Genomic DNA, 53540 nt, shown 5'->3' on the forward strand with positions numbered 1-53540 from the left:
GCCCTTCGGACGGCCGGGCGGTGCACACCACCCAGCCGCCCGGTCCTGCCACCGCGCCCTCGCTACGCGACCTTGCCTGCCGGATGACCGGCGCCGCCCATGCTCCGCGTCGGGTCCTTCTCGGCCCCGCGACCTCTGCCCTGCGGTGCGGGATCGTTCCCCCGTCGTCCTCCCCCGGTCCCCGTGCCGGGTGCACGTGGGCGGGACCGGGGTTGACGGGGGTGTCCCCGGTGGGTTTCGGTCACCCCTGGGCGGGGCGCTTCGGGTGACCTGTCCCGGGGTGCCGCTTTTCGGGCCTCCGAGGGGTGCCCCACGTCCGGGTGGGGAGCCCCGAGCGGGTCCACCCCGCGAATGGTCAACTGGTCTCGCGTTCGAACAACCCGGTAGCGTGACCGAGGTTTCGTAGTCCTGGCCAATGAGGAGCCTGTCGTGAACACGCACAACGGCCGCGGACAGGGAGATGACCCCTACCCCGCGCACTCCGCCCCGCGCGAGGGAGTTGTGCTGCCCTCCCACGGGGAGCCGTGGTATCCGGGCCAGGACTCGGAACCCGAACCCTCAAGAGCGCAGCCCTCGCAGGGGCAGCCCTGGGGCCAACCCTGGGGGCCCCAGTCCCCGCAGGACCACACCCCGCCCGCCGGGCACCAGCAGTCGGCCGGACAGCTCCCGCCCGAGGCCGGAGGCTACGGTTCCTACGGCCAGCGGACCGAGCCCGGACCGCCCACCGGCCAGTACTCCAACGGCGCGCCGCCGTCCATACCCCCGACGGCGCCCCCGCCACCGGCACACGCCCCGGGGCTTCCTGGCCAGCCTCCCGCCCAGCCGTCCCACACCGGCTCCGCGCCCCTGCCCCCGGCGGCCGGGCCCGTCGGGGAACTGCCCCAGGGGTCCGCGCCCCAGCAGGGGCACTCGACCTCCGGTTACGGCTACCCCGGATACGCCTCGCCCCCCGGTGGGCAGTACGCCGGCGGCAACCCGGACGCCGAGGCCACCGCGATGATGCCGCCCATCGACCCGGGCGCACCGCCTCCGGGCGGAGGGCAGCCCGCCATGGGCTCGCCCGACTCCGAGCAGACCCAGTTCCTGCCGCCCCAGTCCGGGGACCCTGAGTCGACCACCCAGTTGCGGGCGGTACGCCCCGGCGGTGCCCACTCCACGGGCGGGGCGGGTGCCGCGTCCATGGGGCAGGGCCCCGGCCAGCAGCCGGCCGACTCGGGTACCCGCCAGCCGCTGTCCGACTTCGACAACCTGTTCCGTAGCGAGGCGCCCCCGGCCGGCGGCGACCACACCCAGCAGTTGCCGTTGTTCGACCAGGCGGCCAACAGCCAGGGCGGGCCGGGCGCGGGTGGCCCCTCCCAGCCTTCGTACGGGTACGACGACTACGAGCCCGACGACCGTGGACGCCGTTCGCCGGCGCTGCTGCTCGGGGTGGGCGTGGCCGTGCTGGCCGCCCTCGGCCTGGCCGTGGGCGCCGCGATCAGCTTCAGCGGCGACGGCGAGGGGACGCCGGACGCTTCGGCCAGCCCCAGCGCGCAGAAGGAGTCCAAGGCTCCCGACCCGGTCAAGCCGCAGGCCAAGAAGCTGGACGCCCTGTTGGGCGACAGCAACAACAGCCGCTCCACGGTGATCAACTCGGTCAACGCCATCCGCCAGTGCAAGAACCTCCACCAGGCCGCTGTGGACCTACGGGCCGCGGCCAAGCAGCGCAACAGCCTGATCACCCGGCTCAACGCCCTGGAGAAGGACAAGATCCCCAACAACGCCAAGCTGACCGCGCACCTCAAGAGCGCCTGGCGGCACTCCGCCGCGGCCGACAACCACTACGCGGCCTGGGCGGGGGAGATGGCCGACAAGAAGCACGGTTGCAAGAAGGGCAAGTCCCGTGCCACCCAGCACGCCCTCGTCGGCAACCGCGCCAGCGGCAGCGCCACCATCGAGAAGAAGAGGGCCGCCGCCCTGTGGAACCCGACGGCCAAGAAGTACGGCCACAAGGAACGCCAGTACACCGAGCTGTGACCGCCGGGTCCTGAAGGACCGTCCGCTCGGCCGGTGTCCCGTTGGCCCCGGCCCGGGCCCGACGGCTCGCACTGTCAGGGGAGTTGTCGCTCCCTCGTGTTCCGGTACGGGGTCGTCCGGGCGTTGGCGTTCTCCCTGACGTGCAGGGACCTTCCGTACGCGGGTGGGTGGTCGCCCAGGTTCGTGGCTGCCCAGGACCTCGGTACTGCCTGACCGGGTGTGGACTGCCGGCTCAGTCCCGTCCCCTCTGTTCGGGCACCCGTCCCGAGCGGAGGCCCCAACTGCCATCCGCGCCCGGGTGTTTGAGTTGCCGTCACCTCCGGGCGATGCCCTGGGGGCCGGCGCCTTGCCGGGCCGGGGAGAAGGCCGTACGGCTCCGTGTGTGGGTGCTGGCCGGTCGCTGGTGGGCGCTGGTGTGGCCCTTGGCCTGGCCGGCCGTCTGCCGCTCCCTGGGGTTCGGGAGACTGAAGGGTCTTCGTTCACCTTGCCTGGACGCCTGTGGGTACCGCGTCCGGGGCGGTGGCCCCAACTGCCGCCCGGGCCCCGCTACTTGGGTTGCCGTCACCTCCGGGGTGGCGTCTCGGGGGGAGCCCCGTGTTCCGTGCCCGGGGTGGGTGGCGCCCTGGGGTTCGGCTCCTGTGCTGTCTGGCCGGTGGTGGGGTGTGGTGGCGTGCCCCTGGCCTGGCCGGCTGCTTGGGGCCGCCCGGGGGTTCGGCCTGCTGGAGCGCGCCCTGCTTCCCCACTGCCGTCCTTGTGAAGTTGTTTGGGTAGCCGTCGTTCGTGGGGGTCCGTGCCTTGCCTGGACGCCTGTGGGTACCGCGTCCGGGGCGGTGGCCCCAACTGCCGTCCGGGCTTCGGTGTTTGAGTTGCCGTCACCTTCGGGGTGGCGTCTCGGGGGGAGCCCCGTGTTCCGTGCCTGGGGTGGGTGGTGCCCTGGGGTTCGGCTCCTGTGCTCCCTGGCCGGCCGCTTACGGTGCCCCGGCTCGGGCCGCTGGCGCGAACTGCCTATGCGCCCTCTTGTGGTTGCGTCCGGTGGGCAGCTTCCGGCACGGCTGGTCCTTGCGACCGAGCGTCGTCGTGCCGTCGACGCCATCGGGAACCTTGCGCCATCGACGCTCCACCTGCGTCTGGACGTGGCCGCCGGCTGGAGCGCGCCCCCCTCGCCTCTGGCGGGGTGACCGTCAGGTGCCCGGTGGTACCCCGCCCCGGGCGGGGGTCCCCAACTGCCGTTCGCGTGCCGCTACTTGGGGTGCGGTGGTGGCGGCACGGGCGCCGTCACCGGACCGACCGGGCAGCGCACCGACAGTCGCCCGACGACAGGGGGGACCGCGGCGCCCCCTCCCGCTTCCGCCCGCTCTCGGGGGTGTGACCCCGCACCACGGTGCCCTGGTTGCCCGCCCATGGAGGGTGCCCCGTACCGCCCCCGGCCCCGGGTGGGGCGGATGCCGGCCCTCGGCGGTACCCCGGCCGACGTGTCCGCACCGTACGGGCCGGGTCGGGGTCGTACGGGGGTCGCCCTTACCGAGGGCGCGCGGGCTCCTCCTCGGTGCCCCCAGTGGTGGGTGAGTCACGGAACCCCGGGGGAGGGGGCGGGAGGTGGCCGTAGCCGCTTCGGACCCCGGGGAATGGCTGGAAAACACTGGTGCCCCTTGCCAGGTGGGGCGGCCCCCGTGCTCCGGGAGGCGGGGGTGACCACGGGCCGGCGCACCGTGGCGGCCGGGCCGGCCGGTTCGGGGGCCGCCCGCCGCACGGACCCTGCCTCTGCCCGCTGTTCACGGTGGTGGCCGTGGGGCCGGACGGAGGGGAACGTAGGCTCGGGGGTATGGAGCAAGGTTCCCCGACGTCTTCCCGGCGAGGTCGCCCGTCCGCCACCATGGGCGCCATGCCTGTCAAAGACATGCCGTGGTGGCGGTGGCGTAGCAACGTGCGCTCGGCGCTGCACATGCTCTCCGACCCCACCTTCCAACAGGAGTGCTGGGGCGTCGGTCGTCCCGGCTACGGGGACGTGACCGACGCCGTGTACCGGCTGGTGGAGGACACCTGGCTGGACAACTGGTCGGCGGAGAAGTACGTGGGCACCATCTTCCGCGACTCGCAGGAGGCCGCCCTGGTGGACACCGCGGTACTGCGGGTACTGCGGATCATGCACCAGGTCGGGGCGGACGCCCCGGTGGCCGCGTATCTGGAGCACCACGGGTGGCCGGAGGCGGTACGGGCGGCACGCGAGGCGCACATACGCCTGGCCACCAACGACGGCGAGAACCCGGACCTGGTGCCGGACTCCCTGGAGGTCCTGGAGGCCAAGCTGCGGGCGGTGTGAACCGTCCGACGGGCGGCCCCGGTCGACCCCGTACCCCCGGCTCCGCCGCCCGGCGGCACCTCTCGCCGTGACCGGGTGGGGCGTCCACCGGAACCGGCCGCACCAGGGTGTCGTCGGCGCTCGCGGGCCGTCGGCCCCCGGCGTTGACCGGTGGGTGGGCGTCGGCGACGTACCGGTGGTGGCCTGTGCCACGCTGAGGGCATGAGCGAGTCCAGTGACCGAACGGCCCCAGCCGCCGACCGGCCCCAGGGGGCCGAGCGGCCCGAAGAGTACGTGCTGACCCTGTCCTGCCCTGACCGCCAGGGCATCGTGCACTCGGTCGCCAGCTATCTGTTCATGACCGGCTGCAACATCGAGGACAGCCAGCAGTTCGGCGACCACGACACCGGGCTGTTCTTCATGCGGGTCCACTTCTCCGCCGAGCCCCGGGTCACCCTGGACAAACTGCGGGCGAGCTTCGCCGCCATCGGGGACGCCTTCGCCATGGACTGGCAGATCCACCGGGCCGGCGACCGGATGCGGGTGGTGCTGATGGTCAGCCGGTTCGGCCACTGCCTCAACGACCTGCTGTTCCGTTCCCGTATCCAGGCCCTGCCGGTGGAGATCGCGGCCGTGGTCTCCAACCACACCGACTTCGCGGAACTCGCCGCCTCCTTCGACGTGCCCTTCCACCACATTCCGGTGACCCGGGACACCAAGGAGGAGGCCGAGCAGCGGCTGCTGGACCTGGTGGAGCGGGAGGGGGTCGAACTGGTGGTGCTGGCCCGGTACATGCAGGTGCTCTCCGACCACCTGTGCAAGCAGTTGTCGGGCCGCATCATCAACATCCACCACTCGTTCCTGCCGAGCTTCAAGGGCGCCAAGCCCTACCACCAGGCGCACGCCCGGGGGGTGAAGCTGATCGGTGCCACCGCCCACTACGTGACCGCCGACCTGGACGAGGGGCCGATCATCGAGCAGGAGGTGGAGCGGGTCGGACACGAGGTGTCGCCGAGCCAACTGGTCGCCCTCGGCCGGGACGTGGAGTGCCAGGCCCTGGCCCGAGCGGTGAAGTGGCACAGCGAACGCCGGGTGCTGCTGAACGGCAACCGCACCGTGGTCTTCGCCTGAGGGCCCGCCCGGCCGGGCCCCGGCTCACATCCGGGACATCGAGGCGGTGGCGAACAGGACGTCGTGGATGACCTCGCGGTCACCGTCCTGACCGGCCAGCGCCTCGGCGGGGGGCACGTGACCGGCGGCCAGCCGGCAGAACTCCTGCCCGTCCAGGGCGACATGAGCCACCGGGTCCACCTCGGGGGGCCGCCGGTCCGGTGCCGACGCCGAGGGCTCCCGGACCGGTCCGTCGTCCAGGGGGACGTACCAGTCGCCGCCGCCGTTGCCCTCGACCTCCAGGTGCAGCACCCGTTCCCCGGGCTCCGGGGAGGTCGCGGCCAGCCCGGCCCGCCGACGCCGGCGCAGGGCGGTCGGCAGCATCCGCACCGCCAGGTCGATCAGCTGGTTCAGGTGACAGCTGGGCAGGGGTTCGTGCGGGTAGTCCACGGCCTGGGCGATGTCCACGGTGTGCACCCAGCACTCGAACGCGCGGTCCAGGAAGGCGTCCCGCACCGGCAGGCGGAACGAGCCGTAGGGCACGGGCAGTTCGACGGTACGGGGGGTGGCGAAGGACGCCGCTCTTATCAACTCGTGCCCCTGCCGGCGCCACTGCCGTCGCAGGGTGCGGAACCCCTCGGCCCGCTGGTCGTCTTCCCGGGCGTGACCTCGCCAGTAGCGCTCGGTCCGGGTGGCGGGATCGTGCTCGGCGTCCGGCCCGAGCGGGTCCGGGAGTCCCAGCGCGCCGGCCAACAGCCCGTCCACGGCCAGTAGATGACCGATCACCGCGCCCACCGTGGTGGACCTGCTGGCCAGCTCCCGGCCGTCGAACCACCGCAGGACGACCTCGGCCCGCCACTCGTGCTCGGCCATGTCGTGGAGCAGCGCGTCCAGCCGTGCCGCCTGGGCGTCGAGGGGGACGGCCCACCCCGGTACCGGCACCCGGGCCGGCCGTCGGTCGAGGCAGCCGCCCAGCACCCGGGCCCGCAGCTGGGGGTCCAGGTCCAGGTTCTCGGCCGGGTGCAGCAGCCCGACGGCGTCCCGGAGGCGTACCGCCTCCTCGGCGCAGCTGGCGCAGTCGGTGAGGTGTTCCTCCACCGCCTCGGTCTCGGCGGGGGAGCAGGCGGAGAGGGCCCAGGCTCCGAGGAGGGACTTCAGTACCCGGTGCTCCAGGGCGGGCCGGGCGGTGACCGGGGCTCGCTCCTCGTGGCCGAGGGAGGGCTTGGCCGGTGGGCCGCCCATGGCCCGGGGTGGGTCCGCCTCCTCGGCCGGCAGCTCGGGCAGCCGCTCGATGTCGTCGTCGGCGGCGTCCCGGGGCGGCGGGATACGGGGCGGCTGGCCGGCCCCGGGGTCCTCCCCCTCCCGGTGGCGCCCACCTCCGTCGGCCGCGTCGGTGTGGTCGCCGTCCGAGGGGAACCCCGGTTGTCCGGGGTCGGCGCAGGGGGGTTCCGCACCGTGGTCGGGGGGCTGGTCGTGGGCGCTGGGGTGGTGGTTCACCGGGTACTCCGGGGGCCGGCGGGCACGGCGGTGGACAGCAGTTGGAGGCCGAGCCGGAGTCGTCGGCGGGCCTCCTCCTCGGTGACGCCGAGTTGGGTCGCCGCCTGCCGGTAGTCCTGGCGCTGGAAGTAGGCCAGGTGCAGGGCCGCGCGGAGTGAGGCGGGCATCGAGCCGGCGATGTAGTCGGCGCGGGCGGCGGTACTGGCGGCGAGCACCTTCTCCTCGACCCGGCTGGGGGTCTCCAGTCGGCTGTGGCGTTTTCTGAGGCGGGCGACGGCGCGCTGTTGGGCGAGGTCGGCGATCCAGGAACGGAGGGTGCCGTCCGAGGGGTCGAAGGTCTCGGGGTTCTCCCAGACGTGGGTGAAGACCTCTCGGGTGGTCTGGTCGGCGTCGGTGTTGTCGTCCAGCACCCGGGTGGCGAGGCTGTGGACCAGGGGGGCGTACAGGTCGTACAGCTCTCCCAGTGCCGCCGCCTCGCCACGCACCAGCCGTTGCCGCATTCTGCGGTCCCAGCGTGGTGGTGTCTCGTTCGCCATGGTGGCTCCCCAGCCTTCGGCCTCGGGTGGTGCGGCGCCCGCCGCTGTCGGTATCGGTGTCTGTCCGGCCGCTGTTGTGGTCAGCACCTCGAATGTAGTGCTGAGGGAAGAGGCCACCAGTGGTTTTGCGGCATTGGCCACTCCATGGGGCGGACAGCTGGGGAGAGCCGAGGTTTTTCGCCTCTTTTGTCGGCCCTGTACCACCAGGTGCCCACCCTCCGACGCCGAGGTGTTATGCGTGCGTGATCGGAATTATGAGGAGGAAGCTGCCGAGTGGGGAATAGGGTCACGACAGCGGATCTGTTTTGAGCCGGTGGCAGGGGGCAGCCGAATCGGGAAGGATGGCTTCCGCTGGCCGGAGGTCCGGGGGGACGCAGTCGAGCGAAGGGGACGCGGACACGTGTCGTTGAAGGTGTGGGAGGAGGAACGGGGCGAGTGGGCCGTCCTGCGGGTCTCCGGGGAGATGGATCTGGTGACCTCGCCGGCCGTCCGGCAGCACGTTCATGACGCGGTGGCCGAGGGGCGTCGCAGTCTGGTGCTCGACCTGTCCGAGGTGCTGTTCTGCGACTCCAGCGGGGTGGGTGTGCTGATCGCCTCACGCCGGCTGATGCGCTCCTGCGCGGGCCAGCTACGGCTGATCCTGCCCGCCCAGGGCGCGGTGGACGGCTCTCACGTGAACCGGGTGCTGGCCGCCCTCGGGGTGCGTCGACTCTTCGACTGCTACCCCGACCTGGAGTCGGCGACCGACCGGTCGCCCGCCGCCGGCCCGCTGTCGGCCTAGGGTGCGTCGTTTGGATCGCTGCGAGGCTCGCGTGCGGTGTCACCGAGCGTGCCGCACCTCGCCGCGTTGTCGCTGTAGGTCGCGGTCGCCGATGCGCTGCATCGACTCCTCCTCCGCCTTGCGATCCACGACACCAGAACGCGCTCCCTGATCTCCCGAGATCCAAACGACACACCCTAGGTCGTACGGATCACCGCCAGGCTCGCGTGCGGTGTCACCGAGCGTGCCGCACCTCGCCGCGTAGTCGCCATGGGTCGCCGTAGAGCGCCGTGGGCCGTCGTAGGTCGCTGCGGGCCGCTGTGGATCGCGGTCGCCGACGTGCCGGTCGACTCCTCCTCCGCCCCACCCTGTCCCGCAGCCGCACGACACCAGAACGCGCTCCCTGATCTCCCGAGATCCCCACGCCGCTCCCTGGCCCTTTTTCGGCACCCCCGCTCGGTGCCTCTTCACGGGCGCCTGCTTCCGGTGGCGCCGTTCCGTCTCCGGCCGGGGTCGGGCCCGTCGTGGGTGCCGCTGTCCGGTCGCCTCCTCCCGTTTTCTTCCGGGCCGCTCTTTCATCCCCGTACCGCTGTGATCCTGGTCACGTCACTGCCGGTAGTGCGGCGCTGAGGGTGCCTCCCGTCGTACGCAAGGTGAGGGTGAACCGGGTGCCCCTCACGCCGTGTGGTCGTCCTCCGGGGTGCCGGCTCGCCTCCGGGTGGCCTCGGTGGTGGTGCGCGACCCGTGTGTGACACGTTCGTTTCGCAAAGCTCCGGCTGGTAATCGGTGGATCTTCGCGGCCTGTTGGGTCGCGGTGGCGTCAACCTCCGCCGGGTGGGCGGGAGTTGGTCGCCCTCGCTCACGGGATGGCGGGCCGTCTGCGCGGCGATGTTCCGTTTGGTCTCGTATGGGGTCGTGAAAACCCCGTGAACTCTCACTTTGTGTACTTGAGGCAGTGCGTTGGGTGGCCATCAACAGTCGGTGACCGAGGGGTTGTTGACGGTTGAATGTAGAGATCCGTCCGTTTTCCCGCTGTGACGAGTCCGGGTCGGAGCGACTCCTTCCGTTCCTGTACGCTCCCCGGCAGCGTGCTTCACAGGCGCAAGGAAACGAGTTGTCGACCGCACCACGACGCACCAGGAGAGGCCCATGGGACGACGTTCGACTCATGGTCACCGGGCTCGCACAGTCCGGGGGCCGGCTCATCCTTTGCGCCGGACTCTGGCCGAAGTGCTTGTTGTGGCCGGCTCCGGCCGATCAAGCTGTGTGACGTCGGTGTCACGTTTCGTGATACGCGCAAGGTGTCGGGCCGTGAGCCCGCCGGTTCGGATGGTGTGAACGGTGCAGGTGCTTCAATCGCAGCTGGAGGTCGGCCCCGACCCGACGGAGGTGAGCCGAGCCCGCGACTGGGCCCGGCGAAGGCTCGCGGGATGCGGGATCGGAGCGGAGGAACCCCTCGCGGAGACCCTGATCCTGCTGATCTCCGAGCTGGTCACCAACGCGGTGGTGCACACCGGCCACCCCGCCGTACTGCGCATGGCGGTCCCGCCCTCGGCCGCTCCCGGCCCGGTACGGGTGGAGGTCGCCGACATCAGTGACACCCCGCCCGCGCCACGGCACGCGGAGGGCGACGACACCGGGGGGCGGGGGCTGGAGCTGGTGGACGGGCTCGCGGACCGCTGGGGCTGGCAACTGGAGGGCGGGGGCAAGCGCATCTGGTGCGAACTGGACTGCCAGGCGGCCCAGGGCGCCATTCCCGAGGCACGGGGCGAGGGTCCACGGGACCCACGGCGCCCCACCACTTCCGGGCCCCAGGGCTTCTCCCTGGGCGTGCCCATGCCCTGAGCGGCGCCGTCGCCCGCACCCCGCGCCACTGACCCGGGGTACCGGTCTCAGCTGGTCGTCCGGGCCACCGCCCGGGCGATCTTCCGTGCGTCCAGGGCGAGTTCCCGCAGTGCCCCGCTGGCGGGGTTGGTGTAACCGAGGAAGTACAGCCCGGGGGTGCCGGCCAGGGAACGGCGACCGTTCACCAGGGGGCGGCCGGACTCATCCAGTACGGACAGGTGGCCGACCAGCTTCTCCAGGGCCTGCTCGTAGCCGGTGGCCGCGATCACGACCTCGGGGGCGATGCGTTCCCCGCCGGCCAGCACCACCTTGTCGCCGTCGAAGGACTCCACCGCGCGTACCGGTTCGACGGTGCCCTTGCGGACCGCCTTGATCAGCCCCGAGTCGTACACCGGGAGGGCGCCCTGACGGGCCCGGGTGACCAGGCCGGTCTGCGGGCGCGGGAGCCCCTGGGGGGCGAGGTCGGGGGTGGTCAGCCGGGTGTACTGGTGGGCCAGCCGGTCGGCGAGCCCGGTGGGGAGCCGTCGGCTGAGGATGGCGTTGTTCTGGGCGGGCCAGCCCAGGAAGGAGCGGCGTACCAGGTGGGGTGTGCCGCGTACGGCCAGGCGCACCCGCTGGGCGCCGCCGCGTGCCAGGTCGGTGGCGATCTCGGTGCCGCTGTTGCCGGCGCCGATGACCAGGACGTCTCGCCCCCGGTAGGGGCCGGGTTCGCGGTAGTCGCGAGAGTGCAGCAACTCCCCGAGGTAGCCGTCCCGTCCGGGCAGGTCCGGCATCCGGGGGGTGTGGTGGAAGCCGGTGGCGACGACCACCACCGGGCTGCTGAGCCGGCGTCCGCCGTTGGCGTGCAGCACCCAGCGGTCGTCCTCCCGCTCCACGCGGTCCACGCTCACCCCGGGGGCCACCTCCAGGTGGTGGTGGCTGGCGTAGTCCTCCAGGTAGCGCACCATGTCGTCGCGGCTGACCCAGCGGCCGTGGCTCCGGGGGATGGGCAGGCCCGGCAGGGCGGACCGGCCACGGGTGGTGTGCAGGCGCAGGTGGTCGTAGTGGGCCCGCCAGGAGGAGCCCACCGAGGGGGAGCGGTCCAGTACGACGGACCGGATGCCCTGGTCCTTGAGGGCCGCGGCGGCGGCCAGCCCGGCTGGTCCGGCGCCGATGACGTGCACGGGTGTGGCGTGGTTCTCGCTTCTGGCGTCCGGCATGGGGGGAGCGTAACTCCGCGCCCCGGGCGGGGGCAGGGGTCGGGTGGGTGGCCGACTGGGGGCGGTGGCCGGCGAGTTGGGGGAGGGTGCTCCGCTTCTGGGCTGGGCCTCGGCCGTCGGGCGGCTCGCTGTCGGGGTGCTTGACGGGGCGTGAGAGGTGGGGTCGGCTGGGGTCGCCGGTTTCATAACGGTCCGGCATCAGTTCTCGATCTCCGGTGCGATTTATCGGGAATGCGCCGGATGTGGAAGATCTGTACCGCTACAACCGGAGAAGCCAACCGGCGAGGTCCCATGTATCGGCTCCTGGCCACACGGCCCAGGCGGTCCAGGCAGAAGGGCGCCCAGCTCATGAACATGTTCTCCCCCTCCCGCGCGGGCGGATCCGGCGGTGCCCTGCGGCGGACGGCCGCCCTCACGGCCGGAGTTGGGCTGGTGGCCGCCGTGGCCGTCAGTACCGCGTCCGCCGGTCCCGGCGACTCGGCGCCCTCCCCGGCGCCCCGGGTGCGGGCCGCCGACAGCGACCGCGCGATCCCGGGTGAGTACGTGGTCGTGCTCAAGGACCGCCGGGCCAAGGTCCGTTCGGCCGGCGCCGCCGAGGTGCGGGAGTTGGCCACCGACCTGGTGGGCGAGCTGCCCGGCGACGGGGCCCGGGTGACACGGGAGTTCGGCAGCGCGCTCAAGGGGTTCAGCCTGCGGGCCACCGCGCGTCAGGCCGAACGGCTCGCCGCCTCGCCGGACGTGGAGTTCGTGGAGCAGAACCAGTGGGACACCGGCCAGGAGACCCAACAGGACCCCACCTGGGGCCTGGACCGCATCGACCAGCGGAAGCTGCCGCTCGACGGCGCCTACTCCTACCAGGGCGACGGTGAGGGCGTACGCGCCTACGTGGTCGACTCCGGCATCCGTGCCAGCCACGAGGAGTTCGAGGGCCGGGTGGAGGAGGGGTACGACTTCGTCGACGACGACAAGGACCCCGCCGACTGCCACGGCCACGGAACCCATGTCGCCGGCACCGTGGGCGGCCGTGACTCCGGGGTCGCCAAGAAGGTGCGGCTGGTGCCGGTGCGGGTGCTCAACTGCGAGAACAAGGGCAACACCGCGAAGATCATCGCCGGCTACGACTGGGTCGCCGAGCACGCCCGGAAGCCGGCCGTGGCCAACGTGAGCATCGGCGGCTCCACCAGTGAGGCCAAGGACAAGGCGGTACGCGGCATGGTGGACGCCGGAGTGGCCGTCAGCGTCTCCGCCGGCAACAGCGGGGTGGACGCCTGCGGGCAGTCGCCCGCCCGGGAACCCTCCGCGCTGACCGTGGGCGCCACCGCCAGGGACGACAAGCGGGCCGGGTTCTCCAACTACGGCTCCTGCGTGGACCTCTTCGCCCCGGGCGCGGACATCCAGTCGGCCAGCCACGAGTCGGACACCGCGCACAAGTCCCGGGACGGCTCCTCCATGGCCACCCCCCACGTGACCGGGGTCGCGGCCCGCTACCTGGCCGAGCACCCCGACGCCGCCCCCGGGGAGGTCTTCGACGCCATCCGGGAGACGGCCACCAAGGGCGCGGTGACCTCGCCGGGCGAGGGCTCGCCCAACCTGCTGCTGTACGCGGGCGACTGAGTCGACGGCACCGCCACGGTCGTACGGGGGTGTCGTACCTCGGTCGGGCCGCCGGGGCGGACGAGGCCGGCGCACCGCCACGGTCGTACGGGGGTGCCGTACGGGGTTACGGGGGCGGCACGGCGATGGCGCGACGGAGGTAGGGCGGCGGTGCGGGCCGTACCGGGGCGGACGAGGTGGGGAGGCCGGTGACAGGAGCCGGCCGTACCCCACTTCCCCGCCCCCGGCTGGGACCCGTCGGGGGCCGGGCCTCGGTCCGGGGGACCGGAACCCACGGTGTGACGGTCGGGCGGAGGTCCGCCCGTTACCGCGTCGGCTTCTTCCCGGTCACGCCCAGGTGTACCAACAGGGCCAGCTGGGGCCGCAGTTCGGCCTGCTTCACGCCCCAGGTCTGGAAGCCCTTCTGGTGGCTGGCCACCGCCGCCAGCATGGTGGCCAGGGAGCCGGCCACGGCGGTGGGGTTGACCGTCTGGTCCACCTTCCCGCGCTCCTGGAGGTCGGTGATGGAGTCCCGCAGGGCGTGGGTGATGGTGGTCATGATCCTCATGCGGATCCGGTAGAAGCGCTTGTCGCCCTCGGCGGCGCCCAGGTCCACCACCCGCAGGATGGCGTCGTGCTTGCGCCAGAAGGAGAGGAAGGCGTCCACGAAGTCCTGGGCGGACTGCCATCCCGCCTTGCCGACCCAGTTGCGCTGCTCCGACAGCTCCTCCAGGCCGGGCCCCTGCTTGGCGAGGGTGTCCGCCAGCTCCAGGACCGCCCCCTCCACGTCCGGGAAGTACTGGTAGAAGGTCGCGGGTGAGGTGCCCGCCCGTCGGGCGACGTCGATCACCTTGACGTCGCGGTAGGGCGAGGAACCGAGCATCTCGGCGAGGCAGTCGAGGAGCTTCTGCCGGGTCGCCTGCCCCCTGCGCCCCGCCACTCGACCGTCGACCGTTCTTACTTTTCCTGTCATGCCGTCAGCTTACCGACGTGGGTATTTCGCGCGATTTGACCGCATACAAACGGGGGTGGGTGCGCATATCCGGGGAACCCGCCACCCCGGCACAGGCCCGGAAACAGGCCGTTCGGCCCCGGTCCCGCCCTCGGTCCGGTCCCGCCTACGGCGGCGGGGCGGGGGTCGATGCGTACAGTTCCGGGGCATATCACCTCGGAACCCACCCTTCCCGCAGGAGGTCGGCGTCGATGGCACGGAAGGCGTTCACCGAAGGAGAGCCCTGCTGGGTCGAGGCCACGGTGCCCGACGAGGAGGCCGCGCGCCGCTTCTACGGCGAGCTGTTCGGCTGGAGCTTCGCCCCCCTGTCCGCTGTCGGCCACGGTTCGCTGGCCCGCCTCCGGGGCCGGCCGGTCGCCGCCCTCACCCGCAAACCGGACGGCCGGATGCCCACCACCTGGAACCTCTACCTCGCCACCCGGGACGTGGCCGACACCCTGGAGCGCATCCAGCGGGCCGGCGGCCAGGCCCTCGGCGGGCCCACCGCCGTGGGCGACTTCGGACTGCGAGCGCCGGCGGCCGACCCCGGCGGGGCCGTGTTCACCCTCTGGCAGCCCGGCGTCCACGCCGGTTTCGGGACGACCGAGGAACCGGGCGCCTACCTCTGGGCCGAGGTCCACACCCGCAAGCCAGCCCGGGTGGACGCCTTCTACACGGCTGTCTTCGGGTACGGCCTGACCACCCCGACCCGCCCCGGGGTGGACGGCGCGGAGCCGCCCGCCGTGGTGGACGAGGAGGGGGACACCCTCGCGGGGTCCGGTGACGCCGAGCGGGCCGCCCCGTACCTCTTCGGCCTGTGGACCCCCGAGGGCGCGCCGCTGGACCCCGAGTACGCGGTGCTGGGGCGCTGTGTGATGGGCCCCGAGGAGCCGGCTCCGCTGCCCCCGTACCTGCTGACGTACTTCGAGGTGGAGGACTGTGCCGCCACCGCGCGCCGGGTGGTCGAGCTGGGTGGCCGGGTCCGGTTCGGGCCCGAGAGCACGCCCTTCGGCGAGCTGGCGGTGGTGGCCGACGACCAGGGGGCGGTGTTCGCGGTGATGAGCGGCACCGCCGACCCGGGAGAGGGGGCCGGGTCCGGTGCGGCCGAGGGCGAGGGCGAGGGGTCCGGCGACCGGGAGTCCGCCGACGGGGTCGACAGGGGTGAGAGCGCCGAAGACCTCGGGGAGGCCGAGGGTGCTGGGGCCACCGAGGGGGCGGGCGCCCTCGTGGAGCCCGGTGCGGAGGACGGGTGGGAGGGTGGGGAGAGGGGTGAGAAGGGAAACGGGAGTTGACCGGCTGTTGACCCCTTGCTGACCGCGGGTCGACGGGGTCTCGGGTGGCTGTGATCACCGGTCTCGGGGCGGCCGTTTCGAGTCACGGGCGAGTCCAGATCGTTGCCGTCGGTATTGACCGGAAACCTCCCGTGATATCAGTCTTCCCCCCTAGGAGAAGACACGTCCGAAAGCGCCCCCGGGTTCGCAACTGGCGCGTGGTCCAGGAAGAATCACCCCTCGGGCCGTGGGTGTGACTCGTGTAGCGTCCCGGCGGTTTCGGTCTCGGGGGACACGGGGGTCGCCCACCGGGAGACAGCAGCGAGCCCCTACGGGGAGGTGGCAGGCAAGTGGTGGAGCAGCTGACGCAGCACGATCCGCGCAGGATCGGCCCGTTCGAGGTGCTCGGCCGACTCGGTGCTGGTGGCATGGGGCTGGTCTTCCTCGCCCGGTCGGCCTCCGGCCGCCGGGTGGCCATCAAGACGGTGCGTACCGAACTCGCCGAGGACCAGCTGTTCCGGGTGCGCTTCACCCGCGAGGTGGAGGCGGCACGGGCGGTCAGCGGCTTCTACACCGCCGCGGTGGTGGACGCCGATCCCCGCGCCGCGGTTCCCTGGCTGGCCACCGCCTACGTTCCCGCGCCCTCCCTGGAGGAGATCGTCAACGAGTGCGGGCCGCTGCCCGTACAGGCGGTGCGCTGGATCGCCGCCGGGATCGCCGAGGCCCTGCACTCCATCCACGGCGCCGGCCTGGTGCACCGTGACCTCAAGCCCTCCAACGTGCTGGTGGTCGAGGACGGGCCCCGGGTGATCGACTTCGGTATCGCCTCCGGGGTCTCCAACACCCGGCTGACCATGACCAACGTCGCCGTCGGCACCCCCGCCTACATGTCGCCCGAGCAGGCCCGCGACTCCCGGAGCGTCACCGGCGCCAGCGACATCTTCTCCCTGGCCTCCACCCTGGTGTTCGCCGCCACCGGGCACCCCCCGTACCACGGGGCGAACCCGGTGGAGACGGTGTTCATGCTGCTGCGCGAGGGGCCCGACCTGGAGGGGCTGCCCGAGGAGCTGCGGCCCCTGATCGAGGCCTGCCAGCGCGCCAACCCCGAGGAGCGGCCCAGCCCGGCCGACCTCCAGTCCCAGCTGGCCCCCCACCTGTTCTCCTCCGGCGGCGACGACAGCGGCACCGCCTCGGCCTGGTTGCCGCCCGGGGCGGTGGCCCTGATCGAGCGGAAGCGCGGACGCCGCGCGGTGCCCCCGAGGCCGGCCCCCAGCGGGGGACCGGACCTGGCCGGGCCGGCGTCGGGGGACGTACCCCCCGGTGGTTCGGCCGGCCACTCGGGCCCCGCGATGGGGTACCCGCCCGGTGGTGACAGTGGTCACCGCATCCCGGCCGGTCCGGGAGGCCCCCCGGCGGTGGGCGCCTCGATGGGTGCCCCGCCCTCGGTGCCTCCGGTGATCCGGGGGTCGGAGAGCGGGCCGGCGGTGAAGCTGCCGGGCACCGACGTGCCCATCGGCCCGGGCCCTCGGAGGGCCGACGAGAGTCAGGTGGGCGCCAGCGGGCCGGCCTCCGGCTGGGTGCGGCCACCGAACGGCGGCCCGCACGGCGCGGCGACCGCCGGGCACTCCCCGTACTCCGGTGCGGCGCCTCCTCCGTCGGGGCCGGTGGAGCCGTCCCCCTCGCCGGGGGGCACCGACAGCGGGGGGCGGTGGCGGCCCTGGCGGTTCCGCATGTCCAACGACGTGTGGGGCACCCCGGTGGTCGAGGACAACCTGCTGTACGTCACCTCCTTCGAGGTGCACGCCCTGGACGTGGGTTCCGGGCGGCGGCAGTTCAAGACGCGTGAGGTGGCCTGGTCGATGGCCGTCTCCGGTGGTCGGGTGCACGCCTCGGACGGGCCCAGCCTGTACGCCCTGGACGCGGCCGACGGGTCGGAACGGTGGCGGCTGGCGACCGAGGGGTGGGTGTACTCGCTGCGGGTCGACCGGGGCACGGTGGTGACCGGTACCCGGGGCGGCGGGGTGCAGAGCTGGGAGGCGGCCAACGGCGAGAAGCTGTGGGAACTGGGCGGCGCCCAGGCCGACTTCGAGACCCCGGAGGCCGGCCCCTCCATCCACGACGGCACCGTCTACGCCTGGGGCGAGGGCCGGCTGTACGCGCTGGACGCCCGTACCGGCCAGGAGCGCTGGACCTATCCGGTGGGTGACCTGGAGGCGACCGGCGGGGTGCCGGTACGGCTGACCGTGGGCCAGGACGGTTCGGCCTATGTGTGCGCCGGCTCCCGGGTGCTCGCCCTGGACCTGGCCACCGGCGTGGAGCGCTGGCGCTTCGACAGCCCGGCCGCCTTCCTGTGCGCGCCCACCTTCGTCCCCGGCCCCTCGGTGGCCGGCGGCGGCATCTACCTGGCGGACTACCTGGGCACCGTCTACGCCCTGGACGCCACCACCGGCGACGACCGCTGGCGCATCGCCACCGAGGCCCGCCACTCCACCGAGTCGGTGGTGGTACGGGACGGGCTGGTCCACCTGGGCAGCGGCGGCGCTCTCTACACCCTGGACGCGGTCAGCGGCACCCCGCGCTGGCGGTTCGCCGCCGGCGGTGACGTGGTGGGCGCCCCGGTGGTGGCCGAGGGGCGGGTCCACTTCGGCTCGGCCGACCACTGCCTGTACACCCTGGACGCGGTGGGCGGACAACTGCGCTGGAAGCTGGCCACCGGAGGCGAGATCACCGGTTCCCCGGTGGTGGAGCGGGGCGTGGTGTACGCGTGTAGCAAGGACCGCTGCGTCTACGCGCTGGACGCCGCGAAGGGCACCGGCCAGTCCCGCTGACCCCGCCCCTCCGCGCCCCTCCGCCCGGTCGCGCGGGCTTGGCCGCCCCCCCTCCCCCCGGCTGCCCGGCCGGTCTGACGGGGGCGCCTCGCGGGGTGCCCCACCGAGCGGACCTCCCTGGCGGGACAGGTCGCGGCCGTGAGGGGGAGGGGCGCGCTTTCGGGGTGCCGACTCGTCGGGCCGCCACGGCGTCTCGGCGCGCGCCCTCCTCCGTACCGGCCGACCCCGCCTCCCCGGGACCCGGGGTGTGCGTGCGGATCACCGTGGGGCCCGGTCGGGCCGCGAACTTCTTGCGGGTGCCCACGGGCCCTCGGGTGGTCGCGCCCGGTACACGGCTGGCCCCTGCGACCGAGCGTCGTCGTCGACGCCATCGGGAACCTCGCGCCATCGGCGCTGCACCCGCGTCTGGACGTGGCCCCTGGTCGCGGTGTCACCGTGCGCACCGCGCCTCGCCCCGTCGCCGCCGTGGGTGGGTCGCCGAGGGGCGCGCTGGGGCGTTCTGGGCGCCGTCGCCGGTGCGCGGCACCGGACTCCTCCTCCACCCCGCGCCGTCACACGGCCCTCGACACCGGAACGCGTGCACCGCCCGCCCGGGGCCCAGACGGCACATCGGGCGGGGCCTGCCGTGGACGTACGGTCAGGCGGCGTCGCGCTGGCCGCCTCCCCCCTGACCGGGGCCGGGGCGTCGACGGTCGCCCTTCCTCCGGGGTTCGCCCTCGTCGGCATGGTCCCGGTCCGGTGAGGTGTCCGGCGTCGGCGGGAGTTCGGGCCCCGGGTGCTGTTGCCAGGGCTGCCCGCCGTACGGGGTGTCCGCCTGTCCGAGCAGAGGCAGCCGCTGGGTGTGGCCGGGCTCGTCGTCCGGGTCGACGCCCTCCGTGGGCGCCGGCTCGGGCTCCGTCGGGGGTTCCGCCGTTTCCGGGGACGCGGTCTCGGGCTCCGCTGTGCCGGGTTCCCTTCCGGGTGCCGGCTCCGGGGCGAGCGGGGTGGGCGGGGTGGGTGCCTCGCTCGGCGGTTCCCCCTCCGGGGGCTTTGGTGACGGCCACGACGGCTGACGGGGGTCCACCGGCGGTACCCGCTGAGTGGCCGCCTCACTGTGCGGGTGCGGGTGGGGATGTTCGGCGTGCCCGGGATGGGTGGTCCACACCTCGGGGCCCTCCTCGGTCGCGGCGTCGGCGCACGGTTCCCATCCCTGGGTGGGCGCCTCCTCGCGGGCGGACCGGGGCGGCTGCCCTGACGGCGGCTGGGGTCGGGGCCGTGACTGGGGTGGGGACGGTGGCCGTGCGGCGGCCGGTGGTGGCCGTACCGGGGGGTGGGCCCGCTCGGGGAGCGGAGCCCGGTGGCCCCAGGTGACCCGTTCCTCGCCGCCCGCCGTGGAGGTGACCTGGGGGGTGGGTGGCGCCGTCCGGGCCGGTGGTGGGTGGGCGGCGGGCTGGGGCGCGGGGTACGGGTGGGCGCGGGGTCGGGGGCGCCGGCCGGCCATGACGGCCGCTCCGGCCAGTACCAGCAGCCCTCCGCCGAGGGCGAGGGCGACGCCCGTCCGCAGCCCGTTGTCGCCGCCCGCGGTGAGGCTGCCCTCGTCCAGTCCCTTGCGCAGCATCCACAGTCCGGTGAACCCGAGGGCCAGCAGTCCGGCGCAGCAGGCCAGCCCCCTGGAGCGGAGGATGACGGCGGTCAACGTCAGCAGCGCGGCGACGGCGCAGGGCAGGGCCATGCCCTCCCACAGCGCCGCGTCGGTGCCGGTGACCCCCTGGTCGGTGAACAGTTCGGGCAGTCGTAGAAGCTCTCCACGGCGGCCGGCGTACCAGTCCCGGAAGGGGCTGAGGGCGACCAGCGCCGCACCCAGGAGGGCTACCAGGGACCCGAACACGTTGCGTGCCATCGGTGTTGCCTCGTTGCGCGAATGTCGGAGCCGTCCGTCAGTCGACGCTACGCCGGGTGCAACCCCGTCGCATCCGGCCGCGTCCTGGGTGGTGGTACGGCTTGGCTCGGCCGTCCCGGCGGGAGCGGGCGCCGCTGGACCGGTGGCGGGCCGGACGGTGTTCGACGCTCTCCCTTCTCACCTCCCAACTCCCTGTGGAATGAACGGGTTTGGGGTGAGATAAGAGCATTGCTAAAGTGACATGCACTCGACAGAACGACGGTCTGTCGTGGGAACAATCGGGGGTTGACAACGTGCGGAAGACCTACAGTCGCCACATACGGGCCATCGCCGCCTGCGCGGTGGTGTTCGTGGCCCTGACCGGGGCCCGGGGCAGTGGCGGCGGCAAGTGCAGCGGATCGAGCAGCTCGCACAGCTCCAGCGGGGGTGACCACGGCACCAGCAGCACCTCCGGTGGGGACAACGACTCCGGCTTCACCAGCTCCGGGTCCCACTCCTCCTCCACCTCGACCTCCACCAACGGCGGCCGGTACGACGACGCCAAGCGTGACGTCACCGTCACCGGCTGCAAGATGGAGAAGAGCTACAGCCGCAAGTCCATGGTGGCCACCCTGTCGGTGCGCAACAGCACCTCCAGCGGCGCGAGTTACACCATCACCGTGGCCTTCAAGGACGACACCGGCCGCTCGGTGGGCACCACCAACGCCAGCGCCTACGCCTCCGCCAACGGCTCCACCACGGCCACCGCGCGCACCTACTACTACGGCAGCGGTGACGGCAGCGAGGTCAAGCGCTGCGAGGTCAGCCTGGTCACCCGTAGGTGACCCGCACCAGCCGCCACGGCCTCCGCACCCGCCCGGGCGCGGAGGCCGAGCCGTGTCCCGTCGCGTTCCCCGCGTTCCCTCGGCTCCCCGCGTTCCCTTCGGCCGGCGCGACCCGGTGAGGTGACGACCCGGTGAGGTGGCCGCCGCACACACAGGAGGGCCGGTAGACGACGTCACTGTGAAAGCGTCGCCTACCGGCCCTGTCGCCCCCCGTTTCCCCCAGAGGGTGGTTCGTCGGGCGTCGGAACCGAGCGGCCGTCAGGAGGAGGACTTGTCCGCCAGGTCCCGCTCGTTCTCCTTCTTGTCGGACTTCGCCTTGGTGGGCGCCCCGGTCTGGTGGAAGTCCTGGGTGCCGACCGACTGCCCGCCCTGCTTGTCTTCCTCGTGGTCGGGCTGCTGAGTTGTCATCTTGCGCTCCTCGGCGGGGCGTTGGTGGTGGCTCCCGTCCGGCGGCTCCCCCGTGGGCCGCCGGACGGGTGTCGGGCACGCCCCCGTCGCGGACCGTCCCCGGACGGTCCGCCTGCCCCCCGCGGCGGCGAACCGATGCCCCCACGATGGCTGTTGGGCATAAACGAACGATGAACGAACCGCAGCAGTTCGTCACCATCGACCAGCGGTGAACACCCGCTGACCCTCAGCAGGGTGACTCGGCCTCAGGCGACCGCGGTGGACAGCAGTTCGCGCAGTTCCCCGGCCTCGGCGCTGCCCAGGTCCTCGTAGATGGCCAGCGCGTCACGCCAGCAGGCCTGGGCCCGACGGCTGTGGCCCACGCCCTCCAGGGCGGTGCCGAGCACCGCGAGCACCTGGGCGTGGCGGTAGCGGCCACCGATGCCGCTGAGCACCAGCAGCGCCCGCTCCGCCTGGCTGGCCGCCTGGGCCGGGCTGGCCCCGGCGAGGGAGACCTCCGCCAGCCGGAAGTGCGTCATGCCCTCCCACAGACGTTGGTTGCTGCGGCGGAAGATGTCCAGGGCCTCCCGCAGGTGGAGGTGCGCCTCCTCCAGCCGGCCGGCCGACTTCAGGGCCAGGCCCAGCGCGTACAGGCCGTTGGCCAGCCGCATCGCCACGTCCAGCCGGCGGTAGATCACCACGGCCCGTTCGGCCAGCTCCACCGCCTGTTCGGTACGTCCGGTGCCCAGGTAGCTGCGCGCCAGGTTGCACAGCACGCTGGCCTCCGAGGGCGCGTCGTCGAAGGAACGGAAGCTGGCCAGGGCCTGGTTGAGGTACTCCTCGGCGTCCCGGTGCCGGCCCTGGTAGTTGGCGACGATGCCGCGCAGGTTCAGCGCGTAGGAGGTGGCGATCGGGTCCTCCACCGCCCGGGCCTGCACCATGGTGTGCCGGGTCTCCTCCTCGGCCTCCTCGAACTGGCCCTGCGACAGCCGCAGCAGCCCGAACATCGTCCCGATCCGGGCCTGGGTCCGCAGGTCCCCGCCGTCCCGGGTGGCCGACCGCAGGGCCAGCGCCGTCTGCTCGTACCGCCGTACGCTCACCCCCGACTCGGCCAGGTCGCTGGTGGCCACCAGCAGGTCCACCGCCCGTTCCAGGGCCGTCGGGGTACGGGCCTGGCGGGCGCAGGCGAGGAAGCAGTCCGCCTCCTCGAACAGCCAGCGCACCGCCTCGTCCGGCTCCTCGAACCGCAGCCCGGGCCGGGCGCACGGCGCCAGGTGCTCCGTCAGCCGTTCCCCGTGCCGCCCCAGCGCGTACACCCCGGTGGCCGTCGCCAGGTAGAAGTCCAGCAGCCGGTCCAAGGCCGCCTCCCGCTCGGCCGGTTCCTCGTCCCGTTCCGCGCAGGAACGCGCGTACAGCCGGACCAGGTCGTGGAAGCGGTACCGCCCCGGGGCCGCCGACTCTAGCAACGAGGAGTCCACCAACCCCTCCAGCAGGTCCTCCGCCCCCTCCTCCGACAGGTCCAGCAGGGCCGCGGCGGCCGGCAGGGACAGGTCCGGGCCGTCCGGCAGCCCCAGCAGCCGGAACGCCCGCCGCTGCGCCGGGTCCAACTGCCCGTACCCCATCTCGAAGGTGGCCTTCACCGCTTGGTCGCCCACCCGCAGTTCGTCCAGCCGGCGCCGCTCGTCGGCCAGCTTCCGCGCCAGCACCGACACCGTCCAGTTGCGCCGGGCCGACAGCCGTGCCGCCGCGATACGGATCGCCAACGGCAGGAACCCGCAGGCCGCGACGACCTCCATGGCGGCGCCCCGCTCACCGGCCACCCGCTGCTCGCCCACGATCCGCACGAACAGGGTGAGCGCCTCCTCCGCGCCCATCACGTCCAGGTCCACCAACTGGGCGCCGGCCAGGTCCACCAGCCGCGCCCGACTGGTGATCAGTGCCGCGCAGCCGGCCGTACCGGGCAGCAACGGGCGTACCTGCGCGGTGTCGTGGGCGTTGTCCAGCAGGGCCAGGACCCGGCGGCCGGCCAGCCGCGAACGGTACAGCGCGGCCCGTTCCTCCACCCCCTTGGGGATGGACATGTCCGGCACCCCCAGGGCCCGCAGGAAGGCGCCCAGCACCTCCTCCGGCTCGGCCGGGCGGGGCCCCGCGCCCCGCAGGTCCACGTACAGCTGGCCGTCCGGGAAGTGCTCCCGCGCCAGGTGTGCCACGTGCACCGCCAGGGCGGTCTTGCCCACGCCCCCGATGCCGGCCACCGCCGACACCGCCATCACCGCGCCCTCGGGGGCGGTCAACTGGTCGCCCAGCTCCTTGAGTTGGGTGTCCCGTCCGGTGAAGTCCGCGACGGCGGCGGGGAGTTGACGGGGCCGCACCGCCGAGGTCGGCTCCACCACCTGGACCGTCTCCGGGGCCAGGCTCAACCCCTCGTCGGCCTCCAGGATGCGCTGCTGCAACTCCGACAGCTCCGGGCGGGGGTCCACCCCCAACTCGTCGGCCAACAGCCGCCGGGTGTCCCCGTAGACGGCCAGGGCCTCCGCCTGCCGGCCGCCCCGGTACAGCGCCAGCATCAGCAGTTCCCGCAGCCGCTCCCGCAGCGGGTGCTCGGTGGTCAACGCGGTCAGCTCGGTGATCGCCTCGGCGTGCCGGCCCGCCTCCAGGTCCAGCTCCAAGCGGCTCTCCACCAGCGACAGCCGCCACTCCTCCCACCGGGCCCGCTGGGTCTCGGCGAACGGGCAGTGCACCCCGGCCAACACCTCGCCCTGCCACAGGGAGAGCGCTTGCCCGTAGAGCGTGCGGGCCCGCTCCGGTTCGCCGACGGACACCGCGTTCCGCGCCTCCCGGGTCAGCCGTCGCGCCTCCTCCACGTCCACGGCCAGCCCCTCGGAACGCAGCGCGTACCCGCTGGACTCGCTCACCAGCAGGTCCGACTGGGGGGCCAGCATCTTGCGGATACGGGAGGCGTAGGTGCGCAGGGTGGGCAGCGCCTGCTCGGGCGGGCGCTCCCCCCACAGGCCGTCGATCAGCTCCTGGGCGGTGGCGATCCGTCCGCCGCGCAGCAACAGCGCGGCCAGCAGGGCCCGTTGCTGGGGCGAACCCGTACGCAGCGGCTCCTCACCGCGCCAGGCGCGCACCGGACCGAGCACGGCGAACCGCAGGGGCGGCGGGGTCGTCGGGGCTGCCTGGGGTGCCGGTTCCGCGACGGCTTCGACGAGCCGGACCGGCTCGGTGGGCGTGCTTCGTCGGCGGTGCGAGTGCTGGGTACCTGGTGGCGTTTGACGACCTTCGGCGCCCATGGTCTGCCCCCTGCGTCTTCACGTCTGTTCTCGCCCCGTTCAGTCTGCCCTGTCCGGGCTGCCGCGTCAGCCGTGAGGGGCAGTACGCCACGGTGGACGCCACCCTCGGGCGGGGTGGCGTGAGTGACCGTACACCCGCTGTACCGGCCCTCCTTCCGCCGGCCGCCCCCGGAGTGTGGCCAACACCACACCCCCGTAAGGCCGTTGCCGACTCCACACCGGTCACCCACCGCCCGGCGACAGCTCCCCCGGGGACGCCCGGCCGTGTCCGACGGTGCCCGCCCGACCCCTCAGGGTGACCGTCGGCCGCCCGGGCCGGACCGTCAGTGGGGCGTCCTAGACTCGGGGGCGATGAGCAGCCTCTTCGACGACAGCTACCTGGCCCGCCTCGCCCCGCCCCCGCCCGAGGAGGACGAGCCGCCTCCCCCCGAGGACCCCCTGGGCGCCACCGGTATGCCCGAGGGCGAGCGGCCACCCCAGCTGTTCCCCACCGGGGCCGCCCCCGGCCACTACCGCGACGGCGCCCCACGCCCGGTGGTCGACCCCGAGGAGCTGTTGGCCGGCCTCAACGAGCAGCAGCGCGCCGCCGTCACCCACTCCGGTACGCCCCTGCTGATCGTCGCCGGCGCCGGTTCCGGCAAGACCCGGGTGCTCACCCATCGCATCGCCCACCTGCTCGGCGCCAAGGGCGTCCACCCCGGGCAGGTGCTCGCCATCACCTTCACCAACAAGGCCGCGGGGGAGATGCGGGAGCGGGTGGAGGACCTCATCGGCCCCCGGGCCGGCGCCATGTGGGTCTCCACCTTCCACAGCGCCTGTGTGCGCATCCTCCGACGGGAGAGCAAGAAGCTGGGGTTCACCTCCAGCTTCTCCATCTACGACGCCGCCGACTCCAAGCGGCTGATGGCGCTGGTCTGCCGTGACCTCGACCTGGACCCCAAGCGCTATCCCCCCAAGTCGTTCAGCGCCAAGGTCTCGCAGCTGAAGAACGAGCTGATCGACGACGAGGACTACGCCCAGCAGGTCTCCACCGAGGGGGGCGGGGGCTTCGAGAAGACCCTGGCCGAGGCGTACCGCTCGTACCAGTCGCGGCTGCGCGAGGCCAACGCCCTGGACTTCGACGACCTCATCATGACCACGGTCCACCTGCTCCAGGCGTTCCCGGACGTCGCCGACCACTACCGCCGCCGTTTCCGGCACGTGCTGGTGGACGAGTACCAGGACACCAACCACGCCCAGTACACGCTGGTTCGGGAACTCGTCGGGGGCGTCGCGGGGCCCGAGGACCCCGAGGACGAGGGGGAGCACCGCATCCCCCAGGCCGAGCTGTGCGTGGTGGGGGACGCCGACCAGAGCATCTACGCCTTCCGGGGCGCGACCATCCGCAACATCCTCCAGTTCGAGGAGGACTACCCGGACGCCACCACCATCCTGCTGGAGCAGAACTACCGCTCCACCCAGACCATCCTCTCCGCCGCCAACGCGGTCATCGAACGCAACGAGTCCCGGCGCCCCAAGAACCTGTGGACCCAGTCCGGCCAGGGCGCCCGCATCGTGGGCTATGTCGCCGACACCGAGCACGACGAGGCCCAGTACGTCGCCGAGGAGATCGACCGGCTCACCGACCAGGGCGAGGCCAAGCCCGGTGACGTCGCCGTCTTCTACCGCACCAACGCCCAGTCCCGGGTGTTCGAGGAGATCTTCATCCGGGTCGGCCTGCCCTACCGCGTCGTCGGCGGGGTCCGCTTCTACGAGCGCCGGGAGGTCCGTGACCTCCTCGCCTACCTGCGGGTGCTGGCCAACCCCGAGGACTCGGTGTCCCAGCGCCGTATCCTCAACGTCCCCAAGCGCGGCATCGGGGAGCGCGCCGAGGCCATGATCGAGGCCCTCGCCCTGCGCGAGAAGGTCACCTTCCCCCAGGCGCTCCGCCGTGTCGACGAGGCCTACGGCATGGCCGCCCGCTCCCTCAACGCGGTCAAGCGCTTCAACACGCTCATGGAGGAGCTGCGCACCGTCGTCGAGTCCGGCGCCGGCCCCGCCACCGTGCTGGAGGCCGTCCTCGAACGCACCGGATACCTCGCCGAACTCCAGGCCTCCACCGACCCCCAGGACGAGACCCGCATCGAGAACCTCCAGGAACTCGCCGCCGTGGCCCTGGAGTTCGAGCAGGAACGCGAGGAGGACGACCCCGGCACCCTCGCCGAGTTCCTGGAGCGCGTCGCCCTGGTCGCCGACTCCGACCAGATCCCCGACCCCGAGGAGGAGGACCAGGGCGTCATCACCCTGATGACCCTCCACACCGCCAAGGGGCTGGAGTTCCCCGTGGTGTTCCTGACCGGCATGGAGGACGGCGTCTTCCCCCACATGCGGGCCCTGGGCCAGACCAAGGAGCTGGAGGAGGAACGCCGCCTCGCCTACGTCGGCATCACCCGCGCCCGGCAGCGGCTGTACCTCACCCGCGCGGTGCTGCGCAGCGCCTGGGGTCAGCCCTCCTACAACCCGCCCTCCCGCTTCCTGGAGGAGATCCCCGCCACCCACCTGGAGTGGAAGCGCACCGGCCCGGCCAGTGGTTCCGCCTCACCGGCCGGCAGCCGGATGCCCAGCGCGCCCCGGGGCGGCGGCGTCCGCCCCTCCCACTTCGCCACCAGCCGTAACCAGAACCGTCCAGTGGTCACCCTCAACGTCGGGGACCGCGTCACCCACGACAGCTTCGGCCTGGGCACCGTGGTGGCCGTGGCCGGCAGCGGGGACAAGGCGGAGGCCACCATCGACTTCGGCGGGGAGAAGCCCAAGCGGCTCCTGCTGCGGTACGCCCCGGTCGAGCGCCTCTGATCCTCTCGGCCCGCCCGCTGCGGAGGTCTGTTCGTGGCGGTAGGGGGCGGTGAACCGACGCCTCCGGGCCGGGAGTTGGGCGGTCGCGGGGGTGCCGCTGGTTCCCGGCGCGTCCGGTCTCGGTGGTCCGCGTACGCGGTGAGGTAACTGGCCGCGTTGGGCTGGGGCTTGGGTGGTCAGGGGACGCGGGGTGGGTTCGTGGGCGTGACGGGTCGTCTTCGGCCCGGAACCCCCTGGCAGGGGTACGGGGTTACGGGGGTGGGCTGCCGGTGGGTGAGGGTGCCCCGCCTCGGGGAGTGGGGTGCCGCTGGTTCCTGGCGCGTCCGGTCTCGGTGGTCCGCGTACGCGGTGAGGGGCGGTGACCGGCCGCAACTCACCGTCCTCCGCAGGGAGTTCCGTACCGGCCCGGTCGCCGGGGGTCGGCCTGGGGCGCCCCACTCGGGGGTGCCAGGGGCCTCGGGGTACGCCGGGGCGACAGCGCCCGGGCGGAGGTACGGCACCTCCACGACGCGGGGCCCAGGGAGGGCACAGCGCGGTGGCCGTGAGGGGTCGCCACCCACCGGGGCGGGTCGGAACGGGGGCCGGCAACAGGACGGCCGACGCCCGGTGTCGGGCCTGGTGCGGGCCTAGTTGGGGTTCAGTCCCTTGGCCTGGAGCCAGGGCAGGGGGTTGATGGCCGAGCCACCGCCGGGGCGTACCTCGAAGTGGAGGTGGGGGCCGGTGGAGTTGCCGGAGCTGCCGGAGTAGGCGATGGTGTCGCCGGCCTTGACCTCGCCGCCACGGATCTTGGTGCTGCCCAGGTGGCAGTACCAGGTCTCGGTGCCGTCCTCGGCCGTCACGATCACCATGTTGCCGTAGCTCATGTCGTACTTGGTGGTCACCGTGCCGTCGGTGGCCGCCAGCACGGGGGTGCCGTAGCTGACCGGGAAGTCGATGCCGGTGTGCAGCGACATCCAGTTCACCCCGGCCTGGCCGTAGGTGGCGCTCAGCCCGTGCTCCTTCACCGGGAGGGAGAACTTGGGGCGCATCGCCTCCTTGCGCGCGGCCTCGGCGGCCTTGCGCTTCTTCTCCGTCTCCTGGCGTTCCTTGAGGTCCAGGCGCTCCTGGGTACGGCTGGCGCGGTTGGCGAAGTCGCCCGCGTCCTGCGACAGTCCGGCGATCTGGGTGTCCAGCTTGTTGGACTGCCCCTGCTCGTCATCGGACGACGGCGCCACCTGGTCGGTGCGGTCGGCGGCCTCCTGCCGCTTGTCCGAGCCGCCGTTGTCCGGCCCGGAGACCGTGGCGGCGGCGATGCCGGCCACGCCCAGTACGGCCACCGAGGGAGCGGCCACCGTCAACAGCGCGGTGCGCTTGGGCTTCGGGGAACGGCGCCGACCCCGGGGAGCGGGGACGGTGGCCGGCCCGACGGGGGAGGGCTCGTCCTCGTCCCGGTCGAAGGCCTTGTCGAACGCCTCCTGGTCGAACGTCTCGTGGTGGAGCACCGAGTCCGGGTGGGCGTCGCGACCGTGGTCGGCCTCGGAGTCGGGGAAGTCGTACTCCCGCTCGGAGGGGGAGTACGGGGACGGGGCGTACCCGTGGGCGTCCTCCTCGGTGAACACCGGCATGGCCGCCGTCTCGCCGGCCGCGCCGCCCCACGGGTCCTCGCCGCCGGAGTGGGTGCCGGAGTGGGCGCCCCACTCGGTGTGGCCGTGCTCGCCGACCTGGCTCTCCTCGGCGTACCCCGGGGTGGCCAGGTGGCTGAAGTCCCAGGAGGCGCCGGTGGTTTCGCCCCAGCCGGCGGGGCCGTAGCCCTGGCCGTACGCCAGGGGGCTGGGCACGTGGCCCTCGGTGTCGGCGCCCCAGGAGCCGGTCGTCGGGTACCCCTCGGGGGAGGCGCCGTAGGCCGAACCGTCCCAGCCGGAGTGGTCCGACCACTGCGGGGCCTCGGCGGTCCCGTGGGAAAGCGGCTGCTCCCAGGCAGCCGCCGGATAGCCGTAGCCGGAGGTGTCGTAGGCCGACCCCTCGGGGTTGGTGCCCCAACTCTCCTGGCCGTACCAGCCGTTGGAGGCGTCGGCCGGACCGTGGGTCACGGCCTGGTCGCCCGGCATGGTGCCGAAGAGGGGGTCGCCCTGTCCGTAGCCTTCGGCGGCCCAACCGCCGTGGTGGTCGGTGGAGTGGTACGTGGGGTGCTCGCCCTGCCAGCCGTGGCCGGTCTGCGGGTATCCGCCGTACGCGCCTCCCGTGTCCGGGAAGCCCTCAAAGCCGCCCGGGGCGTGGGAGTTTGCGGCCTCGCCACCCGGGAACCGGGGGTCGGTAGCACCGCCCTGGTAGAGGGCGGACACGTCGCCACCGTAAGTGGGGGAACCGTCGTACGGGTAAGGAAAGCCCGACGGGTGACTTTCGTTCACCAACTTCACTTTCGCCTCGGCAACAAGGGCGGAGCAACGCGGGGGACTGTACCGGGGGTGCGCGGCGGCGACAATCTCTCGCAGGTTTTGCACCCCCCAGAACCGGGCAATCACCCGCCTTTCGGCCGACGTCCCGGCCCCGGTTGACTGTCGCTTCGAGCGCCGTTCGAGAGGTTCTCCCCGGTTCGCGCGCTTCGCCGGCAGTCGGTGGTCCGGTGCCCAACCGCCCCAACTGTCCCGGCAACAGGGCCGCCTGACGCGGTTTGCCGTCACCGCCGGCGTGGCGTCGGGAGGTGGGCCGGTGCGCCAGCACGGTACGGACACCGACGCGGAACGGGAGCGGGGCGCGGGCGCTGCCCCAACCGGGCGTCGGGGGACGCCCACCGGACGCGGGGAGAGGTCCCCCTTGACGGGGAGGGGAGACGGCCCGGGCCCCGCCTCTCCTCGCCGTATTCCTCACCACCACCAGTCACCACCCCGACACCGGGTGCACCACCGTCCATTACCCTCGTGCTGCTTCGGCTCCCTCGCCGAGCGACACCAGGACACCCCGCCTCAGCGGCAGTCAGCCGGGCTTCGTCCCCGGCAGGAGGTACTTCAGGTCATGGCGTCACGGCGCGACGAACTCAACGCCTACACCTTCGCCAAACGGCGTCTGGTCGCCCAGTTCGTCCAGCCCAATCCGACCGGTACCGAGGAGGGGGCGCCCCGACCCCTTCGCGGGTTCCTGCCCGGGCTGGTCGTCGGTGTGGTCGTCCTGGCGGTCTTCGGCGCCTGGGGCATGTTCTCCCCCAAGGCCCCCAAGGACTGGGACAAGCCCAAGGAGAAGATCATCGTCGGCAGCGAGTCGATGACCACCTACGTGGTCCTCACGACCGATGGCCGACCTCCCCAGCTCCACCCGGTACTGAACCTGGCCTCCGCCAAACTCCTGCTCTCCGACCAGAGCGGGGACGTGGTCAAGGTCGACGAGAAGATACTCGACGCCGGCAAGCCCCCGCGCGGCCCGCTGCTGGGCATCCCCTACGCCCCCGACCGGCTGCCCGACCCCAAGGACGCCGGCACCCGCAAGCGGTGGGCCGTGTGCGAGACGGTCAACGAGGGCGGCTCCCGCAACATCCGCAAGGCCGCCTTCGTGCTCAACCAGCGGGAGGAGCGCAGCGTCGAGGGCCGGAACCGGCTCCGCGCGGGCGAGTTGATGTACGTCGAGGGCCCCGACCACAGCCTCCACGTGGTCGACCACCGGGGCAAGCGGTACCGCCTCCCCGAGGGAGAGGCCGGCGAGCCCCTGCGCCGCCAGGTGGTGGGCCAGAACAAGAAGCCCCAGCGGGTCTCCAAGGAGTGGCTCAACACCACGGACGAGGGCGACCCCATCACCTTCCCCGAGATCAAGGGCACCGTCGGTGCCCCCGCCAACGTTCCCGGGCTTTCCGGCCCGGCCAACAAGGTCGGCATGATCCTCACCGCCCCGGTCGCCGACGGCACCGCCAAGTACCTGGTCCTGCCCGGCCGGGTCGCCCCCGTCAGCGACTTCATGGCCAACCTGCTGCTGTCCAGCCCCGACCTGAAGCGGCTGGACCAGACGGAGCCGACCCGCGTGCCCCCGGTGGAAGAACTCGGCGCCTCCTTCGGTGACGAGAAGGACTGGCCGAAGAAGGTCGGCGGCGACATCGTCAACGACGACGGACACGACACCTTCTGCAACGTCCTGCGCGACGTCCACTCCAACGGGAAGCCGGACCTGAGCACCTGGTCCGGCAAGAACTTCCCCCTCGCCGTCAACGCCGACACCACCACCGCCCACGTCAGCCCCGGGTCGGGCCAACTCTTCCGGCAGTACTCCGGCCGCTCCACCAAGGAGGGCACCACCTACCTGGTCACCGACACCGGCCTGCGGTACGCCCTGCGCAAGAGCAAGGACTCCGACCGGGACGACTCCGGCATCGGTACGGAGAGGAAGTCCTCCCAGCGGGAGGCGCAGCGGGACGAGGACAGCCAACGCCGCCTGGGCTACGGCGACCAGGACCCCACCCCGGTGCCCGCCGCCTGGGCCAGCTACCTCCCCCTGGGGCCCGTCCTGTCCAACACCGACGCCCGCCAGCCGCAGGGTTCCTGAACCGCGTACGTCCGTCCGCCGGCCCGGGCCCGCCCTCGAAGGGTCGGTCGCCCGGGCGGGGGGTACCGTGAGGGCGGCTCTGGAGGTGACGCGTATCGCTGACCTTCGTGGCGAGGTAGGAGATGCTGAGGGGGCTCAGGTGCCCTGATCGGCACCAACATGAGGGCGTCGAGCAGGCGAACGGGTCCCTGCCGGGCTGAGGGGTCGACGGAGACCCGTCAAGGGAGGCAACAAGTCATGGGCGTATCCGGTCCGATTCGTGTGGTGGTCGCCAAGCCGGGGCTCGACGGTCACGACCGTGGGGCCAAGGTGATCGCGCGGGCTCTGCGGGACGCCGGCATGGAGGTCATCTACACCGGACTGCACCAGACGCCGGAGCAGATCGTCGGCACCGCGATCCAGGAGGACGCGGACGCCATCGGCCTGTCCATCCTGTCCGGCGCCCACAACACCCTCTTCGCGAAGGTGCTGGAACTGCTGGCGGAGCGGGAGGCCGAGGACATCAAGGTGTTCGGCGGCGGCATCATCCCGGAAGAGGACATCGCTCCGCTGAAGGAGAAGGGCGTCTCCGAGATCTTCACCCCCGGGGCCACCACCACGGAGATCGTGGAGTGGGTACGCGCCCACGTGGGCCAGCTCGCCTCCTGAGCGGCACCTCTCCACGAGGTACGGCGGGGTACGGCGGGCCTGGGGACCTCACCCGCCGTTCCCGTCGGTGAGGCGGCGGTAGCCACGGTTGTCGGTACGGGGATCGCGGGGCGTCGGCCACGAGGGTGTGCGTGGACGCGCCGGGCCGTACGGGGCCCGGGCCGGTGCTCGCCGTAGGCGTCGTACGGGCCGTTCGCGGCGAGGGCCCACCCGCCGCCTCGTCGGGGCGAGCGGGCTGGCCGCTGCGGTCACCGCGTACCGGCGGCTCCCCTTCGGGATCCGCGCCAGAGGATCCGTCGACTCACTTCCGCCCGGGGAACGCCGGTGCTCGCCGGGGCGGCCTGAGCCGGGCCGAGGAACCGGGGCTGGTCAGGCCCCCGTCCGGGAACCGCCGTCCCGGCGCCGTCGCTTCCAGCGTTCCGTGGCCGCCGCCCGCTGGTTGGCGCGGCGGGCCGGCCCGAGGACGTCCCGGCGCGGTACCTGGTCCCACCGGATGACGACCCGGTGCGGATCGGCGCGGTCCACGACCACCGGCACGCGCTGCCCCGACCTCGGACAGCGTGCGGCGGGCACATGGGAGGAGAACTCGACGGCCCGGGGAGTGATGCCCGGCCCTTCGACCACGCCCATCACGAGCGCGCTGTAGGAAGCGCTCGCCGTCGCCGCCATCGTCCCGGGCTGCGCGCAGACCGTCACCTTCAACGAGCCGGGGACCGGGTCCCTCATCCGCTTCACGCGCCACCACGCCAGAAGTCCCATGCGGCCGATCCTCCCAGACCGGTGACCGGCGGTGCGAGGGTCCGGTGAACCCCGAGTCCGGTGCGCTCACCAGGGCGTCTCGTACTCCACGGCCGTGTCCGGGCATCCGTCGCCCTCGCCGCCCCGTGCGTACGAGCCCCTCGGCGGAACCGCCCGCCGACAGCGTCCACCACCGGGTACCCACCACGCGTCCGGCACCGACCGCCCCACCGGATCCGTCCCGCTCGGACTGGCGGTGCGCACATCGTCGAACGGGGCCTGACGGCGGGGGAGTTCGGACGGGAGGCCCCGACGCGACTCCGTGCGGAACCGGCCGGTCGGCCCACGCGCGAACCCGGCCTTTCCCCGCCGCCTCAGCCTGGCGAACCGAGCGACTCTCCTTGCGAGGGCCGCGAAGACAGCGAAGATCGCGAGGCCGGGGCAACGCCCGTTCCGCTCGCCGAGGGCTCGTGTGACGTGGCAGCGCGATGTACCGCACCCCGCCGTGTTGTCGCGGGCACGGTCGCCGATGTGCCGTATCGCGCTCCTCCTCCGCCGTGCTCGACTCCCGGCAGCCGCGAACTTTGCGCGGGTGCACGAGCGACCTGCTGTGGCTGGCTTTGGTGGGCAGCTTCCGACACGGCTGGCCCTTGCGACCGAGCGTCGTCGTGGCCGTCGTCGACGCCATCGGGAACCTTGCGCCATCGGACGCTGCACCTGCGTCTGGACGTGGCCCCCCGGCGCGCGGGCTTCCACGGGAACGGGCACCGGAGTCCGTTCACTGACCCACCACGGTCCAGGTGCCGCCCCTGGCCGTACCGGGCCGGCCTTCCGGGCTTCGGGGCCGCCGACTCCGGTGCCGTGACGGTGCGCGGCACGGCTGGTGTCGCTGGGGATGTGGTGTCCGGGGTGTGGGTGGACGCGCGTCCTGCCGATGCGTGCCACGGCCTCAGCGGGCGGGCGGGTGGGGGAGTTCGAGGCGTGGGTGCTGGCGCGGTAGCGGTGAGGGGGCGTCCTGCCGGGTGCGGGTGCTTGTCCGTCTGGCAGCCCCCACAGGTGGGTGGGTGGTGGGAGTTCGCGGGGTGCGAGGGGGGTGCCGTACTGACCCGACGCCGAACGCCCCTCGGGGGCGGGGAGCGTGAGGTTCTGGGGAGTCGGGGGCGGGTTCCGGTGTCGTGGGGGATGTCCCCGACCATCCCGCCGTCCCGGGGACCCGATCGACCCCCGACCGACCCCAGCGTGGAGACCTGCGTTGGCCACCCACCGCCTGCCCGATCCCCACCCCCGAGGCTCGCGGGGTCGCGATTCGGGACAACGCCGGTGTCGTGGATCGTACGGCGGAGGGGGCGGCCGACGCGGAGCATCGGCGACCCCGACCGCTACGGCGGCGAGGTGCGACAACACGACGAGGCGCGGCGCCGGAGCACGTGAGCCCCTCGGTGGTCCGAGGAGCGACGGTCCCTAGCCCTTGGTGTCCGGTGGTGGTGGGGCGTCGGGTGACTTCTCGGGAGTCAGGCCCAGCAGTTCGCGGCGCAGTTCCTCCCGCAGCTCGTGCGGTGGCCGTTCCAGCAGGGCGGGGACCTGCTCGTTCCACTGCTTCGCGTGGTCGTCCAGGGCGGTGCGGAACCGGTCACGGGTCCGGGCTATCCGCAGGGCCGGGGGTACGAGGGGGCGCGCCCAACGACGGCCGTGCAGGCGTGCCGTGACGGTGACCTGCCAACGGCCCTTCTTCCCGGGGGCCACCGCGACCGACGCGGTACCCCGGGCGAGGTGGTGCCGGAACGTCAGCTGGAACGGTGCCCGACGGGGGCCGAGGTCCTCGCCCTTGCGCAGCCCCGCCGCCGAGGCCCACCAGTCCGCCAGGTCGAGGACGGCGCCGACCTCCCCGCTGCGCAGCAGGGGCCAGGAGCCCTCTCCCCGCAGCAGGGTGGAGGCGCGGAGAGTGCGGGGGGTGCGGGGCTGGAGGAGTTCGAGCTTGGTCTCCATACGGAGCCCCTCCTCCGCCGAGGAGACCTCCAACCGCAGGGACTCCAGGTCCCAGGCGGTCAGCCGCAGTTGGCTGGTGTGCTGGCCGTTCTCGTCCTGGAGGGTGTAGAGGGCGCCGGGGGACCGGTGCACCCCCTCGGTCAGCCGCGCCACGGTCACCGGCTGGCCGTCCAGGCTGAGGGAACCGTCCCGTTCCTCGATCTCCCGGAACGTCTGCTGGGCCGTGCGGAACAGGTCCTCCACCCAGGCCCGGGGCAGCGGGGTCAGTTCCACCTGGTGCCGCAGTCTCACGTACGCGCTCCCGTCCGCCCGGCCCGTCTGGTCCGCCTCGATCCGGTGACCGATTGTGTCGGATGCCGTCCGCGCTTGGCTACGCCGCCTGAGCCGCTGCCTGAACCGCCGCCCCGAGCCGAGGCCTGGGGGCGCCATCTGGCGTTGTCCCGCCCCCGTGGCGCTGCGGCCCCTCTGGGCGGCTGGCTTGGACCACCCGTGGTGGCCGACGACCGGCTTCGCCGTGGGTGGTCGGTGCCCCGCTCGTCGTGATGCGGTCAGAGCGGGTACGCGGTGCGGCGGCGTCCCCTCGTGGGGCGGATCGGCGACATCCCCCGTCACCTCGGCCGGCCCTGGCTGCTGGTGTTGCCCTGGTGCGTGGGCTTCGTCGGCCTCGCGGCCTCCGTGGGTGGGGGCTCGGGCAGAGGGTGGGTGGCCGATACCGGACTCAGCGCCGAGGTCGGTCGGGGGAGCGGTCGGGGTCTCCGGCACGTCGGGATGGCCAGAGGCGTCCCCCGGCACCTCGGCCGGCCCCGGGGGAGGATCACTCACCGTGGGGCACCTCCTCGCGGAAGCCGGGGGAACCGTCCGAGGGGTCGGCGGGACCCGGCGGGTGCCGTTCACCGGCGAGTTCGGCCCGCAGGGTGCGCCTCAACTCCAGGGTGGCGACCAGGCGTTGGGCCGCCTCCACCCAGTACGTCCGGGCCCCGGGGTATCCGTTGCCGGTGGTCTCCGGCAGCTCGCCCAGGGGTGCCAGTCGTGGGGCCAGGTCCGGGTCCAGGCACCGTTCGGCCAGGGACACCACCCGGGTCAGCGACCAGGGGTAGGCACCGCGTTCCCGGGCGATCTCCAGGGCGTCCACCACGGCGTCGCCCAGGGGGGCCGGCCAGGGGACCGGGCAGGTCTCCAGGATCGGGTACGTGTGGTCCAGGCCCTGGGCGGCCACGAAACGGCTGGCCCACTCCACGCGTTCCCGCGCGGGGAGGACGGCCAGCAGGGGTGCCGGGTTCTCCGCCTGGCCCTTGGGGAGGGTGGTGGGCGGGCCGATCAGCGCCCGGGCCCAGCGCACGTCGAGTTGCCGTACGGCCGCCCGGCACCAGGCGGAGCGCAGGTCCTCCCGCCACTCCTCCGCCGGCATCTGGACGATCTCCTCGGGGGGTCTGGCCAGGGCTTCCTCCCAGACGGGGAGCGGGGTGGCGGCCACCAACTGGTCCAGCCACCAGCCCCGTTGGCCACGGCTGGGCGGCGCCTCCTCGGTGACGCCGTCCCGTACCATCTCCGGCCCGCAGCTGGTGGGGGGTCGTACCACCAGGCTGTCGCCCGGGGTGGCCGGTGGCCGTACGCAGGCGCGGGCGCGCTCGGCCACGCGTCGGGCCAGCGCGGAGTCGGGCAGCAGGGAGAGCAGTTCGGCCGCGAGGGCGCGGACGTAGCCGCTGCGGTCGTCCAGGGCACGTTCGAGGAAGGGTTCGTCGTCCCTCGAGAGCCCGGCGCGCAGGCCGCCCAGGAAGGACTGGCGGTCCGCCGCCCGCTCCCGCGACCAGGTGCTCTCCAGCAACTCCCGTGCCGCCGCCGGGTCGTGGCGGCGTACCGCGTCGAGCACGCGCTGCCGCTCCACGGGCAGCCCCTCCTCCCACAGCCGGCGCACGCGTTCCGCGTCCGGTGGACGCGGCGGGTCGTCGGCGCCGTCGGGGAGTTCGTCGGGGTGACGCCGCTGGGCGTATCCCCATTCGTGGTTCCAGCGGGCCAGCCAGGCGGCGCGTGGACCACCGAAACGGGTGACCAGGGGCCGCAGTTCGTCCCGGGCGCGGGCGGTGTCCAGCAGTTCGGGCAGCAGCGCGGGGGGCGCCTGGTACCCGTACGCGTTGGCCAGGCTCAACCACTGCGGCAGCAGTTCGGCGAGGTGGGGGCTGCTGCCCCGGGAGCGGTGGTCGCCGCCCCGGGACCGGTCGGTGAGCAGCAGGGCGAGCCGCCGCGCGGCGGCTTCCGGGAGGAACGGCCGGTCGTCCGGGGGCGCCGGCTCGGGCCGCGCGGAGGCGGGGGCGGGGGCGGGCCGCAGTCCCGCGCGGTGGCGCACCGTCCGTACGGCGGCGGCGTCCAGCAGCGCGCCGACGCCACCACCGGGCGGGGTGCGGCGCTCGGCGCCCAGCAACGCGGCGCTGACCAGGTCGTTCCACGGGATGCCGGGGTCGGTCACGGTGCCCTCCTCGGTGGGGTTCCGGTGGCGGGTCGGGTCGCCGGTCACAGGGGGGTCACCCGCTCGTCGGCCCAGACCGCGTACGGGGTGAACCCCCGGTGCCCGAAGGTGCCGAACACGGTGAGGGGCGCCCCGCCGGAGACGGCCAGCATCCGCCACGACCCGGGGACGGCGGAGGTGAGCGGCACCGCCTCGGTGCCCTGGTCGGAGGCGAGCAGCCAGGGGCGGCCGTCGTCCTGGGGCAGGGGCACCACCTGGTCGAGGACCACCGGCCACTCGTCCAGCCAGGGGTCGCCGCGCAGGGCGTGGGCGTAGGCGCCGGCCGCCTCGTCGAGGGTGCCGCCCCGGGGGCGCCGTCCGCTGAGGGTGCCGCCCCGGGGGCCCAGGGTGGCGCGCAACGGGCTGGCCCCCGGGTAGTACGCCAGCTCCGCGTCCAGGACGGTGCCCACCGGCAGGTTGAGCGACAGGGGGCCGCCCCGTGGCGCGAAGTCCATCAGCAGCGCCATACGGCCACCGCCCGGGCTGGGGACCAGCTCCAGGCCCTCGGGGGTGCCGCCCTCGCCGGTGCCGTGCAGCCAGGTGCGACGCACCGTCAACCGGCCCTCCACCGCGTCCTGTTGGGCCAGGACCAGCCAGTGGTCGTGGACCAGCGGGCCCCGGGCGAGGACCTCGGAGGCGTCGACGCTCAGCCCGAGCCGGGCCCGTACGGTCGAGGCCAGCGGCGCGGGGAGCTGGTCGAGCCGGTCGGCGCTCTGGGCCAGGAGCCGCAACAGGGCGCACTCGGACAGCAGGCGTTCCGGCCAGTGGGGCCCCGAGCCCGGCAACGTGCCCAACGCCCTGGTGCGGGAGGCGAGTCCGGGGGCCTGGGCGTCGACCATGCGGGCGGCCATCTCCTCCCAGTCGGCGTACCCCTGCTGGTCGGCGCCGGCCAGCCCCCGGTGCAGCAGGTCCTCCAACCGCCGCTGGAGGTCGGCGGCTCCCTCGCGCACCCTGCCCATGCGGCGCTCGGCGCGACGCCGGGCGGCCTCCGGGTCGGCGGGCGCCCTGGTCGCGGCGGAGTCAGAGGCGCCGGCGGGGGCGGCCCGTTGTCGGCGGTCGGTCAGCCACCCGTCCGCCCACTCCGGCGGCTGGTCGGCGGCGGCCACCGGGCCCGCCGGGTCGGCCCACAACAGCAGCAGGCCGAGGGCGTGCTTGCAGGGGACCTTGCCGCTGGGGCAGCTGCACCGGAAGGCCGCCGCGCCGCCGGGTGGGAGGTGGGCGACCGTCTGGTACGGCTTCCTGCCGGTGCCCTGGCACAGCCCCCACACGGCGTCGGCGCCGGCCCCGGTCCCGCTCCACGGGCCGGGCGCGGACAGCTTGCCCCCGGCCTTGCGTGACGCCGCGTCAGGCGCCAGCGCCAGCACTTGCTCCGCCGTCCAGCGGACCCCCACGTCAGTCATGTGGCACACCGTAGGAGGGGCCACTGACAACGCCCCGGGAAACGGTGTCCACGCAGGTCAGGGCGATTGTCAGTGCCGTGGTGCAGGGTGTGGCCCATCGACCGGAGAGGGCCTCGGGGCCCGCCGGTCGCCGTGCCGAACCGGCAGCACCGAGGGGGAGTTGTGACCGTCACCCACGCCGAGCACCCGCAGCGGGCCGACACCGACACCACCGGCGCGGACGCTCTGCGTCCGCACGCCGAGCACGCGTTCGCCTCCGAGCTGGACGCCCTGACCCGGGCCGACGACCGCCCCCGTCCCGAGCGGTGGCGGATGTCCCCCTGGGCGGTGGCCACCTACCTGCTGGGCGGGACCCTCCCGGACGGCACGGTGATCACCCCGAAGTACGTCGGCCCCCGACGGATCGTCGAGGTGGCCGTCACCACCCTGGCCACCGACCGCGCCCTGCTGCTGCTCGGGGTGCCGGGCACCGCCAAGACCTGGGTGTCGGAGCATCTGGCGGCGGCCGTCAGCGGGGACTCCACCCTGCTGGTGCAGGGCACGGCGGGCACCGCCGAGGAGGCCATCCGGTACGGCTGGAACTACGCCCAGCTGCTGACGCACGGCCCCAGCCGGGACGCCCTGGTGCCCAGCCCGGTGATGCGGGCCATGGCCGAGGGCTCCACGGCGAGGGTGGAGGAGCTGACCCGTATCCCCGCCGACGTGCAGGACACCCTGATCACCGTGCTGTCGGAGAAGACCCTCCCGATCCCGGAGTTGGGGCAGGAGGTGCAGGCGGTGCGCGGCTTCAACCTGATCGCCACCGCCAACGACCGCGACCGTGGGGTGAACGAGCTGTCCAGCGCGCTGCGGCGCCGGTTCAACACGGTGGTGCTGCCCCTGCCGGCCTCGGCGGAGGCCGAGGTGGACATCGTGTCCCGTCGGGTGGACCAGTTGGGGCGTTCGCTGGACCTGCCGAGTGTGCCGGAGGGGGCCGACGAGATCCGCCGGGTGGTCACCGTGTTCCGTGAGCTGCGCTCGGGAGCCACCGAGGACGGCCACACCAGGCTCAAGTCCCCGTCCGGCACGCTGTCCACGGCCGAGGCGATCTCGGTGGTCACCGGGGGACTGGCCCTGTCCGCGCACTTCGGGGATGGGGTGCTGCGCGCCTCCGACGTGGCGGCCGGCATCCTCGGCGCGGTGGTGCGCGATCCGGCGAACGACCGGGTGATCTGGCAGGAGTACCTGGAGTCGGTGGTGCGCGAGCGCGAGGGCTGGAAGGACTTCTACCGCGCCTGCCGCGAGGTGAGCGCGTGACCGGCGGCCGGGGCACACCGCCCCTGCTGCTGGGCGTACGGCACCACGGTCCCGGTTCGGCCCGTGCGGTCGCGGCGGCCCTGGAGGCCTCCCGCCCGGACGTGCTGCTGATCGAGGGGCCACCCGAGGCCGACGCCCTGGTGGAGCTGGCCGGTTCGAGGGGACTACGGCCCCCGGTCGCCCTGCTGGCCTATGTGACGGGGGAGTCGAGCAGGGCGGCCTTCTGGCCGTTGGCGGAGTTCTCCCCGGAGTGGGTGGCCCTGCGCTGGGCGGTGCGACGGGGCGTGCCGGTGCGGTTCTTCGACCTGCCGGCCGGCAACACCCTGGCCCTGCGCGACCGGGAGGGCGGATCGCCGGAGCCCGAACCCGACGCCGCGGGCGGTGACTTGGGCAGCGACTTGGGCGGCGACTTGAGCGGCGACCCCGGGAACACCCCGGGCGGGCCCCGGCCGCTGCGGGTCGACCCCCTGGCCGAGCTGGCCCGGGCGGCGGGGTACGACGACCCCGAGCGCTGGTGGGAGGACGCGGTCGAGCACCGGGGACGCCCCGCCGGGGAGACCGGACAGGACGCGCTGGCCCCCTTCGCCGCCGTGGAGGAGGCCATGACGGCCCTGCGGGAGCGGCCCCCCGAAGGCACTCACGAGGCCGACCGCGTCCACGGACCCGATGACCCCCGCCGCGACCACCCCGACGACGCCCGCCGCGAGGCACACATGCGGCTGCGACTGCGGGAGGCGGTCCGGGAGTTCGAGCGGGTGGCCGTGGTCTGCGGCGCCTGGCACGTACCAGCCCTGCGCACCAGGACCACCGTCAGCGCGGACCGCGCCCTGCTGAAGGGCCTGCCCCGGGTCAAGGTGGGGATGACCTGGGTGCCCTGGACGCACCGCCGGCTCAGCCGCCGCAGCGGGTACGGCGCCGGGATCACCTCCCCCGGCTGGTACGGCCACCTGTTCTCCGCCCCCGACCGGCCCCTCGAACGCTGGATGACCCGGGTGGCCGGCCTGCTCAGGGACGAGGACCGCCACGTGTCCCCGGCCCACGTGATCGAGGCGGTGCGTCTGGCGGAGACCCTGGCCACCCTGCGCGGCCGTCCGCTGGCGGGGCTCACCGAGACCCTGGACGCGGTGCGGGCGGTGATGTGCGAGGGCTCCGACGTTCCGCTGGCCCTGGTCCACGACCGCCTGGTGGTGGGCGACGCCCTGGGCGAGGTGCCCCACGACGCCCCAGCCGTACCGCTGCAACGGGACCTGGAACGCGCACAGCGCTCCCTGCGCCTGCCACCCACCGCGCGGGACCGGGAGGTGGACCTCGACCTGCGCCGGGACATCGACAGCGGCCGTAGCCGACTGCTGCACCGCCTGCGGCTGCTGGACGTCCCCTGGGGCGAGCCCACCCACGCGCGTACCGGCAACACCGGGACGTTCCGGGAGAGTTGGCGTCTGCGGTGGGAACCCGAACTGGCGCTGCGGGTGGTCGAGGAGGGGGTGTGGGGCACCACGGTGGAGGGCGCCGCCACCGCGAGGGCGCGAAGCCGTGCCCGGGCGGCCGGTTCGCTGTCCGGGGTGTCCACCCTCGCCGAGCGCTGTCTGCTGGCCCACCTGCCCGACGCCCTGCCGGTGGTGATGCGGGCCCTGGCCGACCGTGCCGCGCTCGACGCCGACGTGGGCGAACTGGCCCTGGCCTTGCCCCCGTTGGTCCGGGCGATGCGGTACGGCGACGTGCGCGGCACCGACTCCTCCTCCCTCACCAGGGTCGCCGAGGGGCTGGTGGAACGCGTCTGTGTGGGCCTGCCCCCGGCCTGCGCCGGACTGGACCAGGAGGGCGCCGCCCAGATGCGCACCCATCTGGACTCCACCCACCGCGCGGTGGCGCTGATGGCCCAGGCCGGGGCGGACGGCGGCACCGGCCCGGGCACGGACCTGCGCCCCCGGTTCCGGGAGACGCTGCGTTCCCTGGCCACCCGGGACACCGCCCCCGGGCTGATCCAGGGGCGCTGCGTCCGACTGCTGCTGGACGAGGGCGAGTTGGACGACGAGGAGGTGGCCCGCTGGATGGGCCGGGCCCTGTCCCGGGGCACCGACCCCGAGCGGGCCGCCACCTGGGTCGAGGGCTTCCTGTCCGGTGGCGGGATGCTGCTGGTCCACGACCGGCGCCTGCTCGGACTGGTGGACGCCTGGCTGACCCGGGTGCCCGAGGAGGCGTTCGTCCAGGTGCTGCCGCTGCTGCGCCGTACCTTCGCCGAGTTCGAGACGGGCGTGCGACGCACGGTGGGCGAACTGGTGCGCCGTGGGCCCGAGGAGGCGCCGGACCCGGACCGTGTCGAGCCTCCGGTCCGGTACGGCTTCGCCGCCGTACCGGACCGGGAGCGGGCGGACGCGGTGCTGCCCACCCTGCGGTCGCTGCGGGGCCCGGGGCCCGGAGGCCCGCCCACCGAAGCCGCTCCGGTTCCCGCCCCGACCCGCGCCGACCCGACCCCGGCTGAGGCGTCCGGCATCCCCCAGGAGGTTGCGCCATGACCGTCGACTCCCAGGAGAGGCTGCGCCGTTGGCGGCTGGTGTTGGGCGGTGAGCGGGCCGGAGAGGGCACCGGCTGCCAGCTCAGCGGTGGGGACGCCGACATGGACCGTACGCTCACCGCGCTGTACGGGCAGCGGGGCGGAGGGGGAGGCGGGGGAGGCGGCACCCGCTCGGCCGGGCTGAACGGCTCGGCACCTCGGGTGGCCCGCTGGCTGGGCGACATCCGCACCTACTTCCCCAGCTCCGTGGTGCGGGTGATGCAGCGGGACGCCATCGACCGACTGGGGCTGTCCCGGCTGCTGTTGGAGCCGGAGATGCTGGAGTCCGTGGAGGCGGACGTCCATCTGGTCGGCACCCTGCTGTCGTTGAACCAGGTGATGCCGGAGTCCACCCGGGAGACCGCCCGGCAGGTGGTGCGGAAGGTGGTCGACGACCTGGAGCGGCGCCTGGCCAGCCGCACCAGGTCCACCCTGAACGGCGCCCTGGACCGTTCGGCCCGGGTCAACCGGCCCCGGCATCGGGACATCGACTGGAACCGCACCATCCGGGCCAACCTCGGCAACTACCTCCCGGAGTACGGCACGGTGGTGCCCGAGCGGCTGGTCGGGTACGCCAGGGCGTCCCAGGTGGTGAAGAAGGAGGTCATCCTCTGCGTCGACCAGTCCGGCTCGATGGCCCCCTCGGTGGTGTACTCCTCGGTGTTCGGGGCGGTGCTGGCCTCGATGCGTTCGCTGAGCACCCGTCTGGTGGTCTTCGACACCAGCGTCGTCGACCTCACCGACGCCCTGGACGACCCGGTGGACGTGCTGTTCGGCACCCAACTCGGCGGCGGCACCGACATCAACCGGGCCCTGGCCTACTGCCAGTCCCACATCACGCGCCCCTCGGAGACCGTGGTGGTGCTGATCAGCGACCTGTACGAGGGCGGCATACGCGAGGAGATGCTCAAGCGGGTGGCCGCGATGAAGGCCTCCGGCACCCAGTTCGTGACCCTGCTGGCGCTGTCCGACGAGGGTGCCCCCTCCTACGACCGGGACCACGCCGCGGCACTGGGGGCCCTGGGCGCCCCGGCGTTCGCCTGCACGCCCGACCTCTTCCCGGAGGTGATGGCCGCCGCGATCGAGAAGCGCCCGCTTCCGATACCGGAGCGGTGAGGGCGCGCTCCCTCAGCGCCCAGCCCGCCCCGCCGCCCCGGCTGGCCCAACGGCCCCGTGGCCGGCGGGAGTTGGCCGCTGGTGGGGCCCCTCACCCGCGTCTGCCCGGCCCCGGTGAGGCCCCGGCCCGGGGCCCGTAAGGGCCCGCTGGCGCGACCGGTTGTGACCGGTCTCACCGCGCCGGTGTGACCCGCGATTTAGGCGGCGCACTGAGGCGGGGCTACTCTGCAAGACGGACATGCCGCGCCCCCGGGTCGACGTTGAGAATCGTGAGCGCCCTCGTTGTGACCGCGTTGTCACGCTGCCCTAGCGGCACGCCCACGCAGACAACGAACCGCGATACCAGGAAATAAGGGGACGGACGCGCGTGGACCTGTTCGAGTACCAGGCGAGGGACCTCTTCGCCAAGCATGACGTACCGGTACTGGCCGGTGAGGTCATTGACACCCCCGAGGCGGCGCGCGAGGTGACCGAGCGACTCGGCGGTCGCGCGGTCGTCAAGGCGCAGGTGAAGACCGGTGGTCGAGGCAAGGCCGGCGGCGTCAAGCTGGCCTCCGACGCTGACGACGCCGTGGAGAAGGCCGGCCAGATCCTGGGCATGGACATCAAGGGCCACACGGTCCACAAGGTGATGCTGGCCCAGACCGCCGAGATCGCGGAGGAGTACTACGTCTCCTTCCTGCTGGACCGCACCAACCGCACCTTCCTCGCCATGGCCTCCGTCGAGGGCGGCATGGACATCGAGGAGGTCGCCGCCACCAAGCCCGAGGCGCTGGCGAAGATCCCGGTGGACGCCGTCGAGGGTGTCACCGAGGCCAAGGCCCGCGAGATCGTGGACGCCGCCAAGTTCCCGGCCGAGGTCGCCGACCAGATCGCCGACGTGCTGCGCGGGCTGTGGGACGTCTTCGTCCGCGAGGACGCCCTGCTGGTCGAGGTCAACCCGCTGGTGAAGACCGGCGACGGCCGGATCATCGCGCTGGACGGCAAGGTGTCGCTGGACGCCAACGCCGAGTTCCGCCAGCCGGACCACGCGGCCCTGGAGGACAAGTCGGCCGCCAACCCGCTGGAGGCCGCCGCCAAGGCCAAGGGCCTCAACTACGTGAAGCTGGACGGCCAGGTCGGCATCATCGGCAACGGCGCGGGCCTGGTGATGTCCACCCTGGACGTCGTCGCCTACGCCGGCGAGAAGCACAACGCGGTGAAGCCGGCCAACTTCCTCGACATTGGGGGCGGCGCCTCCGCCGAGGTCATGGCCAACGGCCTGGAGATCATCCTCGGCGACCCGGACGTCAAGTCGGTGTTCGTCAACGTCTTCGGCGGGATCACCGCCTGCGACGCGGTCGCCAACGGCATCGTGCAGGCCCTGGAGCTGCTGAAGTCCAAGGGCGAGGACGTCAGCAAGCCCCTGGTCGTACGACTGGACGGCAACAACGCGGAGCTGGGTCGCAAGATCCTCACCGACGCCAACCACCCGCTGGTGCAGCAGGTGGACACCATGGACGGAGCGGCCGACCGCGCCGCCGAGCTGGCTGCTAAGTAAAGGAACGGGTCACCAACACCATGGCTATCTTCCTCACCAAGGAGAGCAAGGTCATCGTCCAGGGGATGACCGGTTCCGAGGGCCAGAAGCACACCCGGCGGATGCTGGCCTCCGGTACCAACATCGTCGGCGGGGTGAACCCCCGCAAGGCGGGCACCACCGTCGACTTCGACGGCACCGAGGTGCCGGTCTTCGGCGGCGTCAAGGAGGCGATGGAGGCCACCGGCGCCGACGTCACCGTCATCTTCGTCCCGGAGAAGTTCACCAAGGACGCGGTCATCGAGGCGATCGACGCCGAGATCGGTCTCGCCGTGGTCATCACCGAGGGCATCGCGGTGCACGACACCGCCGCCTTCTGGTCCCACGCCGGCCGCAAGGGCAACAAGACCCGCATCGTCGGGCCCAACTGCCCCGGCCTGATCACCCCCGGCCAGTCCAACGCCGGCATCATCCCGGCCGACATCACCAAGCCCGGCCGCATCGGTCTGGTGTCCAAGTCCGGCACCCTGACCTACCAGATGATGTACGAGCTGCGGGACATCGGCTTCAGCTCCTGTGTGGGCATCGGCGGTGACCCCGTCATCGGCACCACCCACATCGACGCCCTGGAAGCCTTCGAGGCCGACCCGGACACCGACCTGATCGTGATGATCGGTGAGATCGGCGGCGACGCCGAGGAGCGGGCTGCGGACTTCATCAAGGCCAACGTCTCCAAGCCCGTCGTCGGGTACGTGGCCGGCTTCACCGCCCCCGAGGGCAAGACCATGGGCCACGCCGGCGCCATCGTCTCCGGCTCCTCGGGCACCGCCCAGGCCAAGAAGGAGGCCCTGGAGGCCGCCGGGGTCAAGGTCGGCAAGACCCCCTCGGAGACCGCCCGTCTGGCCCGGGAGCTGCTCGTCGGCTGACCCCGGTCGCACCCGGACCCTCCGGCCCGCCTCCCGCCCGGGAGCGGGCCCGGGACCCGGCCGCACCACACACGGCGGGCCCACGTGGAAGACCACGTGGGCCCGCCGTGTCGTTCGCGCGGACTCAGTCGCGCTGCGCCGGGGGCACCAACGACTCGCCCTGGTCGGCGCTCGGAGCCGGATGCGGCGGGGCGAAGGGCTCCGGCGAGACCACCGAGGTGACGGCCGTGGCCACGGCCACCGCCGCAGTCAGCCCCACCGCCGCCTGGGTCCAGCGGCGCGTGGTGCGTTCACTGGCCTCGCGCACCCGGGCCAGCCGCCGGGGCCGCAGGGGTTGCGCGGCGCCCAGTTCGGCCAGCGTCTCCCCGATCCGGCGCCGCAGGTCGTACTCCGGCAGCCGCCCCAACCGGGGTACGGCGCCCACCAGTTGGCCCCGGGCGTGCCGCAGCCGTCCGGCGGTGGCCGCCGTACTGGCCTCGCACTCGGCGGCGGTCTCCGCGAGGCCCAGGCCCAGGCCGTCGTGCAGCAGCAGGACCCGCCGGTAGGGCGCCGACAGGGCCAGCAGGGCCTCCAACAGTCGCCGGTCCTCGGCGGTGCCGGGGTGCCCGGGGGGCCGCCGCCTCGCGGGGTGGAAGCGGTGCCAGGGGGAGAGGGCGTACTCGTGCGCGGCGGCGCGTACCCAGCCCTCGGGGTCGGGGTCCCGCATCACCTCGGGCCAGCGCTCCCAGGCCAGGCGGAAGGCGTGGGCTACCGCCCGCTCGGCCACCTCGCGGTTGCCGGTCAGGACGAAGCACTGCCGGGCGAGGGCGTCGGAGTGCAGCACGTACAGCAGGTCGAAGGTCCGCGCGGCGTCCGAGGGGTCGGCTGTCTCCTCGGCCCGGTCCGCCCGTTCCCGCCCGCCCTCGGCGTCCTCCGGGACGGCGGGCTCGGCCTCTTCGGCGCTGGCCGGGGTCCAGGCCAGCGGTGGCCGGTCCCACTCCCCGTACGCCCCCAGCCGGCGCGCGTAACCGGAACGGCGCCGGGGGGTGGGCAGGCGCCCCGACTTGGGCGGCTTGGCCACGAACACCGGCAGCATCCCGGCCACCGGAAGCCGGGCGGAGGGCGCCAGTGACGGTTGCCCGACGGCGGGGCGGCGCCCGTTGTGGGCGGGCGCGGGGGCGTCCACCGGCTGCCCGTACCGGGTACGCGTCCGACGCCGACCCCCCTCCCGGTCGGTGTCCCCGGCCCGTTCGTCCGAGGTGCCGCCTGGGGTCGACCCCGGACGGGTCGGAGAGGTGGCGGTGCGGGAGGTGGGTGAACCGCTGGTGGTGGAGGGGGAGTTGTCCGACGGGTGCCTGTCGCCGGGGCGCCCGTTGGAGGGGGCGGTGGGGGGTTCGACCGGGGCCGTTTCCGGGTGGTTCGGTGGTGTGGTGGTCGGGGGTGCGCTGGCGCGGGGAGTGGGTGAACCGCTCGTGGTGGAGGGGGAGTTGTCCGACGGGGCCCTGTCCCCGGGGCGCCCGTTGGAGGGGTCGGTGGGGGCTGTCGCCGGGTGGCTCGGGGGTGCGCTGGCCTGAGGTGTGGGTGAACCGCTCGTGGCGGAGGGGGAGTTGTCCGACGGGTGCCTGCCCCTGGTCGAGCGGGTGGGGGAGACGCTTCGTTCGGCCGTGGTCTTCGGGGTGGTGGTACGACGGCCACCGGAGGCGCGCCCGGTCCCGTGTTCGGCGGGCTTGCGACGGGCGGTGCCCTGGGACGACCGTGCGGTACCGGTCTTCTTTTCCAGGTGCCGTCCGCCCCGCGCCTTCTTGGCGGGGCGCGGGCGCTTGCGCTGCGCCTGTGAGCCCTGCTCCCGATGCTCTCCGCGTTCTCCGCCGGTGCTCATCCGTCCGCTCCGTTCGCGGTGCCCCGCCCGGAGGGAGGTCGCGACCCCCGTTCCGGCCCACAAGACGTCCATCTGAAAATGCGCATAACGCCATCTTGGATGACATTGCCGTTGTTCTCGCGCTGCACGGTCAAAACGGGTGTTGTTGGCAGCATGGCGCCGTGACCGCTTTCCGTACGGCCCCGCCCGCCTCACCAGCCACCCCGCCCGCTCCGGCGGCGCCCCGAAGCCCCCTCTTTCGGCCGCCCACCAGCCAGGGTGCCGTGGTCCTCTCCCGGGCGCTCTGCTCCGGCCTCCTCGCCGGAGGTCTGGGACTGGGACTCCTGGCCATCCCCGTACTGCTGCTGTGGATCAGCTCGCCCTACCCCGACAGCGGCCCCGAGAACGCCCTGCGCACCACGGCCGACCTCTGGCTGCTCGCCCACGGCACTCCCCTGGAACGCGGGACGCCCCACGGAGCGGTACCGGTGGCCCTCACCCCCCTGCTGCTGACGGCCCTGCCGGCGGTACTGCTGTACCGGGGAGCCCGTGACGCCGTCGCCATGGCGCCGCCGTGCCCGGAGAACCGGCCGGCACCGATGATCCTCGCGGTCAGCGGCGGCTACCTGCTGGCCGGAACCCTGGCCTGCGCCCTGGCCTGCACCGCCGTCTCGGGTGGAGCGCTCCACGTCACCCTGTGGCGTGCCGCGCTCCAACTGCCCCTGTTCACCCTGCCGTTGGCCGGGCTCGGGGTGTGGGCCGCGTACGGCCGGCCGCTGCCTCCCCTGGACGTCGACCCCTCCTGGGTCCGCCGCGCCACCCGGGCGACCGAACCCTGGCGGGAGACCGCCCTCCGGGGCGCCGGGGTCGGAGTGGTGGCCCTGTGCGGCGGCGGCGCGGCACTGGTGGCCCTGGCCACCCTCTGGCACGCCGACTCGGTGCAGCTGTCGTTCCCCCAGCTGACCACCGCGACCTCGGGCCGGCTGGCGGTACTGCTGCTCGCGGTGGCCCTCAGCCCCAACGCCGCGATCTGGGCGGCTGCCTACGGACTCGGCCCCGGCTTCACCCTCGGCGGAGGCAGCCTGGTCGCCCCCTCCCAGGTCACCGAGCTGCCGCATCTGCCGCACTTCCCGCTGCTCGCGGCCCTGCCCCACCCGGGGGACGGTGGCCCCGGCCCGACCGCCCTGGCGGCGGCCGTCCCCGTACTGGCGGCCCTGGCGCTGGGCTGCTGTGTGGCCCGGGCCCGTTCGGGGGGTCCCGAGGGCGGGCGTCTGAGCTGGCCCGCCACCCTCACCGCCACCGGTACCGCCTGTCTGCTCAGCGCCCTGGCCATGGCGTTGCTCGCCTGGTGCGCCTCCGGGGCGCTGGGGCACCACACCCTGGCCCACATGGGGCCGACGCCCTGGTGGACCGGCCTCGCCACCCTGGCGTGGACCCTGCTGGTCGGGGTGCCGACCGCCTGCCTGGGGCGGCTGTGGCGTACGCCGAGGAGGTCACGGGAGTCACGGGGGCGCCGGCCACGCCACGCGGCCCCGGCCAGGGGCACCGACTCCGGGCGCCGGTGGTGGTGGCGTAGGTCCCGGAGGGAAACGGTGGACGGGTGAGGGCCGGTACGGGGTCACCCTGAGGGCGCGCGAGGTCGGGTGGCTGCGGGCCACTCGGGGCTGCGAGCGGGCCGGGGCGGAAACCGTACGGCCGGGCCCCGGTCCCGTTCGCCGGCGCGCAGTCCCGCGCCTCCGGCTCCCCGTACCGTCCGGTTGTCCGGCCGCGCTGTGGGGCGGGGTGCGCGTACGGGGCGCCGCCCTGAGGCCGGCGGGGCGTCCCTCGGGATCAGTCCTGTTCGACCAGGGGGCGCAGTTGCTTGGGCACCAGGTCGCGGCACTCCTTGCGGGAGTCGGTGGTCAGGGAGTCGTTGACGCAGGCGTAGTAGTCGCGGTAGACGATCCGCACCGTGTAGTTGGCGGCCACCACGGTCAGCGCCAGGCTGGCCAGCACGATGCCGCTGATCGCCGAGGTGGCCACCGGCCGGGTGGTCCGGCCGTTGCGGGTGGTGGCCGGCTCGTCCGAGGGGCCGGCTCCCCAGGGGCCCAGTGCCGAGGCACCGCCCTCGGAGTCCCGGGACCGGTCGTCCCCGTTCGCCGGGGGGTCGTTCTTGCCCCGGAGGGCGCTGATCCCCCAGTACAGCCCGAGGGCGCCCAGCAGCAGCCCGATCGAGGGGAAGCTGACGAACGCGGCGAAGAAGAAGCCCCAGAGGCCGGCCAGCATGGCGTAGCGGGCGCGGCGTTGCACCGGGTCCCGGGGGTCCCAGCGCATCCGGGGGCCGCCGTTCCCGTTCCCGTTGCCGTTCCCGCCGTTGCGACCCTCGGGGGCGTCGCCGAAGCCGTCGCCGGACCGACCCGGCTGCTGTCGGCTCCACCGGTTGCCCCAGGGGGTGGGCTCGTCGCCCTGGCCCGAGGCGCCCCGGTCCCGGTCGTCGTCCGGGCCGGAGGAGGGCCCGTCGTCCCGCCCGCCCCGGGGCTGCCACGGCTGGTCCGCGGCACCCTCGGGGGGCGCGGCGAAGGGGTTGTCCTCCCGCGAGGTGTCGGCGCCACCGGGATCCTGGTCGGAGGTCTGGGCCGCGCGGCGTCGGTCCGTCATAAGTTCTGTGTCCCCTAGTCCTGGTGGCCCCGTCGCTGTCGTGCTGTCGCCGTCCCCGTTCCGCGCTCCCGCTGTGTCGCCTGGCGCGCTGACCCCTGTCGGGGGGCGCGCTCACCGGGAGTGATGTGGACGGGGCTGGCGTCCTTGACGCTACCCCGAGCCGCTGCCCCCGTATCTCGGGGGCCGGATCGGATGCCGGTATCGTTGCCGACGGTCGGACGCCCCGCCAAGTTCCCAGCCAGGCCCAGCGCGTACCGGCCCGCCCCGTCGCACCACCCCGTAAGGGAGCCCCACCGTGGCCGCCCAGTCCTCCACCGACCGTCCGGCCACCGACTCCACCGGGCCCGCCCGGGTGGTGGCCCTGGTCTCCGGTTCGGGAAGCAATCTCCAGGCGCTGTTGGACGCGGTGGAGGAACAGAGCGCGGAGCGTTACGGCGCCCGGGTGGTGGCGGTCGGCGCTGACCGTCCCGGTGCCCTGGGGCTGCGGCGGGCGCGGGAGGCGGGCATACCCACCTTCGTCTGCCGGCTCGGCGACCACGCCACCCGCGCGGACTGGGACCGGGCGCTGGCCGAGGAGGTCGCGGCCCATCGGCCGGACCTGGTGGTGTCGGCCGGTTTCATGAAGATCGTCGGCCCGGAGTTCCTGGCCCGCTTCGGGGACCGCACGCTCAACACCCATCCCGCGCTGCTCCCCAGCTTCCCCGGTGCCCACGGGGTGCGGGACGCGCTGGCCTACGGGGCCAAGGTGACCGGGTGCACCGTCCACTTCGTCGACGACGGCGTCGACACCGGGCCGATCATCGCGCAGGGCGTGGTGGAGGTCCGTGACGAGGACGAGGAGTCGACGCTCCACGAGCGCATCAAGGAAGTCGAGCGTGGGCTGCTCGTCGACGTCGTGGGACGCCTCGCCCGCGACGGCTACCGCATCGAGGGACGAAAGGTACGGATTCCGTGACCGTCGAAGGTACGAAGCGGCCCCTCCGCCGCGCGTTGATCAGCGTCTTTGACAAGAGCGGCCTGGAGGAGCTGGCCAGTGGACTGCATGCCGCCGGGGTGCGGCTGGTGTCCACCGGTTCCACCGCCGCGCGCATCGCCGACGCCGGTGTGCCCGTGACCGCCGTGGAGGACCTCACCGGCTTCCCCGAGTGCCTGGACGGCAGGGTGAAGACCCTGCACCCCCGGGTGCACGCGGGCATCCTGGCCGACCTGCGACTGCCCGACCACCAGCGGCAGTTGACCGAACTGGACATCGAGCCCTTCGACCTGGTGGTGGTGAACCTCTACCCCTTCCGGGACACCGTGGCCTCCGGGGCCGGGCACGACGCCTGCGTGGAGCAGATCGACATCGGTGGCCCCGCCATGGTGCGGGCCGCCGCCAAGAACCACCCCTCGGTGTCGGTGGTGGTCAACCCGGCTCACTACCCGAGGGTGCTGGAGGCGGCGAAGGGCGGGGGGTTCTCGCTGGAGGAGCGGAAGGGGCTGGCGGCCGAGGCCTTCGCCCACACCGCCGGCTACGACCTGGCGGTGGCCGACTGGTTCGCCTCCGAGTCCTCCGAGTATGCGGCCCCCGCGGACGAGTCGGGCCCGGCCCTTCCGGCGTTCCTGGGCGCCGCCTACCAGCGCCGTACTCCGCTGCGGTACGGCGAGAACCCGCACCAGCCGGCCGCCCTCTACACCGAGGGGCGGGGCGGGCTGGCCGAGGCGGAGCAGCTGCACGGCAAGGAGATGTCGTACAACAACTACGTCGACACCGAGGCCGCCCGCCGGGCCGCCTACGAGCACCCGCAGCCCTGTGTGGCGATCATCAAGCACGCCAACCCCTGTGGGATCGCGATCGGTTCGGACGTGGCCGAGGCGCACCGGCGGGCGCACGAGTGCGACCCGCTGTCCGCCTTCGGGGGAGTGATCGCGGTCAACCGGCCGGTGAGCGCGGCCCTGGCCGAGCAGGTCGCGGAGATCTTCACCGAGGTGATCGTCGCCCCCGACTACGAGGACGGAGCGGTGGAGGCGCTGTCCCGGAAGAAGAACATCCGGGTGCTGCGCTGCCCCCAACCGCCGTCCGGGGGCGTGGAGTTCCGTCCCGTCGACGGTGGCGTTCTCGCCCAGTACCGGGACGTCTACCAGGCGGAGGGGGACGATCCGGCCCACTGGACCCTGGCCACCGGTGCGGCGCTGGACGTGGCGGAGTTGGCCGAACTCGCCTTCGCGTGGCGGGCCTGCCGCGCGGTGAAGTCCAACGCCGTGCTGCTGGCCAAGGGCGGGGCGACCGTCGGGGTCGGCATGGGCCAGGTCAACCGGGTGGACTCGGCGAGGTTGGCCGTACAGCGTGCGGGCGAGGAGCGCGCCCGGGGTTCCTACGCCGCCTCGGACGCCTTCTTCCCCTTCCCGGACGGCCTGGAGGTGCTGACCGGGGCGGGTGTGCGGGCGGTGGTGCAGCCGGGCGGTTCGGTACGTGACGAGGCGGTGGTGGAGGCCGCCCGCGCGGCCGGGGTCACCATGTACCTCACCGGGACCCGGCACTTCTTCCACTGACGGACGGCTGACGGGTCCGGCCGCACGGCCGAGGGACCCGGAGCGACGGACCCCGGAACGACGTCGGGGCATCCAGCTGGAGGTCCCGGTACTGGGCGAGGGGCCGGTGGTGTCGACGTTGACGGGTGAGGTGGTGGAGGAGTTTTCGGCGGATTATTGGGTGGAGCAGTTGCGGTCGACGGTGC

General features: G+C 73.5%; 34 protein-coding genes. 20 read left to right on the forward strand and 14 right to left on the reverse strand.

The window, feature by feature from the left end:
* Window positions 1-429: 429 nt before the first annotated feature.
* The 3 genes from ABZT14_RS17375 (at window position 430) to purU (ending at window position 5446) form a co-directional block, all read left to right on the forward strand.
* Window positions 430-2016 carry a hypothetical protein gene (locus ABZT14_RS17375; protein WP_356303007.1) on the forward strand — a complete coding sequence of 529 codons (1587 nt, stop codon included), beginning with the start codon at window positions 430-432 and terminating at the stop codon, window positions 2014-2016.
* 1822 nt (window positions 2017-3838) lie between these two features.
* On the forward strand, window positions 3839-4336 hold the full coding sequence (locus ABZT14_RS17380; RefSeq protein WP_356303010.1) for a hypothetical protein: 498 nt from the start codon (window positions 3839-3841) through the stop codon (window positions 4334-4336).
* Window positions 4337-4537: 201 nt separating this feature from the next.
* Window positions 4538-5446, forward strand: a complete 909-nt coding sequence (gene purU, locus ABZT14_RS17385; protein WP_356303013.1) for a formyltetrahydrofolate deformylase — start codon at window positions 4538-4540, stop codon at window positions 5444-5446.
* A gap of 24 nt (window positions 5447-5470) precedes the next feature.
* On the opposite strand, the gene ABZT14_RS17390 is transcribed toward purU, so the two are convergent.
* Window positions 5471-6922: a zf-HC2 domain-containing protein gene (locus tag ABZT14_RS17390; RefSeq protein WP_356303016.1), complete on the reverse strand. Its 1452-nt coding sequence runs from the start codon at window positions 6920-6922 to the stop codon at window positions 5471-5473.
* The gene (locus ABZT14_RS17395; protein WP_356303019.1) at window positions 6919-7458 is read right to left on the reverse strand and encodes a sigma-70 family RNA polymerase sigma factor; all 540 of its coding nucleotides are present in this window, start codon (window positions 7456-7458) and stop codon (window positions 6919-6921) included. The genes ABZT14_RS17390 and ABZT14_RS17395 overlap by 4 nt, the downstream gene beginning before the upstream one ends.
* A 400-nt stretch (window positions 7459-7858) precedes the next feature.
* Between ABZT14_RS17395 and ABZT14_RS17400 the strand changes: the two genes are divergently transcribed.
* Together ABZT14_RS17400 and ABZT14_RS17405 are read left to right on the forward strand one after the other, a co-directional pair.
* Window positions 7859-8239, forward strand: coding sequence for an STAS domain-containing protein (locus ABZT14_RS17400; RefSeq protein ID WP_356303022.1), 381 nt, complete (start codon window positions 7859-7861; stop codon window positions 8237-8239).
* Window positions 8240-9559: 1320 nt separating this feature from the next.
* Window positions 9560-10063 (forward strand): ATP-binding protein, encoded by a 504-nt coding sequence (locus tag ABZT14_RS17405; protein WP_356303025.1) that lies wholly within the window; start codon window positions 9560-9562, stop codon window positions 10061-10063.
* Between the two features lie 47 nt (window positions 10064-10110).
* Here the strand turns inward: ABZT14_RS17405 and ABZT14_RS17410 are convergent, their stop codons facing one another.
* The gene (locus tag ABZT14_RS17410; RefSeq protein ID WP_356303028.1) at window positions 10111-11262 is read right to left on the reverse strand and encodes an NAD(P)/FAD-dependent oxidoreductase; all 1152 of its coding nucleotides are present in this window, start codon (window positions 11260-11262) and stop codon (window positions 10111-10113) included.
* A gap of 348 nt (window positions 11263-11610) precedes the next feature.
* Between ABZT14_RS17410 and ABZT14_RS17415 the strand changes: the two genes are divergently transcribed.
* Window positions 11611-12876, forward strand: coding sequence for a S8 family peptidase (locus ABZT14_RS17415; protein WP_356303031.1), 1266 nt, complete (start codon window positions 11611-11613; stop codon window positions 12874-12876).
* A gap of 304 nt (window positions 12877-13180) precedes the next feature.
* Here ABZT14_RS17415 and ABZT14_RS17420 read toward each other — a convergent pair whose 3' ends face one another.
* Complete coding sequence (locus tag ABZT14_RS17420; RefSeq protein WP_356303034.1) at window positions 13181-13828, reverse strand: TetR family transcriptional regulator; 648 nt, start codon at window positions 13826-13828, stop codon at window positions 13181-13183.
* A 230-nt stretch (window positions 13829-14058) separates the two neighbouring features.
* Between ABZT14_RS17420 and ABZT14_RS17425 the strand changes: the two genes are divergently transcribed.
* On the forward strand, window positions 14059-15138 hold the full coding sequence (locus ABZT14_RS17425; RefSeq protein ID WP_356303037.1) for a VOC family protein: 1080 nt from the start codon (window positions 14059-14061) through the stop codon (window positions 15136-15138).
* 329 nt (window positions 15139-15467) lie between these two features.
* On the forward strand, window positions 15468-17945 hold the full coding sequence (locus ABZT14_RS17430; protein WP_356303040.1) for a PQQ-binding-like beta-propeller repeat protein: 2478 nt from the start codon (window positions 15468-15470) through the stop codon (window positions 17943-17945).
* Window positions 17946-18582: 637 nt separating this feature from the next.
* Here ABZT14_RS17430 and ABZT14_RS17435 read toward each other — a convergent pair.
* Window positions 18583-19824: a hypothetical protein gene (locus tag ABZT14_RS17435; RefSeq protein WP_356303043.1), complete on the reverse strand. Its 1242-nt coding sequence runs from the start codon at window positions 19822-19824 to the stop codon at window positions 18583-18585.
* 293 nt (window positions 19825-20117) lie between these two features.
* Between ABZT14_RS17435 and ABZT14_RS17440 the strand changes: the two genes are divergently transcribed.
* Window positions 20118-20648, forward strand: a complete 531-nt coding sequence (locus tag ABZT14_RS17440; protein ID WP_356303046.1) for a hypothetical protein — start codon at window positions 20118-20120, stop codon at window positions 20646-20648.
* A gap of 258 nt (window positions 20649-20906) precedes the next feature.
* On the opposite strand, the gene ABZT14_RS17445 is transcribed toward ABZT14_RS17440, so the two are convergent.
* Together ABZT14_RS17445 and ABZT14_RS17450 are read right to left on the reverse strand one after the other, a co-directional pair.
* Window positions 20907-21056, reverse strand: coding sequence for a hypothetical protein (locus ABZT14_RS17445; RefSeq protein WP_356303049.1), 150 nt, complete (start codon window positions 21054-21056; stop codon window positions 20907-20909).
* Window positions 21057-21301: 245 nt separating this feature from the next.
* Entirely contained in the window at window positions 21302-24166 is a 2865-nt protein-coding gene (locus ABZT14_RS17450) for a BTAD domain-containing putative transcriptional regulator (RefSeq protein ID WP_356303052.1), read from the reverse strand.
* 513 nt (window positions 24167-24679) lie between these two features.
* Between ABZT14_RS17450 and pcrA the strand changes: the two genes are divergently transcribed.
* The gene (gene pcrA, locus ABZT14_RS17455; protein WP_356303055.1) at window positions 24680-27160 is read left to right on the forward strand and encodes a DNA helicase PcrA; all 2481 of its coding nucleotides are present in this window, start codon (window positions 24680-24682) and stop codon (window positions 27158-27160) included.
* Between the two features lie 626 nt (window positions 27161-27786).
* Here pcrA and ABZT14_RS17460 read toward each other — a convergent pair.
* Window positions 27787-29481, reverse strand: coding sequence for a M23 family metallopeptidase (locus ABZT14_RS17460; protein WP_356303058.1), 1695 nt, complete (start codon window positions 29479-29481; stop codon window positions 27787-27789).
* Window positions 29482-30151: 670 nt separating this feature from the next.
* Here ABZT14_RS17460 and eccB point away from each other — a divergent pair.
* Together eccB and ABZT14_RS17470 are read left to right on the forward strand one after the other, a co-directional pair.
* Window positions 30152-31663 (forward strand): type VII secretion protein EccB, encoded by a 1512-nt coding sequence (gene eccB, locus ABZT14_RS17465; protein ID WP_356303061.1) that lies wholly within the window; start codon window positions 30152-30154, stop codon window positions 31661-31663.
* Window positions 31664-31900: 237 nt separating this feature from the next.
* Complete coding sequence (locus ABZT14_RS17470) at window positions 31901-32311, forward strand: cobalamin B12-binding domain-containing protein (RefSeq protein ID WP_356303064.1); 411 nt, start codon at window positions 31901-31903, stop codon at window positions 32309-32311.
* 369 nt (window positions 32312-32680) lie between these two features.
* On the opposite strand, the gene ABZT14_RS17475 is transcribed toward ABZT14_RS17470, so the two are convergent.
* From ABZT14_RS17475 to ABZT14_RS17490, 4 genes are all read right to left on the reverse strand, one after another.
* Window positions 32681-33070 (reverse strand): hypothetical protein, encoded by a 390-nt coding sequence (locus tag ABZT14_RS17475; protein WP_356303066.1) that lies wholly within the window; start codon window positions 33068-33070, stop codon window positions 32681-32683.
* A 1440-nt stretch (window positions 33071-34510) separates the two neighbouring features.
* Window positions 34511-35326, reverse strand: a complete 816-nt coding sequence (locus tag ABZT14_RS17480; RefSeq protein WP_356303069.1) for a hypothetical protein — start codon at window positions 35324-35326, stop codon at window positions 34511-34513.
* 523 nt (window positions 35327-35849) lie between these two features.
* Window positions 35850-37547 (reverse strand): DUF5691 domain-containing protein, encoded by a 1698-nt coding sequence (locus ABZT14_RS17485; protein WP_356303072.1) that lies wholly within the window; start codon window positions 37545-37547, stop codon window positions 35850-35852.
* Entirely contained in the window at window positions 37544-38938 is a 1395-nt protein-coding gene (locus tag ABZT14_RS17490; RefSeq protein ID WP_356303075.1) for an SWIM zinc finger family protein, read from the reverse strand. The genes ABZT14_RS17485 and ABZT14_RS17490 overlap by 4 nt, the downstream gene beginning before the upstream one ends.
* A gap of 225 nt (window positions 38939-39163) precedes the next feature.
* Here ABZT14_RS17490 and ABZT14_RS17495 point away from each other — a divergent pair, with 225 nt between their 5' ends.
* The 5 genes from ABZT14_RS17495 (at window position 39164) to sucD (ending at window position 46349) form a co-directional block, all read left to right on the forward strand.
* Entirely contained in the window at window positions 39164-40234 is a 1071-nt protein-coding gene (locus tag ABZT14_RS17495; RefSeq protein ID WP_356303149.1) for an AAA family ATPase, read from the forward strand.
* Complete coding sequence (locus tag ABZT14_RS17500) at window positions 40231-42750, forward strand: DUF5682 family protein (RefSeq protein ID WP_356303078.1); 2520 nt, start codon at window positions 40231-40233, stop codon at window positions 42748-42750. Before ABZT14_RS17495 ends, ABZT14_RS17500 begins: the two co-directional genes overlap by 4 nt.
* Window positions 42747-43904 (forward strand): VWA domain-containing protein, encoded by a 1158-nt coding sequence (locus ABZT14_RS17505; protein ID WP_356303081.1) that lies wholly within the window; start codon window positions 42747-42749, stop codon window positions 43902-43904. The genes ABZT14_RS17500 and ABZT14_RS17505 overlap by 4 nt, the downstream gene beginning before the upstream one ends.
* Window positions 43905-44271: 367 nt before the next feature.
* Window positions 44272-45444, forward strand: coding sequence for an ADP-forming succinate--CoA ligase subunit beta (gene sucC / locus ABZT14_RS17510; protein WP_356303084.1), 1173 nt, complete (start codon window positions 44272-44274; stop codon window positions 45442-45444).
* Between the two features lie 20 nt (window positions 45445-45464).
* Complete coding sequence (gene sucD / locus ABZT14_RS17515) at window positions 45465-46349, forward strand: succinate--CoA ligase subunit alpha (RefSeq protein WP_356303087.1); 885 nt, start codon at window positions 45465-45467, stop codon at window positions 46347-46349.
* Between the two features lie 124 nt (window positions 46350-46473).
* Here the strand turns inward: sucD and ABZT14_RS17520 are convergent, their stop codons facing one another.
* Window positions 46474-47514: a sigma factor-like helix-turn-helix DNA-binding protein gene (locus ABZT14_RS17520; protein ID WP_356303090.1), complete on the reverse strand. Its 1041-nt coding sequence runs from the start codon at window positions 47512-47514 to the stop codon at window positions 46474-46476.
* A gap of 956 nt (window positions 47515-48470) precedes the next feature.
* Here ABZT14_RS17520 and ABZT14_RS17525 point away from each other — a divergent pair.
* Window positions 48471-49790: a DUF6350 family protein gene (locus ABZT14_RS17525; protein ID WP_356303093.1), complete on the forward strand. Its 1320-nt coding sequence runs from the start codon at window positions 48471-48473 to the stop codon at window positions 49788-49790.
* A gap of 226 nt (window positions 49791-50016) precedes the next feature.
* On the opposite strand, the gene ABZT14_RS17530 is transcribed toward ABZT14_RS17525, so the two are convergent.
* A complete protein-coding gene (locus ABZT14_RS17530; RefSeq protein ID WP_356303096.1) occupies window positions 50017-50823 on the reverse strand; it encodes a hypothetical protein in 807 nt (268 codons plus the stop codon).
* 295 nt (window positions 50824-51118) lie between these two features.
* On the opposite strand from ABZT14_RS17530, the gene purN reads away from it, so the two are divergent.
* Both purN and purH read left to right on the forward strand, forming a co-directional pair.
* Window positions 51119-51778 (forward strand): phosphoribosylglycinamide formyltransferase, encoded by a 660-nt coding sequence (gene purN, locus ABZT14_RS17535; RefSeq protein WP_356303099.1) that lies wholly within the window; start codon window positions 51119-51121, stop codon window positions 51776-51778.
* A complete protein-coding gene (gene purH / locus ABZT14_RS17540; RefSeq protein WP_356303102.1) occupies window positions 51775-53355 on the forward strand; it encodes a bifunctional phosphoribosylaminoimidazolecarboxamide formyltransferase/IMP cyclohydrolase in 1581 nt (526 codons plus the stop codon). The genes purN and purH overlap by 4 nt, the downstream gene beginning before the upstream one ends.
* Window positions 53356-53540: the final 185 nt, after the last annotated feature.

Origin of the sequence: Streptomyces sp. NPDC005438, assembly GCF_040606315.1 — a bacterium.
In the GTDB taxonomy this organism is placed as follows: domain Bacteria; phylum Actinomycetota; class Actinomycetes; order Streptomycetales; family Streptomycetaceae; genus Streptomyces.

Excerpts from the sequence above, each read along its gene's own strand:
- ABZT14_RS17425 (WP_356303037.1), top strand. The coding sequence starts at position 14,059 with ATGGCACGGAAGGCGTTCACCGAAGGAGAGCCCTGCTGGGTCGAGGCC.
- ABZT14_RS17410 (WP_356303028.1), bottom strand. The coding sequence starts at position 11,262 with ATGCCGGACGCCAGAAGCGAGAACCACGCCACACCCGTGCACGTCATC.
- ABZT14_RS17490 (WP_356303075.1), bottom strand. The coding sequence starts at position 38,938 with ATGACTGACGTGGGGGTCCGCTGGACGGCGGAGCAAGTGCTGGCGCTG.
- ABZT14_RS17380 (WP_356303010.1), top strand. The coding sequence starts at position 3,839 with ATGGAGCAAGGTTCCCCGACGTCTTCCCGGCGAGGTCGCCCGTCCGCC.
- pcrA (WP_356303055.1), top strand. The coding sequence starts at position 24,680 with ATGAGCAGCCTCTTCGACGACAGCTACCTGGCCCGCCTCGCCCCGCCC.
- ABZT14_RS17445 (WP_356303049.1), bottom strand. The coding sequence starts at position 21,056 with ATGACAACTCAGCAGCCCGACCACGAGGAAGACAAGCAGGGCGGGCAG.
- ABZT14_RS17415 (WP_356303031.1), top strand. The coding sequence starts at position 11,611 with ATGAACATGTTCTCCCCCTCCCGCGCGGGCGGATCCGGCGGTGCCCTG.
- sucD (WP_356303087.1), top strand. The coding sequence starts at position 45,465 with ATGGCTATCTTCCTCACCAAGGAGAGCAAGGTCATCGTCCAGGGGATG.
- ABZT14_RS17530 (WP_356303096.1), bottom strand. The coding sequence starts at position 50,823 with ATGACGGACCGACGCCGCGCGGCCCAGACCTCCGACCAGGATCCCGGT.
- ABZT14_RS17470 (WP_356303064.1), top strand. The coding sequence starts at position 31,901 with ATGGGCGTATCCGGTCCGATTCGTGTGGTGGTCGCCAAGCCGGGGCTC.
- ABZT14_RS17435 (WP_356303043.1), bottom strand. The coding sequence starts at position 19,824 with ATGGCACGCAACGTGTTCGGGTCCCTGGTAGCCCTCCTGGGTGCGGCG.
- eccB (WP_356303061.1), top strand. The coding sequence starts at position 30,152 with ATGGCGTCACGGCGCGACGAACTCAACGCCTACACCTTCGCCAAACGG.
- ABZT14_RS17475 (WP_356303066.1), bottom strand. The coding sequence starts at position 33,070 with ATGGGACTTCTGGCGTGGTGGCGCGTGAAGCGGATGAGGGACCCGGTC.
- purU (WP_356303013.1), top strand. The coding sequence starts at position 4,538 with ATGAGCGAGTCCAGTGACCGAACGGCCCCAGCCGCCGACCGGCCCCAG.
- ABZT14_RS17395 (WP_356303019.1), bottom strand. The coding sequence starts at position 7,458 with ATGGCGAACGAGACACCACCACGCTGGGACCGCAGAATGCGGCAACGG.
- ABZT14_RS17420 (WP_356303034.1), bottom strand. The coding sequence starts at position 13,828 with ATGACAGGAAAAGTAAGAACGGTCGACGGTCGAGTGGCGGGGCGCAGG.
- ABZT14_RS17505 (WP_356303081.1), top strand. The coding sequence starts at position 42,747 with ATGACCGTCGACTCCCAGGAGAGGCTGCGCCGTTGGCGGCTGGTGTTG.